We start from the raw sequence: 57,671 nt of genomic DNA on the forward strand, positions 1-57,671 counted from the left end.
GGAACCTTTACCAGCTAGATAGTCTTGAACAGCTTGTTCTTTTAACTCAGACGAATAGTGTTTCCGAGTTCGACTCTCCCTAAGACCGTCGATTCCGAACTTCTCATATTTCATTTTCCAAGACTGGATTGTTTGATCATCGACCTGATATTGTTTACTGAGTTGGGTAAGCGACTGTTCTTGGTTAAGTAGTAAGCGAACAACTTCTAATTTTTCTTCTACTGATTTTGGACTTCTTTTGGACATAGGAAAACTCCCCTTATAGTTTCGAGTGAATTTTTATTTTTTCACTGTCTACTATATGGGGAGTATATCATAATAGAATTAGGAGTGTTTTCTTATGGTCAAAAAAGCACATTCTCTAGAAACAAAACTATGCTGTATTGAAATGAAAAAATCAGGTAAGTCGACTAAGGTGATTATGGAAACCTTAGGAATCAAAAATAAAAGTCAAGTTAGAACATGGTGGAGCTGGTACAAAAACGATGAACTGCACCGTTTCCACCAACCAGTTGTTTTGGCTTGTTTGACCCACTTATCAAAGACTGAAGGTGTTAAATCCTATTCTTTGATAAGCTCGCTACGTTTCATACCTGCATTGCGAAAGGTCAACGATTTGTTGTTTAAAATCATTTGTGAATTGACGACGTACTTTTCTAGACATAAATTTCTCCTGTTTTTGATTACTATAGAACACTTTATAAATTCTGTCTAGTTTAGTGTAACCGATTCAACAAATGGTAGAAATGAGCCTTATTTCATTGTCCATTTGACAGGGAGCTGCTCAGTTCCGTCGAACTTTTCTTCACTACTAATCTTAGTATGTTTATTTTATTTTTTTGATTGTTGTTTAAAGGTTTTCGCCTCTTCTTCAGTTGCAAGCACAAAGTGACCTGGTGTTATTTCATGCATGGTGCGCTCTTGCCCATCTAATTCTGCTGTTGAATCATATACTTGGTGCACACGCTCTCGTTCTTTTTCAGGATCTGGTTCTGGGATAGCTGATAAAAGACTCTTAGTATATGGGTGGATTGGGTTATTATAGACATCCTCCGAAGTTCCAATTTCCAACATTTTCCCCCAATGCATAACACCGATGCGATCTGAGATATATTTTACCATTGATAAATCATGGGCAATAAAGAGGTAGGTCAGCCCCCGCTCATGTTGCAATTTTTGCATTAAGTTGACAACTTGAGCTTGAATAGAAACATCCAAAGCAGATATGGGCTCGTCCGCAATGATAAACTTAGGTTCGACAGCAAGCGCCCGGGCAATGCCAATACGTTGGCGCTGTCCACCTGAAAATTCGTGTGGATAACGTGTCAAGTGATCTTTGTTCAAGCCAACTAAATCTAAGAGATGCTGAACTTTTTCATCACGTTGCGTTTTGGAGGAAACCAGTTTATGAATATCTAATCCCTCAGCAACAATATCACGAATTTTCATACGTCCATTAAGACTGGCCTGTGGGTCCTGAAAAATCATTTGAGCTTGTTTCCGGAAACTATGCTGATCCTTACCTTTAAGGTGTGAGACCTTTTCTCCATTAAAGATAATGTCACCTTCATTAATATCATAAAGCTTCAAGATAGCGCGACCAACTGTCGTTTTACCTGAACCAGATTCACCAACCAATCCGAAGACCTCGCCTTCATAGATATCAAAACTAACATTATTGATAGCTTTAACTTCATTGGATTTCCCTTTATTAAATGTGAGGGAAACATTTTTTAATTCCACTAATTTTTTTCTGGTGTTTTCCATTAGTTAGGCCCTCCATTTTTTTCTTGCCATTTAGCCCAGCGTTTTAGTATTTGCGGTGGAGGCGTTACTTCAGGAGCCCTTTCATCCAATAGCCACGTTGCTGCATAGTGTGTATCTGACACCTTAAACATTGGTGGTTCTTCTTCATGGTCAATGTCCAAAGCAAATTCATTACGTGCGGCAAAGGCATCCCCTTTTGGGGGATTCAACAAATCAGGGGGCGTTCCTGGAATTGACTGAAGTGCACCCGCAGCTGTATCAGTAGTAGGCATTGAATTCAATAGCCCCCAAGTATAAGGATGTTGTGGATTATAGAAGACTTCATCAACAGTACCATACTCAACGATTTTACCTGCATACATAACTGCAACACGATCAGCCATACCAGCAACAACACCCAGATCATGAGTGATAAAAATAATAGAACTTGACGTTTTTTGTTGAATATCTTTCATCAAGTTCAAGATTTGAGCTTGGATGGTCACATCAAGTGCTGTTGTTGGTTCATCAGCAATCAGAATTTCAGGCTCGCCAGCTAACGCAACAGCGATTACTGCACGCTGCCGCATACCACCTGACCATTGGTGTGGATAATCATTAATATGCTCTTCCGCATTTGGGATACCAACACTCTTCATTAGCTCAAGCGCACGATCCAACGCTTCCTTTTTGGGAACTTTCTCATGCAGCATAATCGGTTCAGCAATTTGCATACCAATTTTCATCGTTGGATCAAGACTTGTCATCGGATCTTGGAAAATCATGGCAATTTCATTGCCACGAATTTTAACCCAATCTTCCTCTTTCAAATCATTGAGATTACGGTTTTTAAAAAGAATATCACCAGAAATTTCAGCATTTTTTGCTGACAATCCCATAAGAGTTTTAGTGGTTACAGATTTACCCGAACCAGACTCACCTACAATTGCAAGAGTTTCACCTTTTTTTAGTTCAAAGTTAACTTCACGAATTGCTTTGACTTCACCAGCATAAGTATGGAAATCAACATGAAGATTTTTAACTTCTAAGATATTTTCTTGTATCATACTCATTTCCCCCTTTAGTCGTTACTTGATTTTGGATCGAATGCATCACGTAAACCATCACCAAGCAAGATAAATGCTAAGGAAATGATAACAAGAGCAAGAGCTGGAAGTAATACTTGATATGGATAATATTGCAAGTTTTCTTGGGCATCTGAAATCAATGATCCAAGTGAAGCTGTTGGGGGTTTAACACCGAGGTTAATCGCAGATAGAACCGCTTCGTACATAATCGCACTCGGGACGGTCATCATAATTTGAACAATGATAATTCCTGAAATATTGGGTAAAATGTGTTTGAATGCTATTTTACCACCAGTTTCACCAAGGGAACGAGCTGCAAGAACAAATTCACGTTCACGATAAGAAAGCGTTAGATTGCGTACTTGGCGGGCCATTGAGGTCCAACCAACAAGACCGATTGAAATAATGATTGAAAGAATTCCATTCCCAAGCAAAAGACCAAGCATAGTAACAATAACCAAGTTTGGAATTGATGATACAACCTCAATAATACGTTGCATCACTGTATCGACTTTTCCACCAACATAACCTGAAATCAAACCATAAGTTACCCCGATAATGAGGTCAATGGCAGTAGCGGCCAAGGCTACCAAAAGTGAGATACGAACACCTACGATGATGCGTTTACCTAAACTACGACCAAGGGTGTCCGTTCCTAGGGCAAACTTTTTATCTTCTGGAACACCTTGATCTGCGTACGCATCATTAGCTTCTGTATTTCCAGAGTAAACAATCTCACCATTCCAAAATGGTAAGTTGTCGCTAATTTTAGGTGGTAAATTTCGATAGATGGTAACTTCCTTTGAATTAAAAGAATTTGCATCTTTTTGCTTCACAAACAAAGTTGAAGTTAGAGAAAAAACCATCAAAAGGACAAGAAACCACATTGCCACAACTGCTAATTTATTTTTTTTAAGTCGACGCCAAGCATCCTGAAAGAAGGATAGTGCTGGCTTTTCAATTTTTTCTTGAGTACTAGATGATCCAGCACCAACAAGTTTGAATGTTTGATGTTTGTCTGCCATTTTACTCTCCTTACTGCAAGCGAACGCGAGGATCAACAATACTAATGATGATATCTGTCGCTAAAATAGCTACCATTAACATTACAGAGTAGACAATTGTTGTTCCCATAATAACTGGGTAGTCTTTTGTCGGAATTGCTGTAACGAATAATTGACCAATACCTGGGATAGAGAATATTCTTTCCATCAAGGCTGAACCAGTTAAGACACCTGCAGCCAGTGGCCCCACCAAGGTCAATACTGGAATCATTGAATTACGATAGGCATGTTTGTTTGTTACTTGACGAACAGTCAAACCTTTAGCGCGAGCCAATTGAATATAGTCAGAGTTCAAAGTTTCGATCATCTCACTACGGAAGAAGCGAGTCACTTGAGCAAAAATTGGGATTGCTAAACCTAATGTAGGTAAAACAGATTGTGCAAATGTTCCCCAGCCAGAAAGTGGCAACAATTGCCATTTAAATCCTAAGTAATCAAGAAGCAAAAGACCAATAATGAAAGAAGGCACTGAGATCCCCATTGTTGAAACAATACTAAGAAAGCCATCAATTTTATTATTCTTATTACGAGCAGAAATAGCCCCCACAACTAGTCCACTACCAATACCTATTATTAGAGCTTGTAGACCAAGTTGAACAGATACACCAAGTCTTTGGCTAAGCATACGTGACACAGGCTGGTTGATTGATTGATAGCTTGTCCCAAAATCTCCTTGTAAAATATCAAAAAGATATTTTACATATTGTTGCCAAACTGGTTTATCAAGCCCATATTGTTTATTCATCAAAGCAATCATCTCATCTGTCAAGCGGGGGTTGTTATAGGGTGTTCCTGGCATTACCTGCATGAGGAAGAAAGAAAGCGTAATTACAACCCATAAGGTTATCAAAAGTATGGCCAGGCGTTTTAGAATGTATTTTATCATAATAGTTCCTTTTTTCTTTTGCTTTTATTGCAGGAAAAACTTTTTCCTGCAATAAAAGCAAGAATTGGAAATTCCAATTCTTGCTGCTATTTAGTCATTCTAGTTATCTAAATTATTTTTTATAAGCATGTGTAAAGTCAGTTGTCAAACCAGTTGAATTTCGAACAAGACCCTTGATAGCTGGGTTTTGTAATGACTCTGTGCTACGGAAATACAATGGATTATAGTAAGCATGGTCATAAAGTGCTTTCTCAGCAGTTTTGTAATTATCAGCTGCAGCTTTTTTATCTAAAGCATTTTTACCAATTGCTTCTTCATATGCCTTATCATACTCTTCACTTGTGAATTTACCGTAGTTATATGAGGCATCAGATGTGAACATTCCATAGAATGTTGATCCTTCCGGATAATCACCACCCCAAAGGGCTATAGCAACTTCAAAGTTTTGATTCTTCGTATCCTCTAAACGTTGTTTGAATGGTACAAATTTTTCTTCAACGGTCAACCCTGGAAGATCATCTTCCCAAGTTGTTTTTAAATAATCCAACGTATTTTTTGCAATTGGAGAGTCTGCATCAGATGTAACAGTAATTGTTAGTTTATCTTCTCCAATCTCCTTTAAGCCAGCTTCAAACAATCTTTTAGCTTCTTTAGCATTATATGAGTAACCCGGAGCAACATGTTTAGCTAAATCTGTGCCATCTTCTAATGTTGCTAATCCGGTAGGCGCTAATGCAGTTGCTGGTTTTGAGCCTGTATCAACCGCTGCTTTTACAACTCCATCACGATTTGTTGCAAGGTTCAAAGCCTTACGGATATTTTCATTTGCTAAGGCTTTAACTTCACCGGTTTGGTTATAAACCATATATGCTGATGTCGCTTCTGGTACAGTTACAAGTTCTTTACTATTTTTATTAGCATTATAGATTGCTGTTGTACCTGAGATATTAGCTGCATCTAAGTCACCTTGTTTATACATTTGTACAGCCGTATCTGGTTTTTTAACAACTTGAATGTTTACCGTTTCAGTTTTTACATTTTTAGCATTCCAGTAGTTTTTATTTTTAACAAGTTTGAATTTGTTATTAGATCCATTCCAGCCTTCAACTTTATATGGTCCAGAATAAAGTTGTGACTCAGAATTTGTTCCATAGTCTTTTCCTGTTTTTTCAACAAACTCTTTCTTCTGAGGCATGAAGTTTGTAAAAGCGAGATACTCCATGAACTGAGGTGTCGGGCTTGTCAAAGTAAAAATAATCTTGTTCCCATCAGCTTTAACACCAAGTTTATTCAAATCTTTTTCGTCACCTGCATTGATTTTGTCAGCATTTTCAAGATGTGATTCTGCTGCAAGGTAAGCGTACTCAGAAGCTGTTTTAGGATCTACAATACGTTGCCATGAATAAACGAAGTCTTCCGCAGTCAAATCACTTCCATCTGACCATTTAAGTCCATCACGAAGGGTCGCTGTGTAAGTGAGACCATCCTCAGATACTTCAACTTTTTTAGCCAAGTCTGGCTCTGTACCACCTTTACCGTCAAGACGAAGCAGGTTGCTACCTGAGTTACCTATCGCTATATTTGAATAGGTATCTGTATTCTTAGATAAGTCCAATGTGTTGATTTCAGTTGGAATAGACCAATTGATAACACTCTTATCTGAATTTGATGATGACTTTCCACCACCACAAGCGACTAATACAGCTGTTGATGTCAGAGCAACCGCCCCTAAACCAACACGCTTCCAATTTGATTTTGAAAACATTGACATACGATGTCCTCCTATGCGAAGCAATTCTTTCTATAGGGGGTATTATAACATAAATTGACTAAAAATGGAAAGCGCTATTTAAAAAAATTTTTCTGAATTTTTGGCTTTTCAGTTATGTTATAATGTTTAGGTAATTAAAAAATATAGGTTTTCGACGTTCTTGGAGACAAAAAATGAAAAAATTAATCATTCTTCTGTGTATCTTATTAGCTTCACTTCTAACCTCAGATGCAACCGCAGATGAATTCAAGGCTAAGGCTGAGCATGCTATCGCTGTTGAAGCAAATACTGGTAAAATTTTATATGAGAAAGATGCGACAACTCCAGATGCCATTGCTTCTATTACTAAAATTTTAACTGTTTATATGGTTTATCAAGAAATTGACAAGGGCAATTTGACTTGGGATACCGAAGTTGAGATTTCTGATTATCCTTATCAGTTGACTGTCAATCCAGAAGCTAGTAATGTCCCTATGGAAGCTAGGAAATATAAAGTTAGAGATTTGGTAAATGCTTCAATGATAGCCAGTGCTAATAGCGCAGCGATTGCTCTTGCAGAGCATATCGGAGGTAGTGAGCCAAAATTTGTTGATATGATGTCTCAACAATTAAAGGATTGGGGCATTAAAGACGCCAAGTTAGTTAATGCTTCTGGACTCAATAATGAAGTCTTGGGCGATCATATTTATCCTGGTTCTAAAAAAACCGACGAAAATATCATGAGTGCAAAGGATGTTGCCATTATTACACAGCATATCATCAAGGACTATCCTAACCTCATTAAAGTCAGCCAACAAGGAAGTGCTGATTTCGATGGTAGCTTGATGACAACCCATAATTATATGTTAGAAGATATGCCCTACTACCGTTCTAGTGTTGATGGCTTAAAAACTGGAACCACGAAAAAATCCGGCGCTTCTTTCGTAGCAACTTCTACTGAAAATGGGATGCGTATCATCACTGTCGTTTTAGACGCTGAGAATGCTGAGAAAGATGAGTTAGCTCGGTTTAAAGCAACAAATGAGATTTTAGATTATATTCTTGCTAATTATGAGAAAAAGACTATTTTGAAAAAAGGGCAAACAGTTGATGATAGCAAGGTTTCTGTTCGTGACGGAAAGGTAAAAACAGTCAAAACTATTGCAGCCAAAGACCTGACTATCATTCGTCCGATTAACCAAAAATCGAAGATTATTTTTCAATCTAATCAAAACGAATTGACTGCGCCTGTACAAAGTAAGACCAAGGTCGGCAACTTTATTTTCAAAGATAAGAATCTTGTCGGAGATGGCTATTTGGGTAATCTTCCAAGAGTGGCTGCTGAAACCAAAACGCCAGTTGAACGAAGTTTCTTCTTAAAGGTTTGGTGGAATCATTTTGTTACTTATGTCAATGAACATTTATAAGCAGAATAGGTGTGAAAGCAATGTGATAGTTACAACTATACATAGCATGTGATAAACCTTGATTAATTTTTCATGTGAGATACCTCCTTTGTGATTATGATAGAGTGACGGGGAAAACATTTCTATCTTATCATTTTAGGAGGATTTTTTATACCACGCTAGAAACTCTACAGAACCACTAACACCTCTAGTATAGCCTTTTGAATTAACCTTGATACGCGGTCACTTTCGAACTTGCCGTATTCATACTCTTCGAAAATCAAAAGCAGACCTTATTGACTTGATTTCATGAACTTCAGTTCTATCGGCTATCTGTGTCGCTTAGTCTGCTTTTGATTTTCATTGAGTATAAGCAATGTCCGCGTCTCAGTTCCTTGTCTAAAAGTTAAGTCATTTGACTATCGTTTTCGGAAGACAAAAAAGGCAATCGCAAGTAGCTTCAACGAAACCGCATGTAATCGCCACTACGCATCGTCTCATTCGAACGATACATTTTATCCCAAAAATCACAAAATAAGGTGTTCTTTTGGCACGCCCTTATGACGCTATCAAACCATCAAAACAGTACAGTTACACTGCTTTTACTACTGGATTGTGAGATAATAACGCTTTAAAGCCTTAATAGGCTTGACAAATAGTAGAAAAAGACAAACCTCAAAACTGAGGTTTGTCTTCAATTTGAAAAGTTCGCTAGATAGCGGCTTTTTTTATTTATGATGTTAGTCTATAAGAAAATAAATTATCCGACAGACCCTTCCATTTCGTAGGAAATAAGGCGATTCAATTCAACGGCATACTCCATTGGAAGCTCTTTGGTGAAGGGTTCAACGAAGCCCATGACAATCATTTCAGTTGCTTCTGATTCAGATAAACCACGACTCATGAGGTAGTAGAGCTGTTCTTCTGAGATTTTTGAAACTTTAGCTTCATGTTCCAAGGCTACTTGAGAATTATGAATTTCATTGAATGGAATGGTATCTGATTTTGAAATATCATCCATCAAGATGGTATCACACTCAATATGACTCACTGATTTTTTAGATTTTTTATTAAAGGTAACTTGACCACGATAATCAACCTTGCCTCCACCTTTGGCGATTGATTTTGAAACAATCGATGATGAAGTATGGGGAGCATTATGAATCATTTTAGCACCTGTATCTTGGTGTTGTCCTTTATTGGCAAAGGCAATGGAGAGCATGGTACCACGCGCACCTTCTCCGTCCAAGTAAACAGATGGGTATTTCATGGTTGTTTTAGCACCGAGGTTACCGTCAATCCATTCAACTGTAGCATTTTTAAGAGCCTTGGCACGTTTGGTCACCAAGTTATAGACATTATCAGACCAGTTTTGAATGGTCGTATATCTCATGTAGGCACCTTCAAGTGAGAAGATTTCAACAATAGCAGCATGGAGACTATTAGAGGAGTAGGTTGGGGCTGTACAGCCTTCCACATAGTGCACACTTGCTCCCTCGTCTACAATGATTAAGGTACGTTCAAATTGACCAGTATTTTCATTGTTAATACGGAAGTAAGTCTGAAGCGGAATATCGCACTTAACTCCTTTAGGGACGTAAATGAAGGTTCCTCCTGACCAAACTGCTGAGTTAAGGGCAGCTAACTTGTTATCTGTTGGCGGTACCAGCTTAGCAAAGTATTGTTTGAAGAGATCGGGGTAATCTTTGAGAGCTGAGTCAGTATCTGTGAAAATAATGCCTAGTTTCTCAAATTCTTCCTTCATGTTATGATAAACAACTTCTGATTCATACTGGGCCGAAGCTCCAGCTAAGTAGGCTCGCTCAGCTTCTGGAATACCAATACGTTCAAAGGTTTCTTTGATTTTTTCAGGCACATCCTCCCATGAACGTGCTGGCTTATCAGAGGGCTTTTGATAGTAAATAATATCATCAAAATTGATGTCTGATAAATCAGGCCCCCACTCTTGCATAGGCATTTTATTAAAAGTTTCTAGTGATTTGAGGCGGAATTCCAACATCCATTCTGGCTCTCCCTTAGCAGCGGATAATTCTCTAACTACCTCTTCACTTAGGCCTTTTCCTGTTGATAAAATTGGTTCAACATCATCATGAAAACCAAATTTGTATTCACCTAAATCAATAGGTTTTGGTTCTACTTTTTCAGACATGATTTTTCCTTTCTATTCTTGCTATAAACGGTTTCTAAGGGGATTCTAAATGAGATGTCTGTTTACTTCTACATGATTAATAAAACAGTTTAATGACGAATTTGGGTGCCGCGATTACTTTTCACTGCGTTCGATGGCCTTTTTAAGAGCATTCCAAGCTAAGGTCGCACACTTGATTCTCTGTGGGAATTTTGAGACGCCCGCCATAAAGGCGGCATCTCCTAGAGCTTCTTGTTTAGAATCTTCTTTTCCTTGAACCATCTCTGAGAAAATATCTGCTAAAGTTAGGGCTTCTTCTTTTGTTTTTCCCATAACAGCATCTGTCATCATACTGGCTGAGGCTGTTGAAATAGCACAGCCATGACCGGAAAAAGCAATATTTTCAATTTTATTGTTTGTCATGGCAAGGGTTAGGGAAATAACGTCGCCACAGGTTGGGTTGTTCAGTTGAATAGCTTCAATACCTTCTAGTTGCCCAAAATGATGTGGGCTTTTAGAATGTTCCGTAACCAAAGTCATGTAAAGATTATTTAAACTAGAGAGTGCCATTAAAAAACTCCTTGGTCTTTATGATAGCGTCAATGAGTCGATCGCAGTCTTCGTAAGTATTATAGGCATAAAAGCTAGCCCTAAGAGCAGATGAAATCCCCAGATAATGAATAAGTGGTTGTGCACAGTGATGCCCCGCACGAACAGCAACTCCTTCATAATCCAAGGCAGTTGCAACATCATGAGGATGAATGCCTTCTATATTAAACGAAATGAGACCGATATGATTACTTGGATCTTTCGAACCGTAGACAGTAACCCCTTCGATTGCTTGAAGTTTGGGTAGCGTATAGGTAACTAAAGCTTGGACGTGAGAATGAACAGATGCCATCCCCAAATCATTCAAATAATCAATAGCGGCTCCCAAACCGATAGCTCCAGCTATATTAGGCGTACCTGCTTCAAACTTCCAAGGCAATTCTTTCCAAGTTGACTCTTGTTCATGCACAAAATCAATCATTTCACCACCAAATTCTAGCGGATCCATGAGATTGAGAATATCTTCCTTACCGTAGAGAACGCCAATACCAGTCGGCCCCATCATCTTATGACCAGAAAAAGCGTAGAAATCACAATCTAATTCATGAACATCAATTGGCAAATGAGGAGCTGCTTGCGCCCCGTCTACAACCATGTAAGCACCGACTTGATGAGCCATCTCTGTTAACTCTTTGATAGGGTTAAGGCAGCCTAAGACATTAGAAACATGGGCTAGACTAACAAACTTCGTCTTTGAAGAGAGTTTGTTTTGATAATCGTCTAAATCCAAAATACCATCTTTAAGGTAAAGGTAAACGAGTTCTGCTCCAGTTGCACGACAAGCTTCTTGCCAAGGAACTAGATTGGCATGATGCTCCATGATGGAAATAAGAATCTGGTCTCCTGGCTGCAAAACAGTGCGAGCAAAACGCGTAATCCAATTAAGGCTAGTAGTTGTGCCTCTGGTAAATATAATCTCTCGTGACGAGCTAGCATGGATAAAATCAGCCACTTTCTGACGACTGACTTCATATTTGTAAGTGGCTCTTTCAGCTAGGGTATGGACGCCGCGGTGCACGTTCGCATTATCTTCATGATAATAGTCCATAATGGCATCTAGAACTGGCTGTGGTGTTTGGCTGGTTGCAGCATTATCCAAATAGACTAGAGCTTCGTCATTCACTTTTTGATTTAATATAGGAAAATCAGATCTTATACTTTCAAACATTGTTTTTCTCAATCATTTCATTCTCTTTTCAAATCGTAAAGCTCCTAACAGGAGACTATTCTCTTTCGGCTTTTGTACATTTCAGTTTATTTCATGGAGATCACGTTTGAATCTGTTGTAACATTCAACAATACGAAGACTACAACGATTAACATAAAAATAAACATTTCGTTGCTCAACATAAGGGTATCAGCGTCTCTCAAAACTCGATTTCAGGATAAGGGTGTTCCACAGCTGTCCAAATTGCTAATCCAGTTTCTTTACTGTATCTTTTTGGTTAAGTAAAGATAATTTCTTAGTCTCCATGATTGCCTTTTATCTTGACAATGAGAACGTCAGCTGTTTGATACTCAATGAAAATCAAAAACAGACTAAGCGACACAGATAGCAGATAGAACTGAAGTTCATCAAATTAAGTCAACAAGGTCTGAGTTTGATTTTCGAAGAGTATGAGCTTTGTGAATAAGGCGCTAGGGGGCTCCCTTCAGCGATTGTTTGATCGATTGTTTCGCGCGACATAACCTGTCCTTCTTCAAAAGCTATTTTTCAACAGCAAAATGCTTCCATAGTCCCTTAGTTAAAGCCGCTTGGTTGTCTAAGCACAAATTACTTTTTAGCCTTATCTTGGGGCAATTCAAAACCGATGGCTAGGCTACCATGCGTTTTATTTTTTATCGTTTGTCCAACTTACTATCAAGGACGCTAATCAATTCTTGACGAACTTCCTTACTTGGAATTTCTGTAATAACAGCTCCCAAGAAACCACGAATCACCAAGCGTTCTGCTGTTTTCTGATCAATACCGCGACTCATGAGGTAATACATATCTTCTGGGTCGACTTGACCAATCGAAGCGGCATGGCCAGCCGTAACTTCATTTTCATCAATTAAAAGAATAGGATTGGCATCCGAACGAGCCTTGTCTGATAACATTAGGACGCGACTTTCTTGTTGAGCATCTGCGCCTTTCGCTCCTTTAACAATATGACCAATACCATTAAAAGTCAGTGTGCCACGCTCTAAAATAACCCCATGTTGTAGAATATGACCAACAGAGTTACGACCGTAGTTAGTCACTCGGGTATCAATCCCTTGGATTTGACGTCCTGACGATGCAGCAACAACCTTAAGATTAGCATGACTTCCACTTCCAACAAGGTCTGAGTCAAAATCACCAATAACGTGTCCTTCATTCATGACACCCATTGCCCAGTCTACTGAACTATCATTATCATGTTTAACACGACGGCTGATGTAGGCTGTTATATTTTCGCCCAGCCTATCAATAGCTGAATAGGAGACTTGACTGCCACTACCTGCGATAATTTCAACAGAGATATTAGCGCTTGTTTTTTCAGTTTGATTGCCAATGCTTTCGAAACGTTCGATGTAGCTGAATTTGCTATTTTTACCAGCAATAATCAGAACATGTTTATTAAAAGGAACATTGCTGTCACTGTCTTGTAGATAAATGCCTTCAAGAGGTGTCTTGATTTCCATATTATCTGGAATATATAGAACAGCGGCACTATTAAAGTAGGCATAGTTGTAAGCCGCTAGTTTGTCTTCATCGTAAGCAAGAGCCGCCCCAAAGTTCTCCTCAACAACCTCTGGGATTTCTTCCAAAGCAGATGCCAAATCCGTAAAAACAACCCCTTTTTGAATGAGTTCTGCTGGTAATTGTTCTAGGAGAGTTTGCGTGCCTAGCTGAACAAGTTTAGGATTGTCTCCCAAGGCTGTGAAATCAGGAACATTGGCTGAAAAGTCATTTTCAAAAATTGTGCCATCCCCAAGATTCCAACGATGAAATCGAACACGCTCAATGGTCGGCAAGGGTAACTCTTCTAGTTTAGCAAAAGCAGCTAGGCGACGTTCTTGCAGCCAGATGGGTTCAGCTTTAGTTTGTGAAAAAGCCAAAATCATTTCTTTTGTCATTTATTGTTTATCCTTCTTATCTCCTAAAAAATCCGCAAGAATGATTTCATAGCAGTCTGTCTTTGACGTCTCACCTGTCGGAACAAAGCCTTGCTTCGTCCAGAAATTAGCAGCAACTTCATTCGTTGCCACATACCCTAGCCGAACTCTATCAAAGCTTTGTACTAATTGAAATACCGCTTCTTTTATCAAGCGACTACCAATTCCCCTACTTTGATACTCCCTATCCAGCATGAACAATCCGATAAACGCCGTGTGCAAATCTGGATAGCCTTCTACCAAATCCAACGCAGCAATCAGCTTTGCCTTATCAAAATACCCAAGAAAATACTTATTTTTAGGTTTGATATTGGGAGGAAGCTTGGTCATATCCATATGAACTGATGCCAGCGTCGGTACTGGTGGGCAATGTTTAAAATAGTAAGGATTGGTATTATACAACTGTAAAACATCTTGACTATCTGATTCTGTCAAGAGACGAATCTCATAGTTTTTTGACAAACTTTGAAAATCTATCATTCCATGCTTATCCTTCAATCTCTTCGTGATAATCGATGCCCAGTTCTTCTGCTACTTTAACGTAACCTTCTTTTTCCAAACGCTCTGCCAATTCAGGACCGCCTGAAAGAACCACACGACCTTCCATCATCACATGAACCACATCTGGTGTGATGTAGTTAAGCAGGCGTTGGTAATGGGTAATAATCATGGCGCCAAAACCTTCGCCACACATTTCATTAACCCCTTTTGACACCACTTTTAGGGCATCAATATCAAGACCTGAGTCAATTTCATCAAGAAGGGCAAACTTAGGCTCAAGCATCAGAAGTTGCAAGATTTCATTACGTTTTTTCTCACCGCCTGAGAAACCTTCGTTAAGGTAACGTTCTGCCATCTCTTCTTTCATACCAAGAAGTTCCATCTTTTGATCCAATTTAGTAATAAAATCTCGGACAGAAATTTTATCCGCATCTTCTTTACCAGCATTCATAGCTGCGCGGATAAATTCAGCATTGGTAATGCCTGGAATTTCAGAAGGGTACTGCATGGCTAAGAAAAGACCTAGCTGGGCACGCTCATCCACTTCAAGCTCCAAGATATTTTGACCATCAAAGAGAATTTCACCTTCTGTAACATCATAATTGGGATTTCCCATGATAGCAGCTGATAGGGTTGATTTCCCAGTTCCGTTAGGTCCCATAATGGCTGCAATTTCACCTGTTTTTAGGGTCAAGTTGAGACCTTTTAAGATTTCTTTATCTTCGATAGACACATGAAGATTTTTTATTTCAAGTACAGACATGACTACTCCTTTTTTAGGTGTTGATACTCTTTGAAAATCAAATTTAGACCTTGTTGACTTGATTTGATAGACTTCAGTTCTATCTGCTATCTGTGTCGCCTAGTCTGATTTTGATTTTCTTTCATTGAGTATTATGACTTCATAATTGAATTTACAGACAATTTTTTCAATCTATTTTATTGTAACAAAAAAAGCCAACAAAGGGCTTTCCTCGAGATTTATTTTTTCTTTCTATCTTGCCATTTTTGCAAACTTGCCTGTCGGTAGTCACTATTACCAATGAATTTAAGCATATTAAACAAGGGTGTCCGATGTTCTCCCAAAATCTCCAGACTTTCTATAAGGACTTCCAAGGCAAAGAGTAGACCGATCATCAGTAAAATGCCACCCAGTCTGCTTGAGATATTCAGTAAAAGTGCAATCAGAGAGAAAATGATTGCAATACCGTAGACGACGAGAACCGCGCCACGATGGGTGAAGCCCATGGCTAAAAGACGATGATGTAAGTGCATTTTATCTGCTTCGGAAATTTTGCGACCAGATAGTTTTCGGCGAACAATCGCAACAGCCGTATCAACAATGGGCACTCCTAAAATAATGACAGGCGTCACAACCGCAACTGCAGTCGAGTTTTTTAAGCCCTGCAAGGAAAGAACACCCATCATAAAACCGATAAAAAGAGCTCCCGTATCTCCCCCATAAATAATGGCGGGGTGATAATTATAAGGGAAAAATCCTAAAATCGATGCCATGAGCAGAAAAATTGTGATGGTCAAAAACAGTTCAACTTGTGGTAAAAAGAAGTAAGAAACAATCCCCATAGTCCCCAATGAAATCATAGAGACACCTGCTACTAAACCATCTAGACCGTCAATTAAGTTGATAGCATTTGTAATGGAGACAATCCATATGATGGTCAATATACAAGTTAGAGTTGGTCCAAATTCAATCATGGGACCACCAAAAGGTAGCTTGAAACTATCAAAACGAAAGTCTGTGTAAGCCCAGATAATAACTGCGCCAAGCACGATACCAATCATTTTCTTCTTAGCTGAAATTTCAAAAACATCATCCAGATAGCCTGTTGCTGTCACAATAGCAGCCCCTACAAGAACAGGTAGAATATAGTCAAAATAAGGAATATCTGATTTAACCTGCGCTGTCACCTTAGGCAAAATAAACAGAGCCACCGTCAAAAAGGCTAAAAAAACAGCTAGCCCCCCTGCACTAGGCATGGGTACCTTATTGATACGACGAGCATTGGGCTGATCAACAGCTCCCACTCGAAGTGATAAAAAGCGAACCAATGGCGTCAAGGTGAGAGATAAAAGAAAGGCTCCAATCAAAGACAAGACAAGGGATAACTCAAATGGCAACATTTAGTTCACCTTTATATCCTCTAATTCAGTTACAGCGTATCCATCAAGCAAACGGATGCCATGCTCTTGAAGGTAGGCTCTTGTTTTTGGAGCATGTCTACTGTGTTCTAACAATCGAGCATGGACAAGATTGGCATAATAGGCTGGCTTATTTTCTAAACCGACTAAAATGGTCATATAGTATTGACCGGCTAGCTTGTACAACTCTGACGCTTCAATGTCAAAATCAATGGCTTTTGAAAAAATTATCGCTTCTTTCAAAGTGGGAAAACTAAGAACATAATGCGTGTAAGTCAGCTCTTCAGTATCATTCTCAGAGTCAGTAGCTACCGTTGCCGCCCCTTCAGGCTCAGAAGTCATTTCTGACATCGCCGATTCTACCATGGCTTCCATTTGTTTTAATTTCTCGTGAGCCTCAGTATCACCCTTTTCCAACATTGATTTCTCCAAGGTTTTAAAGAATTCATCTGGTGACATTTGAGAAACATCTCCAAAATCTGCTAGGTCTTCTAAGTTGAGTTCTTTATCAATTTCTGACTTTGTCACAAAGACGTCCAACCGATCCTTCTTAGGAGTCACACGAAAACTTAACATACCGCTATTTTTAAAATTATCTGGCAGGTCAAGTTCGTCCATAACGGTATAGAAGAATTCTTCCGTTTTCTCTTGAGGAATGAGAAAATCTTTTAACTCCATTCCTCTTTCTTCCAAATCTTCCATACTAATCGTAATTTTTAACGTCGTTTCGCTAATCTGTTTCATTTCCATTACATAGGCACCTCATACGCGTTTTACCTCCTATTATACTAGAATTATAAGGCATTTTCAATTTTACACCTACGTTTACTAGAACAGGATTAAAAGCATGCCACAAAAGACGCCTAAAAGGTAACCAACCAAAACATCTTTAGGATAATGCACACCACCAAGTACCCGACATATCGCCAATCCTAAAGTCATCATCAGTAGCAAAATGCCTAGCCAAACAAATTGCGCAAGAAAAGACATGCTGATGACACTAGCAGAAAAAACATGGCGACTGGGGAATGATTCTCCCAGTCCATCACGGCTCATGATTGGGCTGGTATGCCATCTTTCATAAGGTCGAGGCTGGTTAATCACCTTCCGAAAAACTGAGATAAGCAGAAAAGATAGCCCTGGCACAAGGATCGTTTTCCACAAATCTTGACGATTTTCCATATAAAGAAAAATCAAAAGCACAGGATAGAGCAAGTACATCAGCTTTGTCACAAACCAATTGTATCCTAAAATGATAGGCGTCAATCTGGGATAGGTCTCTAGGATCTTCAGAATTTTCCCGTAAAACGCATCATAATCTTTCACTCAAACACCCAACCTTTCTACATAATCACACGCCAACTCCACCAACTTAAAGAAAGTGTTCCCATTTCACACTATCGTCATGGCGTAACCTTTCGATTTTAAGGCTAGCTTCCCATAGGTCGTTTTTGAAAAATTCTTCTTAGAGCACGTCCAAAAAAGCACCTCATCTACTACAGCTACCCTTTCAAGCTCTAGTTTGATGATAGGCATGCGCTCGCTAACGTCTCTGGCTGTCCAAGGATGGATCGTAAAAATGGCGTTGTGCTTGCTATCAGAGTCCTGATTGAACCACTTTGGAACTGCCAGCCTAAACAGACCCTCGGCTGACAAAATCTGACAAGTAAGCTCAAGTCCAAACTTATCTTTTATCAAATTCTGACAAAAAAATGGGAGATTATCGCGAGAACTTCTAAAAATAATATTTTCAGAATTGATACAGGTTTTAACGTCCATACACCCAGCTCCTTCCATAGCAGACTTTAACTCAGCCATAGAAAGGCAGTTTTTCCTACCAACATTGCTGCCTCTTAATAAACAAATATAGGTTTTCATATGACCTTTTTCTATTTTATAGCCAAATGAATTAACTTTGATACATGATCAGTTTCGACTTGCCCTACTCATACTCAATGAAATTCCAAAGCAGACTAGGCGACACAGATAGCAGATAGCAGATAGCAGATAGAACTGAAGGTTATCAAAGCAAGCCAACAAGGTCTGGTTTAAATTTTCGAAGCGTATCAAGTGCTGTTTCGCGTCTTTTTCTGTTCCTTGTCTGAAAGTCAGTTGACTATATCTTTTCTTTTATTTTACCACATGATGAGACTACGCTGTTGTTCACATCAAAAAATCACCCAGCCAGGCTAAGTGAATTCTCTATTGGTATTGGGTCAAATCTTGCTTCATAAGAAAATGATAAACATCACCATAAAGCCCTTGATATGGAATATCATGACCGTTAAAATTGACCCTTGTCACCTTAAAAAAGTCAGGAATATCATGCCAGCAAGATTGCTGCGACTGGACAAAACTGTTGTAATTATCAAACGTCACTTGTTGCGGACGATTTACCCCATCCATATAATCAATAACAATCATCACAAACTCCTAGTTCTCATATTTGTCAAAAACCTCTTGCGGTGTCTTCCCTTTGGCAATCCAGTCCACCAACTTATCCAACCGACGGATTTCCTGCATCAAAGGGTCTTCCAGTGTCTCGATCTGAACGCCACAAATCTTACCTGTAATATTAGTGCGATTAGAATGATAACAAGGCGCGTTTTTGAAAAATTCTCCGTAAGTCAGCTCACTTTCCAGAAAGTCACCAAGTTGCGCAGTCGAATAGCCAGTTAACCAAGCGGCCACTTTATCCACATCGGCTTTGGTCTGGCCTTTTCGTTCAGCTTTTGCAATAAGTGCCCCATAGACACTGGCAAAACTCATCTCATAAATACGTTTATGCATAAAATCCCCTTTTTATAAATTCAAGATGCCATTCAAGTTTTCAGCCATAGCCAATTTAACCAAGTTGACAATTTCTTCTCAACTCCTTCCAAAGAGAGTTGATTTAAGAATTGCATTTGTTGCAACATTGACTATACTGCTTTATAGAAACCAAGAAAGCTGTTGTTACCGTGACTGTGAGACATACCTGCTACCAGAAGGCAAAAGGTTGTTAACTTTGTTTAAGAGCCCTGTTTCTTCAGAAGCAGCTTTTGTCTTAGCACCTTTGAGCTAAAGCGGGTTTGGTTAATAGAGTATTCAGCACGTCAATTGGGACGGCTAACAACTAGCTGTTTAAGAGCCATCGCTTCTTGGAAAAAGGCTGTTTTTCTGCAGGATGGGTAGGCTTTCAGTAAGAAGATAACCACTAGTGATATAGGTTTCCTTCACATCTTGTTGTTTTGCCTAACCAGAGTAAGCTTTTTTACCTCAACTTGCCCTCTTACCGCTAGGGTTTTGCCGACTTTCACAAATCCAACAAGGATTAAATCGTATTCTAGTCTTCTCTTTTCTTCTTTTAGAGTTACTAGATAATTTAAGAATAACACTTTGAAAAAAACTTGTCATAAAATGGCTACGTTTTAACATTTTTTGCTTTTTTAGCTTTACGTTGCACTGTCAGATACTCTATGACATCCGTAGGGAGTTGACAAACAATATTAATAATCATTTTTCTTTTATAGAATTCACCAAATTCTGCTAAAATTTTGTTATAATAATTTCTTTAAAAAGAGAAAGGTCAGGGACACATGACAAAACAAGCTTTTGATTCAGAGAAATATTTGAATTTGCAACGTGATCACATTATCGAGCGTATTAATCAGTTTGATGGTAAGCTCTATCTGGAATTCGGTGGCAAAATGTTGGAAGATTTCCATGCTGCCCGCGTTCTACCTGGTTACGAACCCGATAACAAGATTAAACTTCTTCAGGAACTCAAGGAGCAAGTTGAGATTGTTATCGCCATCAATGCCAACAACATCGAACATTCAAAAGCACGTGGTGATTTGGGCATTTCTTACGACCAAGAAGTTTTCCGCCTAATTGATAAATTCAAAGACCTCAACATCTATGTTGGTTCTGTTGTCGTGACTCAGTATGCTGGTCAAGCAGCGGCTGATACCTTCCGTAAAGAACTGGAAAAACACGGTATCGCTTCCTACCTGCACTATCCAATCAAAGGCTATCCAACTGATATGGATCATATCATCTCACCAGAAGGAATGGGGAAAAATGATTACATTAAAACCAGTCGTAATTTAGTGGTCGTGACAGCACCCGGTCCTGGTTCTGGTAAATTAGCAACCTGCATGTCAAACCTCTACCACGATCAGCTCAACGGTGTCACATCTGGTTACGCTAAGTTTGAAACTTTCCCTGTATGGAATCTCCCACTCCACCACCCCGTCAACTTAGCCTATGAAGCAGCAACTGCTGACCTAGATGATGTTAATATGATTGATCCCTTCCACTTGGAATCCTACGGCAAAACAACTGTCAATTACAACCGTGACATTGAGATTTTCCCTGTTTTAAAGCGCATGCTAGAACGTATCTTGGGTAAGTCACCTTACGCTTCGCCTACTGATATGGGGGTTAACATGGTGGGCTTTTCCATCATTGACGAAGAGGCTGCTATCGAAGCGTCTAAACAGGAAATTATCCGCCGTTATTACCAAACTGTGGTTGAAGCCAAGGCTGAACGCGTTCCAACAACGGCTGTTCAAAAGATTGAGTTGCTCATGAACGACATTAATGTCAGTCCAGCTGATCGAAAAGTCGCCATAGTTGCTAAAGAAAAAGCGAAACAGACAAGTGATGCTGCTCTGGCTTTGGAATTGCCAACTGGTGATATCGTGACCGGTAAGACTTCTGAACTTTTTGGACCATCAGCAGCTGTTATCATCAATGCCATCAAAAAATTAGCTGGCATTGACAAAGCCACTCACCTCATCAGTGCAGACTACGTCAAACCAATCCAAGATCTCAAAATTGACCATCTCGGTAGTAAGAATCCTCGACTTCATTCCAGCGAAATTCTCATCGCCTTAGCCATCACAGCTATGGAAAATGACGATGCTAAAAAAGCTATGGAACAATTGGGTAACCTTAAAGGTAGCGAAGTGCATTCAACAGTGATTCTGCCAGAAGAAGATAAAAATGTTTTCCGTAAGCTAGGCACCAATGTGACCTTCGACCCTGTTTACTCAAACAATACTCTTTATCGTAAATAATAAAAATGCCTCTCGCAGCTTAGCAAGAGGCATTTTTATTAATCTTTAACCAATCCTTCAATAACTTGATCATTTGAAAGACTAGCTAATAACTAAGTTGGAATCAAAAGTTTTGAATGAACAAAACCTCCTCCGATGACTAACTGATCTTATTCTAAGATACTACTATTATCAAAATTAAGTAATCAGACGAAAAAACGGCTGGGCTAATCGAGCCAAATGGCATTTGCGTTGCTTCTAGGACAACATTCAAATCAGCAAACCCGACTTTAGAAGCATCAAGCGATTGTTTAGTCCTTTATGCTTATCTTATATAGTAGCGTTGGTTTTAGCTTTCCTACCATAAGCTACCAAAAGTGAGGCATAACGCTCGTCTTCTCCCCTACTACCTTCGACTACAAGACAGTTAAGCATTTCTTCATGGGCAAGACCGTACTCTCTATTTAGACTGTCTCTATCGGCAAATTCAGAAGTTATTTCAGCTACCTTAATATCGCGACTCAAGGTATGCTCTTGAATAAAATCATACACCCACTTGGGATGAGATTACTAGTTATAGTTTTTTTGACTTAACTTTGATACATGGTCACTTTCGACTTGCCCTACTCATACTCAATGAAAATCAAGTACTGTTCTGCGTCTCAACTCCTTGTTCTGAAAGTTAATTCATTTAACTATCGTTCTGTGATAGGAGTACATACTAAGACGCTATTATTTCTTTTCTGGGGGTTAACCTAAATTAGCAATGGTGCAACCTGAACCGCCAGCGTTTTGTGGGGCATAACCGAAGCTTTTGACGTGTTTGTTTTTGCGGAGGTATTTGGTAACAGCTTCACGGATAACTCCTGTTCCGATACCATGAATAATATCGACCTGCGCCATGTTATTGAGCAGTGCCTGATCAATAAAGTCATCCAAGGCTTGCATGGCTTCCTCATAGCGCTTCCCTCTTAAATCTAGGCGAGCACGAGGTCCTCCTCCAGATCTCTTGGCTTTTTTGACCACTGACACTTGTTTTTTCTTAGGTTTTTGCGCTTCCTCTTGAACTTTAACCAAGTTAAATTCATCCTCTTTGAGGGTCATCTTAATTAAACCGACTTGGGCTTCCCAAGTTTTATCCTTAATTTGATGGGTCAAGGTTCCGCGTTGACCATAGGCTGTCACTACAATGTCATCACCCACACGTGGGGCTCTGAGTTTTTTGGCTTTTTTTAAGACCTTATTTTTCGATAAATCAACCTGAGGAGCTAATTTTTTCAATTCAGACTTAGCTTCAATGATTTCGTGTGGCTTTAACTCAGCTTTAGCATGAAGATTTTTTAGAATCTCTTCACTTTCTTGTAGCGCTAAATCAACCAGGTCACGCGCCTCTTGGTGGGCTTTTTCCACTTCACGATCACGCTCGTGCGAGAAATCGTTGTAAAGTTTTTTTACCGCTCGGTTAAACTTGAGGTTTTCTTGCTCTACTTCTTTGATATGGTCCAGACGTTTTCTCGTTTCAAGAGTTTGTGCTTCTAATTTTGCGATGATACGGTTGACATCACCGTCAGTGTCTGTCATATTTTCGGCATCAGACACAATCACTTCTGACAAACCAAGTCTGCGGGCAATCTCAAAGGCGTTGGATCTCCCAGGAACCCCCTGCATGAAGCGATAAGTCGGACGCAGTGTTGCCGTATCGAACTCCATACTGGCATTTTCTACAAACTTCGTCTCAATCCCGTAGGCTTTAAGCTCTGGATAGTGAGTCGTAGCCATAGTCTTAATCTGACCGAGGCGCAGATGTTCCAAAATAGCCATGGCAAGGCTAGCCCCCTCTTGAGGGTCAGTACCTGCACCCAATTCATCAAAAAGCACTAGGGAATCTTGATCTGCCGCTTCCAAAATTTCCACGATATGGGTCATGTGACTTGAGAAAGTCGATAGGCTTTGCTCAATAGACTGCTCGTCGCCTATATCAGCGAAAATCTGGTTAAAGACCGTTACTTTTGACCCCTTATCAGCCATGATTGGCAAACCAGATTGAGCCATTAGTTGCGCTAGACCAAGCGTTTTTAACATAATGGTCTTACCTCCGGTGTTGGGACCTGTGATAACAATGGCTGTCAAATCTCTGGTAAAGCGCAAATCATTGGCGACTGGATTTTGAAGTAGAGGATGAAAGACATTGATCAAATTGATGCTCTTATCACTTGAAATTTCAGGAACATTGGCTTTTTTCTCACGCATGAAAAGGTATTTGGCACGAACAAAGTCCAAGTGACCTAAAATCCAAGCGTTATTTCTGATGGCATCAGCATGCGGGCGTAACATTTCCGAAAAGTCATGAAGAATCTTAGACATCTCATGTCGTTCATCTGCTTGCAGCTGGGTAATCTCTTCATTTAGCGCAACCACTGCACGTGGTTCAATGTAAACTGTATTTCCCGAGCTTGAAATATCGTGAACAACTCCTGAAATACGATTGCGGTAGGTATTTTTAACAGGAAGAACGCTACGCCCATTACGACTGGCAATTAGACTCTCGGATAGGTAATCCGCTTGTTTTTTCAAAACATCTTGCAACACTTGGCGCACCTGTGCTTCATTGGTTGTAATCTGACGACGGATTTTTTCCAATTCTGGGCTAGCAAAATTTTCTAAAAAACCGCCATCATTTACCGACTGCAAGGCGCCTTGTAGTTGGGGGAAGCCTACCAAATTCTCAAAAAGACGCTTGAGGGCAGAGAGCTCTACATTTTCCAAATCCTGATAGAAGTGGGTCATGTCTGCTGTAACAGCTAACACCTTTTTGATGGCAATAAGTTCTGGGATATTGAGGTCAGCTTCCAACTCTAAGCGCCGAATGCTTTCTGAGATAGCGGTCAGACTGCCTAAGGCGAAGCCATGATTTTCCACAAAAATGGTGGCCATTTCTTCAATTTCGATAAATTGTTCTTTTATCTTGTCTGCCTTAAAAAGCGGCATCAAGTGCTGTAATTCAGCTAGACCCTGTTCAGTTTGAAGATAGGGAACAAATAAATCCCTCACTTTTTCAAATTCTAACTGTTCTAAAATTCTAGTATTCATAGGCTATATTATAGCATAAATCTAGTTTCACATGACTTAGAAAACCGCCCAACAAAAGCTAAAGGTGTCGCTAAAACAGCCTTTATGCTATAATATTTGAGAGGTATTTTCATGACAAAAAAGAATCGCTACAAATTTGTTTTTGGGGATCGCCCCTTAACATTAACAACTGATAAAGATAATCTCTTCATGGAAGAGGTAGAACGTGTTGCCAAAGAAAAATACGAGGCTATTCGTGAAAAATTGCCTGAAGCAGACAATGAAACCTTGGCAATCTTACTAGCCATCAACGCCTTATCAACCCAACTAAGCCGTGAGATTGCTATTGAAGATATGGAGAATGAATTAGCTGATTTGAGAGCACGTTTTCTAGATGAAAAGACGGTCGAAAGCCTTAACGAAACTGAGGTTGACCTATGATCACACTCTTGCTCTTAATTATCTTGGCTTGGAGTTTCTACATCGGCTTTTCACGAGGCATCTTTCTACAAGCTTTTTATACTATTGGGAGCTTAGTAGCCTTGGCTCTTGCTAAAGCCTACTACCAACCACTAGCTAAAGTTCTCTACATCTGGGTTCCTTACGCCAATCCGACCGAAGGATCACACATCTATTTCTTTAAGGATGTTGATGTCTTCTCACATGATTTAATTTTCTACGCTGGAGTTGCTTTTCTTGGTGTCTACACCCTTGCTTATGCTGCTACTCGCTTCTTAGGTGTGCTGCTTCATCTCGCTCCACTTGAGCGCTTTGATTGTAAGACCAACAACATCATAGCAGGTCTCCTATCTTGCCTTGTTGTTTGTTTTACTTTAAGTATGGGATTTACTATCCTAGCAACTATTCCTTTTGATAATATCCAACGGACTTTATCAGGAAATGGATTGGTTCGTTTCTTAATCGAAGATTTTCCATTCTTTTCCTCTTATATAGAAAATCTTTGGATAACTCAAATTGTCAAATAGTCAGAGAGAAAGATTATTTGCTATATACAGATTGGAGAAATTGTCCATTTTGGACATGTTTCTCCAATCTTTTTTCTTTGCAACAAAAACATTAAAATAATAGTGTTTCTAAACGTTTCATTATTTCCATCTCCCCATAAAATTTCCCAAACCATCACCTTTTAAGGAGTTGTCTACCGTCTGTTTGCTATTGCTGTTATGGGAGATAAGATTCTTGTGACCTATACTACAACGGTTAAACGTAAAAGCTAGCAATTGAAACATTTCGTAAAGTTACGTTATAAAGATAAAATTCAGCTTGAAACGTTATACTCAATGAACATCGAAATCAGACTAAGCGAAACCGTTTCAGATAGAACTGAAGTTCAGCAAATCAAGAAGATCTAAAGTTGATTTTCAAAGAGTACTAAAACAAAAAAATCTAAGTTTTCATCACCTAGCTAATCAATTTGAAGTTAATTAGCCGCTTTGAGAGATAGGTTATCAATCTTGCTCTTATTCATGGAAGAAATGATCAAGCAGCTATCAAACAGTAGGATACTTCTTGCCACCTACCACCAAATAAACACAGTGCCTTTTCACCTCTTGAATTGAAGAATAAAGTCTTATCTTAAACGTTTATTAGCTACAATTTATAGTCAAGTGGATAAACTGTGATACATCGTCATTTTCGCCTTGCCCTACTCAAGCACTATTACACGTCTTAGCTCCTTATCTGAAAGTTAATTCATTTGACTATACCTAACAGGACAGGAAGCTGCTCGCTTGAGTTCTCTTTATTGATGTTTCAGATGACATTGGTGCTAAGCCTAGAATAAGGTGACTAATTCATTCTTCCAAAATTCTTTAAAAGCGTTTTTATGGTATAATATTCAAGAATGTACACTAACTTTTATTTACCCTTTGGAAATCAATTTTTCAATGACTAAAAAATTAAGGAGTAACTATGACCAAACAAACAATTGCTGTCTTGGGTCCCGGTTCATGGGGTACCGCATTGGCACAGGTTCTGAATGATAATAATCACGAAGTTCGTATTTGGGGAAACATCACCGATCAAATCGATGAATTAAACCAAAAACACACTAATACACGCTATTTTAAAGACATTACTTTAGATAAAAACATCATTGGCTACCACAATCTTTCCGATGCACTTGATGGGGTAGATGCCATTCTCTTCGTTGTACCAACTAAAGTAACACGCTTGGTTGCCAAACAAGTTGCTGAGGCTTTAAATCATAAAGTTACTATTATGCATGCTTCTAAAGGTCTTGAACCTGGTACACATGAGCGACTATCTACGATTCTTGAAGAAGAAATCCCAGCAGACTTACGTTCAGAAATTGTTGTTGTTTCTGGTCCAAGCCACGCCGAAGAAACCATCGTTCGTGATATAACGCTAATCACAGCTGCTTCTAAAGATTTGGAGGCAGCTAAGTATGTGCAAGAGCTCTTCAGCAATCACTACTTCCGTCTTTACACAAACACTGATGTTATCGGTGTGGAAACAGCAGGTGCCCTTAAAAATATCATCGCCGTCGGTGCAGGTGCCCTTCATGGTCTTGGATATGGTGATAATGCCAAAGCTGCAATTATCACTCGTGGTTTAGCAGAAATCACTCGACTCGGTGTTGCTATGGGAGCAAGTCCACTTACCTACAGCGGACTTTCTGGTGTTGGAGACTTGATTGTTACAGGTACTTCTGTCCACTCTCGTAACTGGCGAGCAGGGGATGCTCTAGGTCGTGGCGAAAAATTGGAAGATATTGAAAAAAATATGGGGATGGTTATCGAAGGTATCTCAACAACAAAAGTTGCCTATGAACTCGCCCAAGAATTGGATGTTTACATGCCAATCACTAGCGCTATCTACCGTACCATTTATGAAGGAGCTGACATCAAAGAAGCCATCCTTGATATGATGTCAAATGAATTTCGCTCAGAAAACGAGTGGGCTGACTAAGTTAAGTAAAGTAGAGGAAATTTATGAATACAAAAGTTAGAAAAGCCATCATTCCAGCTGCCGGTCTTGGAACCCGCTTCCTACCAGCTACTAAGGCTCTTGCTAAAGAAATGCTACCTATTGTTGATAAACCAACGATTCAATTCATCGTTGAGGAAGCCCTTAAATCTGGTATTGAAGAAATTTTAGTTGTCACTGGTAAAGCCAAACGCTCCATTGAAGATCACTTCGATTCAAATATCGAACTTGAACACAATCTGGAACAAAAAGGAAAAAATGACTTGCTCAAGTTGGTGAATGACACTACCGCTATCAACTTACATTTCATTCGTCAAAGTCACCCTCGTGGACTTGGAGATGCCGTTCTTCAAGCTAAAGCTTTTGTTGGTAACGAACCTTTCGTTGTCATGCTTGGTGATGACCTTATGGATATTACAGATGACAAAGCGCTTCCTTTGACCAAACAATTGATTAAAGATTTTGAAGAGACACATGCTTCTACTATCGCCGTTATGCCTGTCCCTCACGAAGACGTTTCATCTTATGGTGTTATTGCGCCACATAAAGAGGTTCGTAAAGGACTTTATAGCGTTGATACATTTGTTGAAAAACCCGCTCCTGAGGAAGCTCCAAGTGATTTAGCTATTATCGGACGTTACCTTCTGACACCGGAGATTTTTGCGATTTTAGAAAATCAAGCGCCTGGTGCTGGAAATGAAGTTCAACTAACAGATGCTATCGATACACTTAACAAAACACAACGTGTTTTTGCACATGAATTTTCCGGGAACCGCTACGATGTTGGTGATAAATTTGGCTTTATGAAAACATCTATCGATTATGCCCTCAAACACCCCCAAGTCAAAGATGATTTAAAACAATACATCATCGACTTGGGAAAAGAATTAGACAGTAAAAAAGACAGTTAACAGCTATCTTTAAAAAAAATAATCTCCTTATTACTTCTAGTGATTTTGTTTTCACCAAAAGTAATAAGGAGAGTTTTTTTATATCAAATATAATATAAAGATAAGTCTTTACGAAACTTCGACATTAGAGACCAGGGCTAAGAGGTAGACTGAACCTTACTATCTTCATATTGCAGAGTAGTAAGACTCATTTTAGTTTTAAGATGATAGCATACACATGACTAAAGCATTATTGAAATATGACTATCTAAAAAAATAACCCTGTTAAAATAATGATAACTTCGGCTACTAAAGTACTTCCAAAAACTGTGATAAATGTTTGTTTAAATCCATTTTTATGATTGAGACCAGTGAGACTCAAGAAGGTTAAAAAGACTCCCGATTGTGGTACGATAGTCAGAATATTAGAGGCAACAGCTGCCACACGGTGAATCATATCAGGTGAAACACCTGCATCTAAATAGTGCTGTGCAAAGTTTGGCATAACAATTCCTAGAGCTCCAGAGGATGAACCAGTAATCGCTGACATTGCTGAAGTCAGAACTGTTAAACTAATAACAGGAGGACCTGGTATGTTTAAGATAATATCTGAAAACACTCCAAAACCTGGCGCTACCGTAACAACTGAACCGAAAGCTACCGCAGAGGCTGTGGCAAAAATGGGACCGACGGCACCACTTGCTCCGATACTAAGGGTTGCTATCTTTTGGTCAATATACCGATTAAATAGAATGAGAGCGGAGATAATCCCCGTCAAGAGTGCTACATAGATGATATTTTTCTTAACAAAGTCATCACCGATTAAACTTCCCGTTATAGCAACAAAAATCAATAAAGCTAAAGGTAAAATACTGGATACAAATGGTGGCAAATCTTTATCCTCTGTATCTTCTTCTGTATGGCTCGTATAGGTGGCATAGTTCTCACCAGCTGCCAGACTCTTATTTAGGCAGCGTTTCATGTAAAAGAGACCAAAGGCAATACAGCCAATACTTCCTAAAATACTAGGCACAAGAGCAGCAGTTAAAGAGGTATTGAGGTATTGAATTGGAATGACATTTTGAATGGCTGGCGTTCCAGGTAAAATAGTCATCGTAAAAGTCGCGATTCCTAACCAAAGTGGTATTTGAATGAGATTCCATGATAAGTCCATCTTCTTAAAGAGAGAACGTGCTAACGGAAGTACAGCAAACATTACCACAAAAAGACTGATCCCTCCATAGGTTAAAATAGCACTTATGATAAAAAGGGAGACTAAGATACGATAGGGATTCTGATAGCCAACTCTCTTTAAAATAAATTCAGCAATAGAAACCGTAGCACCACTGACTTCCATCAATTTGGCTAAAATAGATCCCAATAAGAAGATAGCAAAGTAGCTCATAATATAGCCACCAAGTGCTCCCATATAGTTGTTGGCTTCTTTTCCTAGAATTGACTCAACTAATGACATACTGTTTAAAAGTACAACTAATATTGTAGCTAAAGGAGCCGCAATAGTAATATGAATTTCCTTTAACGAAAAATAAATGATAGCGACAATCCCCACCAAGACCCCAATTGGTCCTAAAAATTCCATAATATTTCTCCTCTCACATCTAGAAGGAACAAGGGACAGAGCAACATCACCCCATCCCCTATTCTCTTAATTCAGACTGAATAGACGGCTTATTGAGCAGTATAACCACCATCTAGAATACATGCTTGACCAGTAACGCCTTTAGCTTTATCGCTTGCAAGGAAAGAAACATAATCAGCGATTTCTTGGACATCAATTAAACGTTTTTGAGGTACTAATGGATACAATACTTGTTCCAATACATTTTCAAGTGGAATATTACGTGTTTTTGAAAGATCCTCAAATTGACCACGAACGAGTGGTGTATCCACGTAACCTGGACAAATAGCATTTACAGTAATACCTGAATCAGCTGCTTCAAGAGCTGCTACTTTTGTTAGGCCAAGCAAACCATGTTTTGCTGAGTTATAAGCTGTCTTTCCAGCAAAACCAATCACACCATTGATAGAAGCCATGTTGATGACACGACCAAACCCTTGTTTTTTCATCGTTGGAAAAGCACGTTTGATAGCGATAAATGGTGCTGTCAGCATCACCTTCAACATGAATTCATATTTTGCTGTTGGAAAATTTTCAATCATTGCAACGTGTTGTAAACCAGCATTGTTAACCAAAATATCTAAACGGCCATGTTTTTCAATCGTATAGTCAATAGCTTGATTAATAGCTTCTTCATTAGTCACATCACATAAAACCGAATCAGCTGCTAACCCTTGTGTTGTGTATTCATCAACAACCGCTTCTAATTTTTCTTGGTTGATGTCTGAAAAGACAACAATCTTACCTTCTTTTAAGAATGTTTCACCGATTTGTTTGCCAATACCACTTGCTGCACCCGTTACAAATACTACTTGTTTAGACATAATTATTTCCTCACTTTATTTATCTATTGTTTTTTAGTTTTGAGTAAAGATTAACTTAGCTTCCGTTGCTTCTTGAACTTCTTCAAAAGAATAATCTGGATGAATTTCTTCTACAACAATTCCATCTGTAGTAACGCTAAAGACACCCATTTCTGTGACAATCTTATCAACAACTCCTGTGGCCGTCAAAGGCAGAGAACATTCTTTCAAAATTTTCCATTTGCCTTTATTGGTATGCTCCATCGCAACAATCACCTTTTTGGCACCGACTAACAAGTCCATAGCACCACCCATTCCGGGAACCATTTTCCCAGGAATCAGATAATTGGCAATATTACCTTTCTCATCAATTTGCAAAGCTCCTAGAACTGTTGCGTCTACATGTCCACCTCGGATAATCCCAAACGATGTACTACTGTCAAAGAAGGCTCCACCAGCTGTTATTCCAACGGGCTGACCACCCGCATTCACAATGGTAGGATCAATATCATCACCCGCCTTATCTAAGCCAACAAAACCATTTTCTGACTGCAACATGATTGTTATACCTTCTGGTAAGAAGCTAGCAACCTTGGTTGGCAATCCTATCCCCAGGTTAACCAAGGAATTATTTGGAAGTTCGAGAGCTACACGTTTTGCAATACGTTCTTGAATTTCTTCTTTGCTTAATTCTTTCACCATTTGGACTACTCTCCTTCCACTAGATAATCAACAAAGATACTTGGTGTCTGAACCGCAATTGGTTCAATGTCACCTACTGGTACAATGTCACGGGCTTCAACAATTGTAATAGCTGCATTTGCTGCCATAACTTGGTTAAAGTTATTTTCAGAGCCTTTGTAGCATAGGTTACCTAGTTCGTCAGCTTTATCTGCAAAAATCAATGCCACATCTGCTTTCAGAGGTAATTCTAGTAAATAATCTTTGTCATCGACATGTAATTTTTGTTTTCCTTCTTCCACCAAGGTTCCAATACCTGTTGGTGTCAAAAAACCTCCGAGTCCAAAGGCTCCTGAACGGATTCTTTCTGCTAAAGTTCCCTGTGGTACTAAGTCAATTACTGTTTCACCAGCAGTCATTTGACGTCCTGCTTCCTTATTTAAACCAATATGAGAGGCAATAATTTTAGAAAATTGATGCTGAGCCACCATCTTGCCAACACCTTTATCAGGGAAGCCTGCATCGTTACAGATAAGCGTTAAATTTTTAACACCTTTTTCAACCAAGGCGTCAATTAAACGTTCAGGGCTTCCATTAGTCATAAAACCACCAACCATGATTGTATCGCCATCTTTTACAAGACTGACAGCTTCTGCCAAGCTCATTCGTTTTTTCATGAAACTATCTCCTTTTATTTTTCAATCAACAAGGATGTTCCTTGACCACCACCGATACAAAGTGTAGCCAATCCCTTATGCACTTGACGTTTTTCCATTTCATGTAGAAGTGTTACCAAGATACGTGCTCCACTGGCACCAATTGGGTGTCCTAAAGCGATAGCGCCACCATTGACATTGACAATATCAGGATTCAGACCAAGTTCATCAACAACACTGATAGCTTGAGAAGCAAAAGCTTCGTTAGCCTCAATCAATTCTAAGTCCTCTACGGTCCAACCTACTTTGGCAAGAGCTTTCTGAGTTGATGGAATTGGCCCAGTCCCCATAACTTCTGGTGCTACCCCTGCACTTGCATAACCCTTGATTGTTCCCAAAATCGGAAGACCTAATTCTTCAGCCTTATCGCGACTCATCAGTAGAACAGCTGCAGCACCATCATTGAGACCTGATGCGTTCCCCGCAGTAACAGTGCCTGAACCGTCGCGAACAAAGGCTGGGCGCAAAGCACTTAGTTTTTCAAATGTGGTATCTGCTTTGATGTATTCGTCTTCTGTCACTACAATAGGATCACCTTTTCGCTGAGGAACCGGAACTGGTACAATCTCTTCTAAAAAGCGATTTTTAGATTGAGCTGTCGACGCTTTCTGTTGGCTAGATAGAGCAAATCTATCTTGTTCTTCACGACTAATATCATAATTTTTGGCAATATTTTCTGCTGTAATCCCCATATGGTAACCGTGAAAGGCATCAGTCAATCCGTCATTAACCATGGTATCAATGATCTTTCCATCACCTAATCGGCCACCCCATCGATAATCTTTAAGCACATAACTTGTTTGACTCATGCTTTCTGTGCCACCTGCAATAACAATTTCCGAATCACCACAAATAATGCTTTGAGCAGCTAATTCAATGGATTTAAGACCTGAACCACATACCATATCAACGGTGAAGGCTGGTTTGTCATTTGGAATGCCAGCAGTTACCGCTACCTGCCTTGCAACATTTTGCCCAAGTCCTGCATGGAGGACATTTCCGAAAATAATTTCATCAATTTGCTCAGGTTTCAAACCTGACTTTTCTAATAAACCTTCTACAACAATTTTCCCTAATTGAACAGCTGAGACTGATTTAAAGGCACCACCGAATGAGCCAATAGGTGTTCTTACAGCTGAAGTGATAATAACTTCTTTAACCAATTTGTAATTCTCCAATCTAAATTTTAAGAAAGCGCTTTCTGTTTTTACGGTTTTATTGTATCGCTCTTGAAAACGTTTGTAAAATTCGATTTTTTTATATGATTATAAATTAAATTTATCATTTTTTATTGACAGCTATAAAAATATTGCTTAAGATAAAGACAACAAAGAGATATTAAAAAGAAAGGAAGAAATAATTAGAATGGATATTAAACATTTACGCTTTTTTATTGCCATTGTTGAGAATAATTTCAATCTCAGCCGGACTGCCAAACAACTTTATATTTCTCAACCCGCACTCAGCATCATGATCACTGATTTTGAAGAAAAACAAGGGATTAAACTTTTTAATAAAAAGTACAATAAAATTCTTGGCTTGACGATGACGGGGAAACAATTTTATGAGGATTCTTTAGAAGTTGTTCGCAAATATGATGAAATGCATCACAACCTGTTTGCTACCGATCAAAAAGTAGAAGGTAATATCACTATTGGGATCCCGCCACTCATTTTATCAGTGGTTTTTTCAAAGATCATGCCGGAAATCATCCTAGAAAATCCCAATATTCACTTTAACATCAAAGAATTTGGAGCCAATCGCCTCCGTCAAGAATTAATTTTGGAGAATGTGGACATTGCTGTCCTTCTCCATCCTGAGAGGATTGCTGCAAACACGATTGATTCTTTCAAGATTCAGGAATCTGAACTTTGCGCTTTTGTATCTAGGGATCATCATTTAGCCAATAAAAAAATCCTGACCTGGTCAGAACTTCATAATGAAAAATTAGCTATTTTTGACAAAACCTTTATGATTCATCACTTAATCAAAGAAAAATGCCAATATACGAACATAAACCCTCAAATTGTTTTGGAATCCGCTTCATGGGACTTTTTGGTCAACTCTACTCGGATTAATCCGCAACTGTTGACCATCATTCCTAAGCAAACGATGCACAATTATGTCCTCCAAGACATTGTCGCAATTCCAATGGAAAATCCTATTCCATGGAAAGTTATGGTTAGTCGCCTGAAGAAAAACAACTATTCTGCTATCGAAGAATATATATTTAACAAAATTCTCGAAAAATTTCACGTGCTTTAGTAGTATAGTCAAATGAATTAACTTTCAGACAAGGAACTGAGACGCGGACAGTACTTGAGTACGGCAAGTCGAAAGTGACGATGTATCAAAGTTAATTCAAAAGACTATATCTCAAATGCTCTAACATTTAGTAGTGTCACTCAGTTCTTAAATCAACTCTTGAAAAATCGATTTAAACAAGAGCAATCAAATACGATTAAAAGAGGCTGACTCTAGGATTTCAAAAACTATAGTTACTTTGCTAACCCCTGTACGATGCACATAAGCTGTGCTTGCCTGATTTCCTAAGTTAAATAATCACTTTCTCTGACTATTGGAACTAGCTACATCTCAGCTCCAATAGTTATGTCATCAAAGCGCTTATTTTTTGACGACATAACTTCGTTCGAACTCTAGTAAATCTCATAAAATTTTACCTTGTTTGGCTCATCTTGTTGATAGATCATTTGACCATACTGTCTTATGTCCAACTAACAACCAGAAACACGCCAGTGGTATGTTTACTCATCGAGGTAAGATTCTAATTTTAGGCACAAAAAAAGAGCACACACCTGACTTCGCTTAGGGCTGCTGGATTCCTCCCCTGACCCACTTCACGCACAAGTGTTGCTCCACTATTAGTATATCATATTTTTACTTTATTGCAAATCGCTTTTTCTTCAACCACAGCGTAAACACAAAGAAAATACATAAAAGAATGCTCTTATGACATGCACTTTTTCAAAATATTTTCGTAGAATTCAGAATCTCACATAGGTATTGCCTCATTTTCATCTCTCTTATGGCAAAATATCACTCTAAAAAATATAAATTCTATGAAAATATACTAACCAACAACGAAACTTTCTTCATGCGTTGTTTGTCGTGTCTTGGGCTTCTTTAGCCAGTCGTTTGGCTGCTTTCTTTTTTTCTCGTCCCTGACGGAAAAATGTCTGCATAATGGCGGCACAATCTTCCTGTAAAACCCCAGCTTCTACCTCAACCCGATGATTGAGACGCTGATCTGTCAAGATGTCGTAGAGACTTCCCGCGGCACCAAATTTCTGGTTGGGCGCTCCATAAATGACTTGCGGAATGCGAGCAAGCCCAATAGCACCGCTACACATGACACAAGGTTCAATCGTTACAAACAGGGTTGCCTCAAGCAATCGCCAATTCCCAACTGTCTGATTAGCTTCTTGGATGGCCATAACCTCCGCGTGCATGATGGCCTGATTGAGTTCTTCACGCGCATTATGCCCACGCCCAATAATTTGACCACCTTTGACAATAACACAGCCGATGGGAATCTCTTCCTTGGCTAAGGATTTTTCTGCTTCTCTCAAAGCCTCTTGCATAAAGTAGGCTTTTTCTTTTTCTGTAAATTCTTGCATCAGAGATATCCCAAATCCCATGATTTGTGAGGTTCAGCTAGTTCTACTGGAATAGCACCTGCATGGCGCTGCGCTTCTTGACGAAGGATTTCCAAGTGGTTGTCTGGATCAACACCTTCTGGAGCCACAGGTGGCATATGGGTTAGGACGAGTTTTTTGACACCTGCTTGCACAGCAATCTCACCTGCTTCTTTGCTTGTCAAATGAGCGGGATGCTTTTCATTGCCTTCATAAAGGTAAACATCTGCCAAGAACAAGTCCGCCCCTTCTACAAAATCTGATAATGCTTCAAAAAATCCTGTATCAGCCGTGAAAAGCAGGATTTGTCCTGTCTCACGCTCGACAATGCGAAAGGCATAACAGACAACCGGGTGAACCGTCCTGATAAAGGTAATATCAAAAGGCCCAATACTCTGGGTGCCATCAGTGTCGTAGGCAATTCCTTTTGAAACATCTGGCAGGGTTAACTTGTTAAATTCAGACTCATCTTCATTGTGAGCATAGATGGGAAGAACTGTTGGTTCCCATAAATGTTTTGGGTAGAGCTGACGATAATGACGCAGAACACCCAAGTCAGCTACATGGTCTGGGTGATAGTGAGAAATCAAGACAGCATCTAAATCCAACGGGCTGATTTCTTTTTCTAATTCATTTAAAGCACGTGAACCCGCATCCATAAGCAGTTGGAAGCCATCATGTCCCGTCAATAGATAGGACGTCGTTCCTTCATCTTTATAAGGGTAACCACCCCAGCATCCAAGCGTTGTAACTTTCATCTGAAAAACCACCTTTCTCTAACCTTATTATATCAAAAAATCACTTTATGATGAGTTTATCAAAATGGGTTAAATCCACGTCTTGTTAGCAAAAAAGAATATAAAGCGTTACAAGGAGCATGATAATAGAGCCATAACGAATCCACTTGAGATACTTTGGACGCTGATAAACCGCTACTGTATCGGGGACTTTAGGAAAAATAGCAAAGCTAAAAAACCAAATGACTTGTCCGATTGTTGCCCAATTATCAATTTTTAAAACAACTCCCATAACTGCTAAAATAACAACGATTAAACATAAACGGTTGAATTGTTGCCAGAAAGTCCAGTTTTTGATCTTAAACATCTTCTCTCCTTCTAGGCTAGTCATTAAATATTTGAATTTGCGGCCACTTTTGTCGCCAATCTTTCTTAGCCATACGTTCTTGATAAACCCTCATGCGCTTGCTTGATGCTTTAAAATGCGACGTTGGATGAATCTCAAAACGACTGATAACTTCTAAACCATAGGGAGCAAAAAGTTCCAATTTATTATCGACCAATCGCAGCGCCACTGCTGTTGCTGTTTCTGGGTATTTTCTGATAGCATCTCTAGTTGACACATAAGGATCCGTCTCAGGATTATGTCCATGCATATAAACTTGATTTTTGACCTCCCAAGAATAAGCCGGACAAGCTGCTTTCAAGATGTCTTGAATGGATAGGGTGTGTTGGTAAGATATATCTGGATCATAGAAAACCACATCTAAATCAGTTTCAGAATCAAATCCTGGTCGACCACAATGAAGGTTCCAAATATAATTCCGAATTGCCCCAGCTGCTAGCCAAGAATCCTTTAGGTCTAAACCAGCAATAACCCTTAATATGCTCATCATTTTTTGATCCGATTGAATCACTTTTAGAAATTCTTTCTCTATCATGATTCTATTATATCAAAAAGCCTTGACAGGATTGCCAAGACTTGTCATGTTAATTTTCTTTCGTTAGAATTTCCAAAGTTTCAATCAAGTTATCTTGATGAACTTCAATACTGTCACCGGTTGCTTTGATTTTAACTTCAACGATGCCGTCAGCTGCTTTCTTACCAACCGTCACACGGATTGGAAGACCAATTAAGTCACTGTCAGAGAATTTTGAACCGACACGTTCGTTACGGTCATCTGTTAGAACTTCATATCCCTTAGCCATCAAAGTGCTTTCGATGCTTTGAGTCAATTCGTTGGCAAGTTCATCTTTTGTATTGACTGTAATCAAATGAACATCAAATGGTGCCAACTCTTTAGGGAAATTGATACCCCAAGCAAAGCGATAGTCACCTTTTGGTGTTTTGTTGACAAAGAGACGGGCATGTTGCTCGATAACAGCTGACAAGATGCGACTAACACCGATGCCATAACATCCCATGACGATTGGTGTTGCACGACCATTTTCATCAAGAATGTTTGCCCCCATGCTGTCTGAATAACGCGTACCAAGTTTAAAAATATGTCCGATCTCGATACCGCGCGCAAATTGAAGCGTGCCTTTACCGTCTGGAGATACTTCCCCTTCTTTGACTTCACGAATATCAACGTATTCTGCTTGGAAGTCGCGTTCAGCATTGACACCAGTCAAGTGGAAACCATCTTGGTTAGCTCCAGTAACAACGTTGGCAGTATTTTGCACCTTGCGGTCAGCAATGATACGAATGCTTTCTGGAAGGTTGACTGGTCCAAGTGAGCCAAAACCAGCTCCAAATATTGGGCGAACCTCATCTTCGGCAGCAGTCTCAAGGAAATCAGCCCCTAGGTAGTTTTTCAATTTGATGTCATTGACTTGGTCGTTACCAACAAGAAGAGCAACGACAAGTTCGCCATCAGCCTTAAATACTAGGGTTTTAAGCGTTTCTTCTTCATTGACATCAAGGAATGCTGCCACATCATCAATCGTCTTACAATTTGGTGTTTCCACTTGAACGAGTGACTCTTGTGAAACTACTTTTGAAGTTGTCTTAAATTCATTGGTCGCCATTTCAATATTGGCAGCGTAAGTAGATTCTGTTGAGTAGGCAATGGTGTCTTCTCCAGAAACCAACCACGAAGCCAATTCTTCCTTAATTTTTTCCAAAACATCTTCTGGGATGTCTTGGATAGATGGGATGGATTTATCCAAAATCAACCAACGATCTAAGTCTGTGCGATCAGGTGTAACAGCCATAAACTCTTGAGAGTCTTTGCCGCCCATCGCACCACCATCACCGATAATACCTTTAAAATCAAGACCTGAACGTGTAAAGATAGCTTCATAGGCTTGACGGTATGCTTCATAAGCTATATCAAGGTCTTCGTAGTCCTTATGGAAGCTATAGCCGTCTTTCATGATAAACTCACGCGTACGAAGGAGACCGTTACGTGGACGTTTTTCATCACGGTATTTAGACTGGATTTGATAAAGGTTAAGTGGCAATTGTTTATAAGATTTTACCGAATCACGAACTAAATAAGTAAGGGTTTCTTCATGGGTTGGTCCCAAAATAAAGTCTGATTTATCACGGTTTTTGAGTTTGTATAAGTCCTCACCGTAAGTGTCGTAACGACCAGACTCGCGCCAAAGGTCAGCTGTTAAAAGAGCTGGTGCTAACATTTCAACGGCACCAATTTTTTCAAATTCTTGACGCATGATGGTTTTGAATTTTTCAATAACACGGTTAGCCAATGGTAAATAAGCATAAATACCAGCAGAAACTTGACGGACATAACCAGCACGCACCATAAGAGCGTGACTGATAACTTGAGCATCACTAGGCATCTCGCGAAGCGTAGGAATAAGCATATTAGATTGTTTCATAATTAAGATATAAAGCCCATAAAATGCAAGATAAGATAGGAAAACTGACATAGCGTGAAACACACGAGACAGCTTATCTTTTGAATACAGCATTCAGGGCATGTTCATTTTGAAATCAAAACGAACACTTTTCCTTTCTGTTTTACGTTAATGATTTTTATCGACTTATTAGAAGAAGGCTCTCATGATGTCATTCCAGGTTACAGCAATCATCAAGATCACCATAATACCGACACCAGCTAGCGTGATATAAGTTTCAACTTCTTGGCTGAGTGGCTTGCGGCGGATGGCTTCAATGATATTGATAAAAATTTTACCGCCATCAAGAGCTGGAATGGGGATCAGATTAAAAATACCCAAGTTGATAGACAGCATTGCCATCAATGATAAAATGCTAAGCAATCCATTCTTGGCAGCTTGATTGGACATCTGATACATGGCAACAGGACCACCTAGTTTATTCAAGCTAAAGTTGGTAATCAAGTTTTTTAGAGCACGAACGATGATGGTCGCACCTTTCCAAGATTCCTGAAGTCCACCAGCAATTTTATCCATAAATCTTGTCTTTAAGCCTGGCATGACACCTATGAGGTAGGTTCCATTTGACTTTTTCGGACTGATTTGAAGTTTGCGCTCTTTGCCTTCAGCTGTGGCTACCAAAACATCAATACGCCCATCTTTTTTCAAGTGACGTGTATTCTTTTCAACAGCTTTTGTCAAATCTTTCCAATTAGATACTTGCATTGAGCCAATTTGCAAAATACGATCTCCGTTTTGAACACCAGCTACCTGCATAGCACCACCATCTGTCACTCGAACTTGGTTGCTATCCTGATTTGGAGCCCCACCTTGGACAAACATCATAACAATAAATACCAGAGCTCCTAAAATGAAGTTGTTCATTGGACCAGCAAAATTGGTCATCATGCGTCCCCAAACAGTCGCATTTTGGTACTGGACATCAAGGGGAGCAATGCGAACCTCTGTTCCGTCTTCTTCGATGATTGTAGCGTCGTGATCAACTGAATAGGTTCTCGTTTCATCTAGGACAAGACCTGTAATAGTAAGTTTGTCTTCCAAGTCATAATCTGTAACATTCATGGGAAGACTTGTCTGCTCTAGATGTTTCTGAGATAGATTTATCCGCTTCACCAGTCCATCTTTATTCAGTGTTAGTGTAATTGGTGTACCCGTTTTTATTTCAGTCGTATCATCTCCCCAACCAGCCATTCTGACATAACCGCCTAAAGGGAGGGCTCGAATGGTATATGCCGTACCATCTTTACCTATATGGGCAAAAATTTTAGGTCCCATACCGACTGCGAATTCACGGACTAAAATACCAGATTTTTTGGCAAAATAGAAGTGACCAAACTCATGAACAACAACTAAAATCCCAAAAATAACAATAAAAGCTAATAATCCCTGCATAAGACTTACTCCTTTTCAGTCTAAAATAGTCCAAATAAGTGCATGATCGGAAAGACAAAGATCATACTATCAAAGCGATCGAGAATTCCTCCGTGTCCAGGAATAAGATTACCAGAATCCTTCACTGAAAAACGACGTTTGATGGCACTTTCCACTAAATCACCGAATTGCGCAAAAATGCTAAAGACGGCGACTAAAATAAGCATAACGAAGAAATGATGTGGCGCATAAACATCTTTATCAAAGAGCATAAAGAATAAAGAAACCACTACTGCAGATAGGATACCGCCTAAGCTGCCTTCGATTGTCTTGTTTGGAGATACTTTGGGAAGTAATTTTCGCTGTCCGAATCGACGCCCAATTAAGTAAGCACCTGTATCGGTAGCCCAAACAATAAACAAGGCTAAGAAAACTTTGTCTAAACCAGCCATTCGAGCATTAACTAGATTTTGAAAACCAATCCCGACATATAAGCTAGAAAGCATGGGAAAAGCTGCATCATCAAAAGCATACGTATCGCTTGCAATAACTGTTCCCGCTAAGATGAAGAACATGACCAAACCAAAGATAGTAAAGCTACCATCGACAGGTAAGAATGTTAGGTAATTTTGTAGAGGGACGACTAGTGAAAATGCTGCCAGCATTGCCAATACTCCCTCGAACGAAAAGACTTCCAATCGTCTCATGCGGAGAAGTTCCGAAACAGCAATCATGGCTAGAACACCAATAAATAACTGAAAGGGCAAATCTCCAATCAACAAGAAGGGAACAAAGACTGCTAAGGCAATAGCTCCCCAAATCACACGTTGTTTCATTAAAAATTCCTTTCTGGATTACAGGCCACCAAATCGACGGTGCCTGCGGTTATAATCTGAAATAGCTTCTTTAAGGGCAGATTCATCAAAATCTGGCCACAGCTTATTAGTGAAATAGAGCTCACTGTAGGCAATCTGCCAAGGGAGAAAATTACTTGTGCGCAACTCTCCACTTGTACGAATGACCAAGTCAGGGTCACGATATAGGTACGGCAGATGACTGGTCATCAAGTGTCCTGATATGAGATCTTCAGTAATATCACCAGGATTTAAGCGAGCATCTAAAACTTCCTGAGCTATTTCACGAACGGTTTCCACAATCTCTGCTCTACCGCCATAATTAAGAGCAAAATTAAGGACCAGTCCAGAATTATGTCTCGTTTTCTCTAATGCTTTTTCAAGAGCTGCAAGTGTCTCTTTAGGTAGGCGATGACGCTCTCCAATCATCTGAATACGAACATTATTCTTGTGCAATTCTGGAACATATTTATCAAAGAATTCGACCGGAAGATTCATGATAAATTTCACCTCATCTTCTGGACGCGACCAGTTTTCTGTCGAGAAAGCATAAACTGTCAAAACTTTGACACCTAACTCAGAAGCAGCAATCGTGACTTTTTGCAAAGCATTCATCCCTGCCTTATGCCCCATGACTCTTGGTTGGAGACGTTTTTTAGCCCAACGACCATTGCCATCCATAATAATCCCAATATGTTTCGGAATCTTGTCAAGAATCAATTCCGTATTTTTTCGTTTTAATCCAAACATCTGTCTTCCTTCATCAAAGCATAATCATCTTATTTTACCATATTTTAAGCCTATTTAGCCATGTTTTATATCATCCTTCTCGAGAAATGCTGATCTTCAATGAAAATCAGACTAGGCGACACAGATAGCAGATAAATCTGATTTCCATCAAGTCAAGAGTGTTTTAATTTACTGTTCACTGAATAGTAATCTAGCAAATCATGTGACTTATCCTTGTATAGTCTTTAGAATTTCCTTTAAGACATCGTCACTTTCGACTTGCCCTACTCAAGTACTGTCCACGTCTCAATTCCTTGTCTCAAAGTTAATTCATTTGACTATAAAAATAAAAAAAGCGACAAAAGATAAGTTTTTTTAAAACCACTTTTGTCACCATTAGATTAATATATTGCTAAGATCATTAGCGTCTTCAATCCAGCCAATAGACTTTCTAGTCATCACGCAATACAAATTAGCTTGGTTCAATTGCTGAATCTTCTGCCATATCAGTTTTTACTGCTGGCTCATTAACAAGTCCGATTTCACCTGGAATATCTCCAACTTTTGTCACCACGCGCTTGATAGCTGATAATTCAAATGTTAGATACACTCCATCAATATCAAGAACAATTTTTTGTTCCGCACGATTGACTTCATCAACGACTCCATAAAGACCACCGATGGTAACAACTTCGTCACCTTTAGTGAGGGCATTCATTTGATCTTGACGCTGTTTAGCTGCTTTTTTCTGTTGACGAGTTGTCAAATACATCATCCCCGCCATGATAACGACCATAATTAGTAATGTTGGCATCCTTATTCTCCTCCAAGTATAGATTACTTACCATTATAGTAAAAAAAGAGCCAACAAACAAGGTTAGCTCGCTATTCTTTTAAAATCAGCCTAAAGTCTTAGCCAATAAAGTCAAGAATTTCTTCTTCAGAAAGTGATGAATCGCAAATCACACGTACTTGACCATTTTCAGCCACAAGAAGACCTGGAACAGTCTTAATACCATATTTATCACGGAGGGCTTGGATGTTGTCACCTTGTGAAAAATCTTCCGAGTGGAGATAATTGACGCTTAGACGATTATCCTTAGCAACCTTAGTTAATTTTGGCTCAAAACGTTGACAGTATGGACACGTTGGTCGACCAATAAAAAGAATGAACTTTTCTTGATTCTTGATAGCATCCTCAGCAGCCACTGCTGAAATAGGGTTAAAAGCTGATGCAAATTCTGACATGTTAAATCCTCACTTTACTTAGTTTTCCTACATTTTACACCTAAAAAAGAAGAGATTCAATTATCTGAAACGAGTCTCTTCTTTTTCTTGTCACTATTTATTTTGGCTAATCATCATAACCATGCGGATGGTTTGAGTGCCATGCCCAAGCTGTTTCGATGATTTTGTCGATATTATCAAATTGTGGTTGCCAGCCAAGAACCTCACGCGCTTTGCTTGATTCTGCAATTAGGCTGTCCGGATCACCTGGACGACGAGCTGCCATTTCAAGTGGAATCTCCTTGCCTGTCACACGGCGAGCCGCTTCAACGATTTCAAGATTTGAAAATCCTGTTGATGAACCAAGGTTAAAGGCAGTTGATTCCTTGCCTTCACGGAGATACTTCACTGCTAAAAGGTGGGCATCAGCCAAGTCAAATGGGTGGACGTAGTCACGGACATTAGTCCCATCTTTAGTGTCATAATCCGATCCAAAGATTGAAATTTTCTCCCGTTGACCAAGAGCGACTTGAAGCACAATAGGCAAGAGATGAGTTTCTGGACGATGGTCTTCACCGATAGAACCGTCTGGCTTATCACCAGCAACATTGAAGTAACGAAGAGGCACAAACTTGATACCATAAGCTTGATCCGCCCACTTCATAATCGACTCCATCATGAGTTTGCTTTCACCGTATGGGTTAATAGGTCTCTGCGGTGTGGTTTCTTTAATTGGCAATTCTTCTGGAATACCGTAGGTAGCCGCTGTTGAAGAAAAGACGATATTTTTCACGCCACATTCATTCATGACTTCTAAGAGTTTGACCATGCCAACTGTGTTGTTATCAAAGTATTTCAAAGGATCTGCCATGGATTCTGCAACTAGTGAGAAAGCTGCAAAGTGGATAACGGCATCAATGTCAGGATTTTCCTTAAAGACTTGACGCATAAAATCTTGATCAGCCAAGTTACCTTCATAAAACTTAGCTTTTGGATGAACAGCTGCACGATGCCCTGTCACCAAATTATCCACAACAATAACGTTTTCATCTGTTGTTTCTACCAAACGATCGACCATGTGAGAGCCAATATAACCAGCTCCACCTAAAACTAATATTCCCATAATTCCCCTATCTTTCTAAACTTCGACAATACCAATACTTTCCACAAAACGCATAAAGTCTGCTTGATTTTTATAGACGCCTGCATCTTCTAAAACTCGTGCAAAGGTGTGTCCCACTGCTTGATAGACAATTTCTTGCACGTTTTCTGGACTGACTTCTGGGTGTTCATCTTTCAACTGGTCAGCCCAGTTTTTATGATAGTCTGCTATTTCATTGTACTGGTTGAGGAGGTATTTTTCAACTTCTAAAAGTTCGTCTTTGAGTCTCGGTGGCAAGATAGCCAGACCCATAACTTCAATCAAACCGATATTTTCTTTTTTGATATGTTGAACATCGGCATGAGGATGATAGATGCCATCTGGATGTTCTGGTGACGTGTGATTGTCACGCAAAACCAAATCCAATTGGAAACGACCATTTTTACGACGAGCAATAGGCGTGATTGTGTGATGTGGTGTGTCACCTGTGTAGGCGATAATCTCTGCCTTACTATCACTATAATCGCGCCAAGCTAAACGAATCTGCTCTGCCAAGGCTACCAAATCTGCTTTGCTATCTGCAGTTAAGCGCAACACCGACATGGGCCAATTAACAATACCAGCTTCAATCCTTTCAAATCCTTTAAATGTGAAGGATTTGACTGTTTCTGCCACTTCCATCGGAAAAACGTGACGACCTGCTTGATAGTGATTATGAGTCAAGATAGAACCACCAACAATTGGCAGGTCTGCATTTGATCCGACAAAATACCCCGGTAGCAAATCAACAATATCCAAAAGTTGTTCAAAGGTTTTTTGACTAATGACCATGGGCACATGTTGCGTATTTAAAACGATGCTATGCTCATTAAAGTAGGCATAAGGTGAATACTGGAAGCCCCATTCTTCGTCGCCTAAGGGTAAGCGAATAATACGGTGATTGGCGCGTGCGGGATGATCCAAGCGTCCCTGATAACCTTCATTTTCCATACAGAGTTGACATTTGGGATAACTAGAACTTTTCATGAGCTTTGCCGCAGCGATAGCTTTAGGATCCTTCTCAGGCTTTGATAAATTGATGGTGATTTCTAAATCGCCGTATTTAGATGGGGTTTTAAAGGCGATATTTTTGGAAATAGCTGCCAACTTGATGTAGTCATTTCTTTGAGAAAGGGCGTAAAAGTCAGCGATAGCTTTTTCTGGTGATTGTTCATAAGTTTCCCAAAAGTTTTTGTTGACCTTGCTTGGAATAGGTGTGATAAAATTCATCAATTCAGCACCCAGAGAGTCTCTTTCTTCAAGCAGAGCACCTACTTTGCCGTTTGCCACAGCCAAGTCAAGCAAGTCTTCCTTCAAATCAATCAAGGTCTTTGACTGACTGTCAGGATTTCCACTAACCTCACCAACGAGGGCTAAAACGCGATTAAAAAGGTAAAGGGCATCTTGTTCAGTATAGTCGCCAAGTTCAATGACCTTGGCAACAAATGCATCAATAACTGTCATGATTTACTTTCTTTCTAGAACGTGTGAACCACCGGCAATCTCAGCGATGTAAAATTCAGGGGCATAACCAACAACCTCGGTGTAGATTTTACCAACATTTTCTTTAAAATCATCTACCTTATCTTTGGCAACAATGGCAATTCCACAACCGCCAAAACCTGCTCCTGTCATTCGAGCTCCTAAGACACCTTCTTGCTCCCAAGCTGTGTGTGCCAGAGTATCTAATTCGAGACCTGTCACTTGGTAGTCGTGTTCGAGTGACACGTGTGAAGCGTTGATGAGACGTCCAAAACTTTGCAAATCACCTGAAACTAGGGCCTCTTTAGCGTTAAGCGTGCGTTGATTTTCAAGAACGGCGTGGCGGGCACGTTTAAGACGGTTTTCATCTTTGATGAGATAGGCGTACTGGTCGAAGGTGTCAGCATCCAATTCGCCAAGAGTCTGAATATCCAATTCTTTATTTAACTCTTCAACCGCTTTTTCGCATTCAGAACGTCGTTCGTTATATTTAGAATCCGCTAATTCACGGCGTTTGTTGGTGTTCATGATGACAATGACATTGTCTCCAAGATCAAGTGGTACAAGGTCATATTCTAGCGTATTGGTGTCTAGGTAGATAGCTTTTTTATCTGCACCCATACCAATGGCAAACTGATCCATGATACCTGAATTGACACCGATAAAGTCATTTTCCGTTTGTTTACCAATTTTTACTAAATCAAGACGATCTAAGTTCAAGCCAAAGAGTTCTTCTACGACTATCCCTGTCAAAAGCTCCAAAGATGCTGATGAAGAAAGCCCTGAACCATTAGGAATATTGCCATAGACGTAAAGCTCAAAGCCAGTATCAATGGTGTGACCAGCTTCTTGTAAGAATTTGATGACACCTTTAGGGTAGTTAGTCCAATAATCTGCTTTATCAAAGACCAAATCATTCAAATCGACTTCAATAATACCTAAATCATCAAAGTTAGCTGAATAAAAGCGTAATGTCTTGTCGTCACGCTTACGAGCAGCCCCGTAGGTTCCTAAGGTAATAGCCGCTGGAAACACATGACCGCCATTGTAATCGGTGTGTTCGCCAATCAAATTAATACGACCTGGTGAAAAGAAGGTTGCATCAGCTTTCATACCAAAAATGTCAGTAAAAGCCTGCTTTAAATCTTGTGATTTCATGTGAGAGTCTCCTTTTATGATTTCTTGATTTTATTGTAATCTTAGCCAGATGGCTTTACAATATTTTTACTAAATTTTTACTAATTCCATCTTGAATTTTGATAAAATAGAGACATCATAAACCAATTGGAGAAGAAAATGGCAACCCTAAAAGACATTGCTCAACTAGCTAAAGTATCACAAGCAACAGTTTCGCGCGTTTTAAATCAAGATCCGACACTTTCTGTTGGAGAAGAAACGAGGCATCGTATCTTAACAATAGCAGACGACTTAGGCTATCAAAAGCATTTAAAAACACTGAATGCACCAAAAGTGCGTCATAAAATCGCCATTATCCAGTGGTATACGGAGCAGGAAGAACTTAATGACTTGTACTACCATGCCATTCGCTTAGGCATTGAAAAACGCGCACAGGAGTTACAGTATGATATTATCCGTTTTTTTAATCAAGAACCAGAAAAATTACCCGAAGAAACCATTGGTATCATCGCTATTGGCAAATTCAGTCAGAAACAAATCAAACAATTTAGCACTTGCCACCGTAACCTCGTTTTTGTCGATAGTGACACCTTAACAAAAGGTTATCATTGTGTGACGACTGATTTTGATAATGCTGTTATTTCCGTTATCGACCATTTTATAAGCAAGGGATTGACGAAAATCGGCATGATTGCAGGGGAAGAAAGAACTAGCGATGGCTTGGAAGTGTTGATTGACCCACGTTTTCGCACTTTCCGTAATTACACTCATGAGCAGGGGATATATGATGCTACAAGTATCTTTGTGGGAGAATTTTCAGCTGAATCCGGCTATCAGCTAATGACACAAGCCATTCAAGAACTTGAGCAAGATTTACCGAAAGCTTTCTTCATTGCTAATGATACCTTAGCTGTCGGAGCTTTACGAGCGCTGCAAGAAGCTACTATCAAGGTGCCCCAAGAGGTACAACTGATTGCCTTTAACGATACCCCTATCACGAAACAGGTCTATCCAACTTTATCTAGCATCACCGTCTTTACAAGTGAAATGGGGCAGACTGCTGTTGATGTGCTTAATCGACAAGCCATCAATCCTAGACCAGTTGCTACGGTTACTAAACTAGGAACCCAATTAACACTGAGAGAAAGTAGTCTCTGAGGCAGTATATTATACAAAATGAGATATAACAAAAAGAACAAGCCAGCACTCTTTTGCTCAGAACGCTGACTTATTCTTTTTTATAGTATCACCATCGACCTAGTGAGGATGGCAAAAATAATTTTTTGCCATCCTGTCATGATCGTAAGTGCTCCATCACAGGGTACCTAGTCTTCCTCTCAATCCCCCAGTATACTGTTAATCGAAAACATTCCAGAGTTAATCCGAACCTTGGAATGTTTTTCAATATACCTCGTTATGGGACGCTTACTTATGATCTATTTCACCCTTACACAAAAGCCATCCCAAGGTTTCAAGGTTTGAGTGTTAACCACCTGCTGAATATCAGTGTTTGAGATAATGGTCTCCTGAACAGGACAGGTTAGTTTGATAGCTTGCTCTTGGTCAGAGAGATTGACCACTACCAAGTAGGTTTCAGCTTCAGTATAGCGTTTATAGGCAAAGACTTTTTCTTCAGTATCAATCAACTCGAAGTCAGCATCCACTAGCCATTCTGCTTCCTTGCGTAGGGATACTAGTTGCTGATAGGTATAGAAAATGGAGTTTTTATCTTCTAAAGCAGCTGCTACGTTGATTTCTTTGTGATTAGGATTAACGGGTAACCAAGTCTTCTCAGAACTTGAAAAGCCTGCCTGTTTTTCGGCTGACCACTGCATTGGTGTCCGAGCATTGTCGCGACCGATTACGCGGATACTGTCCATGATGTCAGCCAGATTTCCACCATCTTCCAATGCCTCTTTAGCGTAGTTCAAAGACTCAATATCTTCTAATTGTTCTAGATTTTCAAAAGGATAGTTGGTCATGCCAATTTCTTCACCCTGATAGATATAAGGCGTTCCGCGCATTAAATGTAGTAAAATCGCCAAAGCCTTAGCTGACTTCTCACGATAAATCCCGGTATCACCCCAGATAGACAAGACGCGAGGCAAATCATGATTGTTCCAAAAGAGGGAATTCCACCCCTGACCTAATTCTAGTTGGGTTTGCCACTTGTTAAAGATACGCTTGAGCGCCGGCACATCTAAGCCTTCTGCATAATCCCATTTTGGTCGATCTGGCTTGTGCTGTAAGCCAATATGCTCAAACTGAAAGACCATAGATAATTCCTGATTATCCGGATTAGAATACTGTTTGGCAATTTCAGGCGTTGCTCCCCAAGTCTCCCCGACTGTCAATAAATCATATTTGCCAAAGCTGGCTTGATTCATTTCTTTTAGGTAATCATGCAATTTTGGTCCATTTTCCCGAATTTTCTGATCAGGGATTTTTCCAAGAAGATCAATGACATCCATTCGAAAACCACCAATGCCCTTATCAATCCAGAAATTCATCATATCATAGATTTTATGGCGCAGTTCTTCATTTTCCCAGTTGAGATCAGGTTGTTTTTTACTAAAAAGGTGTAAGTAATACTGACCTGATTTATCATCGTATTCCCAAGCAGAACCGGAGAAAGTAGAGACTAAATCATTAGGCTGATCACGCCAGATATAATAGTCCCTCTCAGGGCTATCTGCGTTGTCACGCGCTTCAATAAACCAAGCATGTTCATCAGACGTATGATTGACCACCAAATCCATGATAATCTTAATACCGCGCGCGTTAGCTTGATTAAGAAGCTCTTCCATATCGCTCATGTCGCCAAAGATGTCTGCAATAGCTTCATAATCAGAAATGTCATAACCATTGTCATCCATGGGACTCTGATAAACTGGAGACAGCCAAATAGCCGTAATACCAAGTTTTTCAAGATAATCTAGTTTTGAAATAATCCCTTGAAGATCTCCAATCCCATCTCCATTAGAATCCATAAAAGATTTAGGGTAAATTTGATAAATTGTAGCCGAATGCCACCAATGTTTTTCCATAAAATACCTTTCTTATGCTCAAAGAAAATCAAAATTAGACCAAGCGATAAGCCGCAGACAGTGCTTGAGTACGGCAAGGCGCCATCAACAGTCTATCATTTTAATTTTCAAAGAATATTACTTAAAAAATCAGATTATTAAACCACTAAGATAGCAAAATCCCCAGTGAGCACCACTGAAGATTCTGTTTTCTTAGGAGTTACTTTAGTCATTAACCGAATTAACGAATAGCTTTCCCTGTTTCAATATCAAAGAAATGCCCTTTGGCAACGTTAAAGGTTAGGCTAACTTGTTCACCCGGATTGTGGAAATCACGCGCATCAACTCGAGAAGCAAATTCCGTTTGACCCAACTTCACATAGAGCATCGTTTCAGCACCTAATAACTCTGATACCAAGACTTCAGCATTCACCTGAGCGTTTGGATAGGTATCTTTGACAAGAAGGTTTCCTGAAATATCTTCTGGACGAATACCAAAAACAACTTTTTTACCTTTATAGCCCTTGGCTTCTAACAGTTTTTCTTGCCCCTCTGGAATCGCGATATTAATGCCATCATCACTTACAATAAAACCATCTTTAACCGACACTTCAAAGAAGTTCATAGCTGGGCTTCCGATAAAGCCTGCGACAAACTTGTTAGCAGGAGTATTGTAAAGCTCTTGAGGTGTACCAACCTGCTCGATTCTACCAATAGTACCATTACCTTGAGGATTCTTCGTTGCACTCATAATGACGATACGGTCAGCCAAAGTCATCGCTTCTGTTTGGTCGTGGGTAACGTAGATGGTTGTTGATCCGATACGTTGATGGATTTTAGCAATTTCGGCACGCATTGATACACGAAGTTTGGCATCCAAGTTTGACAAAGGCTCATCCATAAGGAAAACCTTAGCATCACGAACAATGGCACGTCCCATTGCCACACGTTGGCGTTGTCCACCAGAGAGATCAGCAGGTTTACGGTCTAGGAATTCTGTCAAACCAAGAATTTGCGCTGCTTCTTTAACACGTGTATCGATGTCGGCTTTTTTGTACTTGCGCAATTTAAGTCCAAAAGCCATGTTATCATAGACGCTCATGTGTGGGTAAAGGGCATAATTTTGGAAAACCATCGCAATATCACGGTCTTTGGGAGACTTGTCATTAACCACTTCGCCATCAATGAGAAGTTCACCCTCTGAAATATCCTCAAGTCCGGCAATCATGCGAAGAGTTGTTGATTTACCGCATCCTGATGGACCAACAAAAACGATAAATTCTTTGTCTTTAATGTCCAAATTGAAGTCTTCAACCGCATAGTGGTCTGTATTTGGGTATTTTTTGTGTATACGATTTAAATTTAATTCAACCATGTTTTCTCCTTTGAAATCATTCTAAACTTTTATTTAGACTATTTACTGATGTTTTAAGTATAACAAAGATAGCGTTTTCAAGATATGGTCATATCCTCCAAAACGATTTGTGCAGGATGACCAAAAAGAAAAAATAGACCAATATATAGTTCCAGATCCTAGACAATCGCTCTAAACGATAGAAGAATTGAAAATGTAAGATTTGATTAGAAATAAAAACTTAGAAAGGTTGATTTATAGTCAATGAAAATCAAACGAGGTGACACCGACATAGATAGAACTCAAGGTCAGCAAGTCAAACAAAGAAGGGCTGAATTTGATTTTCAAAGAGGATTGGTAATCTTTTCTGAGCATTTTCTTTCCAAAAAAACAAAAAAGGTTGAAGAAAATTGTCCAAATAGACGTTTCCTTCAACCTGAAACTAGGTTAAACTCTAGTTCTTTAGAATCAATAAATAAGCTAAGGCTAAATCATCCAAATTCTTAAGATTTAGTCCGGTCGTCTGATAGAATTTGTCCAAGCGATATTGAAGAGAATTCCGATGAATAAAAAGTCGTTGGGCTGTTTGCACTAGATTGCCATGTTCCTGCCACATAGCAATGACCAAATCACGACCGTCTTTTAGCCTATCCATAAGCGCAATCAGTTTCTGACTAAGCAAGGCTATATCCCTTTTTTTAGCCAGAGACCAGAGCAGAGCCTGTGCGAATGTTGTTATCAACTGCTGGGCATTCTCTTCACGGGATTCTTGAAAGATGGCATATTCCATGCTCAGAATGATCTGTAAATCCTGCTCCGAAAATCCTGTCCAAGCATTCCCAATAGATACCTTTAAAGAAAGGCCAAAATCACCCTCAATCGTTGGAAGCAAATCCTTGATGATGTCTGAAGAATCATGTAAGTCACTGGCATCCAGAACCAAAAGAGATTGATGAGCCGATAATTCTGTCACAAGCAGACTATTTGGAAAAATATCTTTTAAGAGACGTTTCAATTCAGAAGACAGAGGCGAAGGATGGTGCAAATAAATGAGTTGCAAATCCCTTTCAGCAATCGGTAATGTAGACTCCCCTTGAAGAAAAGATTGCCAACTGTTATCAGTGGTTGCTCCTTCTTCACCCAAGGACAAAAGCTGAATTAGAGCCAGTTCTCTCTTGGTCAGGTTAGCTTTAGGCAAATGAAGAAACCCCTGATTTAGCGGTAAGACAAGAACATCCTGATGAGCAGTGGCAACATCGGACAACATCGCTCCAGGAAACAAATCACTAAGCACTATAAAACTCCCTTTCCTATTGAGGTTTAGTATGATTATAGCATAGAAGATGGTCAATCAAAAAAGAAAATAAGGTAACTTAGTATTTTACCTTATTTTTAACTTTTATCACCTCAATACGATTCAACCTCACATCATCAATCCCGACCTCAAGAGAAAAACTAAGAGTATTTTTCCCTTCTTTCAGCGCAACTGTTTGTCCAATTGGCTGATAATAATCAGAAGGCAGTAACGTCATCTGTTCTTCGTTGCCATTAACCATGAAAAGTATAGAGACAGGATTATCGTCTGTGTATATATCCACAGTTTTCACATAAGCTAAAACGGTGTACTCTCCAGCTTCTTTGACTGAAATATCAAAAAAGGCTTTTTCTTTAGTTTCCGAAAAACCGGTCACACTTGTTTTTTCAGGTAAAGACCCGTCTTTTTCTAATTTTAATCCTTCGCTTAATTGGGCGTCTTTAGCAAGGTAAACCTTTCTTTTCGTATCACCTGCAGGAAGACTTATCTTATCTGTATCTTCGAGTGGTATCATTTTCTGGATAATACCGTTTTTAACTTCTAAGGATTGCATGCGAATTGACCTAGACCAACCTGAATGAGACCACCTAGCAGCGTGATAGACTAGCCAAGCGTCTCCTTTATCATCTTTAACAAAGGCATTGTGACCTGGACCAAATGTTGTATCTGTTTTGGTGAAAATGGGTTCTTTCGATTTTGCCCAATTGCTGGGGTTCATAGGATTAGCAAAAACAGATAAAGTCATTAAACCAAGACTATAATCATCATCCCAACTTCCACTGGCAGAATAAGTCAGATTGACCTTATCACCAATTACTAAGATTTCGGGGGCTTCGTTGATGAGGGGGTTCTGCTTGGTTTCCCAATCAAATTCTGGTTTTGAAATGAGTTGACGTTTGCCTGCAATCGCTGTTGGACTGGACATTTTTGTAATATAAAGGTTTTGTGCCACATTTTCATAGCCTTCCCAGCCAGACCAGATAAAATAAAGACCACTATTTAGGCTCAAAACTGTACCATCGATAGCAAATTTATCATCCATGCCAGCTATGGGCTTCAAATCCCAACTTCCTTGATAGGGATCTTTAGAAGGGTTGGTAATAGCATACATACGATGAGTTTCACCCAATTTATTAAGAGCTACATAAATAACCCATTGCCCATCAATATAATGTAGTTCTGGAGCCCAGGCACTTTCAAACTCACTGGGCATGTCCCAAATCACTTTTTCTTGACCAAAAGCTACGGTACTCAGTTGATTAGATTTCCAAAGCGTCACATTATTCCCCGTTGTTTTGGTGTAGTAGTAGGTGTCACCTTTTTTAAATACCCAAGGATCAGCACCATTGCTATCAATTACAGGAAATATTTCTGAACTTTTTTGAGTTCTTTCTTTCTCTTTGGAGCATCCTGCAGCTACGGCTATGAGAAAAATAAGCAAGCAGATAACTTTTTTCATAAGCTCATCCTACCTTATTCTACATTTGGCACATGGAAGCGGTCATTAATTTCTTTTATTTTAGACAAATCACATTTAGCTTTGCGATCGTAGGTTAGTAGCCCATTGATTTCTTGTTCAACGTCGGTAATTTGAGTATAGCAGTACCCCCAGAGACCTTTGGAAGCGTAGAGAGCCGCCATAATCCGCTCGTAATCCTCCAAGAATTCAGCTTCACTATTTACTTTGGTGTATCCCCAACCTTCTTGATTAGAGACCTCGTAGGCAATGCCGCCAAATTCTGTTAGTAATATCGGCTGATTTTGATATGAGAAACCGTCTGCAAAAATCGGCCAAGCAGTTGAGGGACGACTAAGCAAGTTTTCGCGACTAGATAGGGTTTCTTTATAGTAGGCATACTTAGCTTTTTCGTCTTTTTGACCGTGCATGTAATTATGAATGGCAACAATGTCTGTTTCTGTCGCAGCCCAGCCGTCGTTTGAAATAACAAGGCGTGATTTGTCAATAGAGTGAAGATAGTGGTAAATAGCTTGAGAGAAATGTTGCTCTTGACGATCGTGAGAAATGTTTGGCACTCCCCAACTCTCATTGATGGGTACCCAAGTGATGAGTGACGGGTGATTGTAATCTCTCTCAACAATCTCTGACCATTCTCTCATCAAACGATTGACCGACGTCTTTGTGTAAAGTGGTGGCGCAGCACATTCTCCCCAAACGACAAAGCCTAGCACATCTGCCCAATACAAAAATCGTGGATCTTCCGTTTTTTGGTGTTTACGGCAACCATTGAACCCCATTTCTTTGGATAGCTCAATGTCTTTCACAAAATCATGATCATCTGGAGCTGTCAATAAACCACTTGGCCAATAACCTTGATCTAAGACTAATTTTTGATAGAAAGGTTTATTATTGAGGTAAATCATGCCATTTTGCGTATGAATTTTTCTAAAACCAAAATAGGATGAAACCTTGTCTAATACCTTATCATCTTCATCAAATAAGGATAGTTGAACATCAAAAAGATTTGGATTTTCCGGTGTCCAACTCCTGCCATCGTCATGGAAGTTGGTCGCAAAAATATGATTTTGAAGAACATTGACAGCGACGTCAACCTTATGAGACAAAACTTTCTGACGACCCTCGCTTACCAAGGTATTTCCATATTGAACACGATATTGAAAGGTTTTTCCTAGAAGATTTTTCCCGATTAAATGTGTTTCAATCTCAACTCTTCCTGCATCGTAATCAATATGATAGTAAGCCCGGTGGATATAGTTCTCCGATACTTCTTCCAACCAAACGGTCTGCCAAATACCAGTAGAGTTGGTATACCAAATCCCACGTGATTCTTTTTCCCAAAATTGTTTCCCACGAGGCATTTCTTCATCATCGTGTTGATCCTTAGCGCGAACAACCAAAAGTTGACTTATCGCTTCCACTAAGGCGTCTGTCACATCGACTTCAAATGGTGTGTTACCACCTAAATGACTGGCGACAAGTTGACCATTTAGGAAAATCTGCGCCTCATAATCAACTGCACCAAAATGTAAAATCAACCGCTTATCATCTTTTTTGACATAGTCAAAACGGCGACGGTACCACACAATATCATGAACTTTGCGATCATTAATACCACTTGCTTGCGATTGATATACAAAAGGAACCTCGATTTTACGAGTAAAGGAATCATTTTCCGATACAAACCATTTTTCGCGAATCCCTAAATCATCATCATCAAATTCAAAATCCCATTGTCCGTTTAGATTTGTCCAATTGTCTCTTTGAAATTGTGGACGTGGGTATTCTTTTCTTTTCATTTCCAAAAACTCCTTACCATTACTTCATTCCGCTTTGTAATGACATTGATTGCATAAAGTACTTTTGAGCTACTAGGTATAGTAAAAATGTAGGAACTAGCGCTAAAATAGCTCCAGCAGTTGATAAGCCTGGGAAAGTTTGGTACTGTCCCTGCAACAGTTGCAAACCCGGTGTGATTGGCATGCGGCTAACATCTGTCATTACGATTGATGGCCACAAAAAGTCATTCCATGATGCTGTAAAGCTAAACAAAGCAACAACTAACAAAATAGGCTTAATTAAGGGGAAAATAATATGCCAGAAAATCTGAAATTCATTTGCCCCATCAATATAGGCTGATTCGTCCAATTCCACTGGAATAGCTCTCATAAATTGCCTTACTAAAAACACATTGTAAACACTTGCCAGACCTGGTACAATGATGGCTAAAAAAGTATTCGCCCAGCCTAAACTACTGATAATTTTGAAATTCGGAATAAGGTTAATGACCGTCGGAAACATCATACTTCCCAGCAGCACTGAAAAAACAAAATCCCTTCCCGGCCATTGAATCCGAATAAAGCCATAGGCTGCAAAAGCTGTGATAAAAACAGTTAGAACCATAAAGGCTGTGGAAATAATCAATGAGTTCATAAACCATTGAAACACAGGTGAGGCTTCGCTGTTATTCATTAGCGTAGCGTAATTCTCAAAGGTCCATACCTTTGGAAGAAAGCTAAATCCAGAAGAGGCAATTTCATCTTGTGATTTGAAAGAGGTAAACACTGCCCAGATAAGAGGTAATATCCAAAATAGGCAAACAATAGATAGAATGATGAAGGATACGTTTTTAGCTAATTTTGATTGTTTCATTATTCTTTCTCCTATTGATTCATTTTACGTACAGCTATGAATTGGAATACAGATACGAGCATAATTCCCAAGCCTAGCAAAATTGACATTGCAGACGCCATACCAGCTTGTGGAATACCTGAACTAAAGGCTGCTTGTTGAATGTACATGAGTAACACACTAGTTGAGCCATTAGGCCCACCATTAGTCAACATCAGCGGTTGACCGTAAACATTCAATTGAGCGATTGATGTCATAACGGTAGTAAACAATAATTGATCTCGGATACTTGGTAACTGGATACTGAAAAAAATGCGCTTGCGACTGGCACCATCAAT

General features: G+C 39.5%; 53 protein-coding genes, 1 other RNA gene and 2 pseudogenes (1 of these 56 running past the window's edge). 9 read left to right on the forward strand and 47 right to left on the reverse strand.

Annotated elements, in window-relative coordinates; genetic code table 11:
• On the reverse strand, positions 1-246 hold a 246-nt coding region (locus A3IA_RS0106935), incomplete at its 3' end, for a helix-turn-helix domain-containing protein (protein ID WP_018380599.1).
• A 94-nt stretch (positions 247-340) separates the two neighbouring features.
• On the opposite strand from A3IA_RS0106935, the pseudogene A3IA_RS13465 reads away from it, so the two are divergent.
• A pseudogene (locus A3IA_RS13465) lies at positions 341-514 on the forward strand (helix-turn-helix domain-containing protein); the annotation flags it as partial.
• Here A3IA_RS13465 and A3IA_RS13090 read toward each other — a convergent pair.
• The 6 genes and pseudogenes from A3IA_RS13090 to A3IA_RS0106965 form a co-directional block, all read right to left on the reverse strand.
• Positions 499-664 (reverse strand): annotated as a pseudogene (locus A3IA_RS13090) (transposase); the annotation flags it as partial. The pseudogenes A3IA_RS13465 and A3IA_RS13090 overlap by 16 nt on opposite strands.
• 167 nt (positions 665-831) lie before the next feature.
• Positions 832-1,767, reverse strand: a complete 936-nt coding sequence (locus A3IA_RS0106945) for an ABC transporter ATP-binding protein (RefSeq protein WP_018380601.1) — start codon at positions 1,765-1,767, stop codon at positions 832-834.
• Complete coding sequence (locus tag A3IA_RS0106950) at positions 1,767-2,813, reverse strand: ABC transporter ATP-binding protein (protein ID WP_018380602.1); 1,047 nt, start codon at positions 2,811-2,813, stop codon at positions 1,767-1,769. The genes A3IA_RS0106945 and A3IA_RS0106950 overlap by 1 nt, the downstream gene beginning before the upstream one ends.
• A 14-nt stretch (positions 2,814-2,827) precedes the next feature.
• A complete protein-coding gene (locus A3IA_RS0106955) occupies positions 2,828-3,859 on the reverse strand; it encodes an ABC transporter permease (protein WP_018380603.1) in 1,032 nt (343 codons plus the stop codon).
• A gap of 10 nt (positions 3,860-3,869) precedes the next feature.
• Positions 3,870-4,784, reverse strand: a complete 915-nt coding sequence (locus A3IA_RS0106960; RefSeq protein WP_018380604.1) for an ABC transporter permease — start codon at positions 4,782-4,784, stop codon at positions 3,870-3,872.
• Positions 4,785-4,896: 112 nt separating this feature from the next.
• The gene (locus A3IA_RS0106965) at positions 4,897-6,555 is read right to left on the reverse strand and encodes a peptide ABC transporter substrate-binding protein (protein ID WP_018380605.1); all 1,659 of its coding nucleotides are present in this window, start codon (positions 6,553-6,555) and stop codon (positions 4,897-4,899) included.
• 173 nt (positions 6,556-6,728) lie between these two features.
• Here A3IA_RS0106965 and pbp3 point away from each other — a divergent pair, with 173 nt between their 5' ends.
• A complete protein-coding gene (gene pbp3, locus A3IA_RS0106970; protein WP_018380606.1) occupies positions 6,729-7,961 on the forward strand; it encodes a D-alanyl-D-alanine carboxypeptidase PBP3 in 1,233 nt (410 codons plus the stop codon).
• A 739-nt stretch (positions 7,962-8,700) separates the two neighbouring features.
• On the opposite strand, the gene sufB is transcribed toward pbp3, so the two are convergent.
• From sufB to A3IA_RS0107030, 12 genes are all read right to left on the reverse strand, one after another.
• A complete protein-coding gene (sufB, locus tag A3IA_RS0106975) occupies positions 8,701-10,110 on the reverse strand; it encodes a Fe-S cluster assembly protein SufB (protein WP_018380607.1) in 1,410 nt (469 codons plus the stop codon).
• A 114-nt stretch (positions 10,111-10,224) separates the two neighbouring features.
• Positions 10,225-10,659 (reverse strand): Fe-S cluster assembly sulfur transfer protein SufU, encoded by a 435-nt coding sequence (gene sufU / locus A3IA_RS0106980; protein WP_018380608.1) that lies wholly within the window; start codon positions 10,657-10,659, stop codon positions 10,225-10,227.
• The gene (locus A3IA_RS0106985; RefSeq protein ID WP_018380609.1) at positions 10,646-11,866 is read right to left on the reverse strand and encodes a cysteine desulfurase; all 1,221 of its coding nucleotides are present in this window, start codon (positions 11,864-11,866) and stop codon (positions 10,646-10,648) included. The genes sufU and A3IA_RS0106985 overlap by 14 nt, the downstream gene beginning before the upstream one ends.
• Positions 11,867-12,537: 671 nt before the next feature.
• Positions 12,538-13,800, reverse strand: a complete 1,263-nt coding sequence (gene sufD / locus A3IA_RS0106990) for a Fe-S cluster assembly protein SufD (RefSeq protein WP_018380610.1) — start codon at positions 13,798-13,800, stop codon at positions 12,538-12,540.
• The gene (locus tag A3IA_RS0106995; protein ID WP_018380611.1) at positions 13,801-14,319 is read right to left on the reverse strand and encodes a GNAT family N-acetyltransferase; all 519 of its coding nucleotides are present in this window, start codon (positions 14,317-14,319) and stop codon (positions 13,801-13,803) included. It abuts the gene before it with no gap.
• A 7-nt stretch (positions 14,320-14,326) separates the two neighbouring features.
• Entirely contained in the window at positions 14,327-15,103 is a 777-nt protein-coding gene (gene sufC / locus A3IA_RS0107000; protein ID WP_018380612.1) for a Fe-S cluster assembly ATPase SufC, read from the reverse strand.
• Positions 15,104-15,321: 218 nt separating this feature from the next.
• A complete protein-coding gene (locus tag A3IA_RS0107005) occupies positions 15,322-16,482 on the reverse strand; it encodes a glycosyltransferase family 4 protein (RefSeq protein WP_018380613.1) in 1,161 nt (386 codons plus the stop codon).
• Positions 16,483-17,250: an adaptor protein MecA gene (mecA, locus tag A3IA_RS0107010; RefSeq protein ID WP_018380614.1), complete on the reverse strand. Its 768-nt coding sequence runs from the start codon at positions 17,248-17,250 to the stop codon at positions 16,483-16,485.
• A 78-nt stretch (positions 17,251-17,328) separates the two neighbouring features.
• Complete coding sequence (locus A3IA_RS0107015; protein ID WP_242258629.1) at positions 17,329-17,733, reverse strand: phosphatase PAP2 family protein; 405 nt, start codon at positions 17,731-17,733, stop codon at positions 17,329-17,331.
• 159 nt (positions 17,734-17,892) lie between these two features.
• Entirely contained in the window at positions 17,893-18,378 is a 486-nt protein-coding gene (locus A3IA_RS11970) for a DUF1697 domain-containing protein (protein WP_051072808.1), read from the reverse strand.
• A gap of 324 nt (positions 18,379-18,702) precedes the next feature.
• On the reverse strand, positions 18,703-18,924 hold the full coding sequence (locus tag A3IA_RS0107025; RefSeq protein WP_018380617.1) for a DUF4649 family protein: 222 nt from the start codon (positions 18,922-18,924) through the stop codon (positions 18,703-18,705).
• A gap of 9 nt (positions 18,925-18,933) precedes the next feature.
• On the reverse strand, positions 18,934-19,290 hold the full coding sequence (locus A3IA_RS0107030; RefSeq protein ID WP_018380618.1) for a DUF2200 domain-containing protein: 357 nt from the start codon (positions 19,288-19,290) through the stop codon (positions 18,934-18,936).
• A gap of 788 nt (positions 19,291-20,078) precedes the next feature.
• Here A3IA_RS0107030 and A3IA_RS0107035 point away from each other — a divergent pair.
• Positions 20,079-21,563 carry a DUF1846 domain-containing protein gene (locus A3IA_RS0107035; protein WP_018380619.1) on the forward strand — a complete coding sequence of 495 codons (1,485 nt, stop codon included), beginning with the start codon at positions 20,079-20,081 and terminating at the stop codon, positions 21,561-21,563.
• 309 nt (positions 21,564-21,872) lie between these two features.
• On the opposite strand, the gene A3IA_RS13470 is transcribed toward A3IA_RS0107035, so the two are convergent.
• Both A3IA_RS13470 and A3IA_RS0107045 read right to left on the reverse strand, forming a co-directional pair.
• A complete protein-coding gene (locus A3IA_RS13470; protein ID WP_244862334.1) occupies positions 21,873-22,094 on the reverse strand; it encodes a YbaK/EbsC family protein in 222 nt (73 codons plus the stop codon).
• 198 nt (positions 22,095-22,292) lie between these two features.
• Complete coding sequence (locus tag A3IA_RS0107045; protein WP_018380621.1) at positions 22,293-24,632, reverse strand: endonuclease MutS2; 2,340 nt, start codon at positions 24,630-24,632, stop codon at positions 22,293-22,295.
• Between the two features lie 111 nt (positions 24,633-24,743).
• Here A3IA_RS0107045 and A3IA_RS0107050 point away from each other — a divergent pair, with 111 nt between their 5' ends.
• From A3IA_RS0107050 to galU, 4 genes are all read left to right on the forward strand, one after another.
• On the forward strand, positions 24,744-25,052 hold the full coding sequence (locus A3IA_RS0107050) for a cell division protein ZapA (RefSeq protein ID WP_018380622.1): 309 nt from the start codon (positions 24,744-24,746) through the stop codon (positions 25,050-25,052).
• Positions 25,049-25,597 (forward strand): CvpA family protein, encoded by a 549-nt coding sequence (locus A3IA_RS0107055; RefSeq protein ID WP_018380623.1) that lies wholly within the window; start codon positions 25,049-25,051, stop codon positions 25,595-25,597. The genes A3IA_RS0107050 and A3IA_RS0107055 overlap by 4 nt, the downstream gene beginning before the upstream one ends.
• Positions 25,598-26,543: 946 nt before the next feature.
• Positions 26,544-27,563, forward strand: a complete 1,020-nt coding sequence (locus A3IA_RS0107060; RefSeq protein WP_018380624.1) for an NAD(P)H-dependent glycerol-3-phosphate dehydrogenase — start codon at positions 26,544-26,546, stop codon at positions 27,561-27,563.
• A gap of 23 nt (positions 27,564-27,586) precedes the next feature.
• Positions 27,587-28,492: a UTP--glucose-1-phosphate uridylyltransferase GalU gene (galU, locus tag A3IA_RS0107065; protein ID WP_018380625.1), complete on the forward strand. Its 906-nt coding sequence runs from the start codon at positions 27,587-27,589 to the stop codon at positions 28,490-28,492.
• 247 nt (positions 28,493-28,739) lie between these two features.
• On the opposite strand, the gene A3IA_RS0107070 is transcribed toward galU, so the two are convergent.
• The 5 genes from A3IA_RS0107070 to A3IA_RS0107090 all read right to left on the reverse strand — a co-directional run bounded on the left by A3IA_RS0107070 (position 28,740) and on the right by A3IA_RS0107090 (position 33,473).
• Positions 28,740-30,071, reverse strand: coding sequence for a GntP family permease (locus A3IA_RS0107070; RefSeq protein ID WP_018380626.1), 1,332 nt, complete (start codon positions 30,069-30,071; stop codon positions 28,740-28,742).
• 89 nt (positions 30,072-30,160) lie between these two features.
• Positions 30,161-30,934 (reverse strand): 3-hydroxybutyrate dehydrogenase, encoded by a 774-nt coding sequence (locus tag A3IA_RS0107075; RefSeq protein ID WP_018380627.1) that lies wholly within the window; start codon positions 30,932-30,934, stop codon positions 30,161-30,163.
• A 33-nt stretch (positions 30,935-30,967) separates the two neighbouring features.
• The gene (locus A3IA_RS0107080; protein ID WP_018380628.1) at positions 30,968-31,615 is read right to left on the reverse strand and encodes a 3-oxoacid CoA-transferase subunit B; all 648 of its coding nucleotides are present in this window, start codon (positions 31,613-31,615) and stop codon (positions 30,968-30,970) included.
• A gap of 5 nt (positions 31,616-31,620) precedes the next feature.
• Positions 31,621-32,271 carry a CoA transferase subunit A gene (locus A3IA_RS0107085; protein WP_018380629.1) on the reverse strand — a complete coding sequence of 217 codons (651 nt, stop codon included), beginning with the start codon at positions 32,269-32,271 and terminating at the stop codon, positions 31,621-31,623.
• Positions 32,272-32,285: 14 nt separating this feature from the next.
• Complete coding sequence (locus A3IA_RS0107090; RefSeq protein ID WP_018380630.1) at positions 32,286-33,473, reverse strand: acetyl-CoA C-acetyltransferase; 1,188 nt, start codon at positions 33,471-33,473, stop codon at positions 32,286-32,288.
• 202 nt (positions 33,474-33,675) lie between these two features.
• On the opposite strand from A3IA_RS0107090, the gene A3IA_RS0107095 reads away from it, so the two are divergent.
• Positions 33,676-34,575 carry a LysR family transcriptional regulator gene (locus tag A3IA_RS0107095; protein ID WP_018380631.1) on the forward strand — a complete coding sequence of 300 codons (900 nt, stop codon included), beginning with the start codon at positions 33,676-33,678 and terminating at the stop codon, positions 34,573-34,575.
• A 527-nt stretch (positions 34,576-35,102) separates the two neighbouring features.
• Here A3IA_RS0107095 and ffs read toward each other — a convergent pair.
• The 14 genes from ffs to A3IA_RS0107160 form a co-directional block, all read right to left on the reverse strand.
• Positions 35,103-35,198: signal recognition particle sRNA small type (gene ffs / locus A3IA_RS12680), an RNA gene on the reverse strand.
• A 225-nt stretch (positions 35,199-35,423) separates the two neighbouring features.
• Positions 35,424-35,948 carry a tRNA adenosine(34) deaminase TadA gene (tadA, locus tag A3IA_RS0107100; protein ID WP_018380632.1) on the reverse strand — a complete coding sequence of 175 codons (525 nt, stop codon included), beginning with the start codon at positions 35,946-35,948 and terminating at the stop codon, positions 35,424-35,426.
• Positions 35,948-36,724 carry an MBL fold metallo-hydrolase gene (locus A3IA_RS0107105; RefSeq protein ID WP_018380633.1) on the reverse strand — a complete coding sequence of 259 codons (777 nt, stop codon included), beginning with the start codon at positions 36,722-36,724 and terminating at the stop codon, positions 35,948-35,950. The genes tadA and A3IA_RS0107105 overlap by 1 nt, the downstream gene beginning before the upstream one ends.
• 85 nt (positions 36,725-36,809) lie before the next feature.
• Positions 36,810-37,070, reverse strand: coding sequence for a hypothetical protein (locus A3IA_RS0107110; protein WP_018380634.1), 261 nt, complete (start codon positions 37,068-37,070; stop codon positions 36,810-36,812).
• A 16-nt stretch (positions 37,071-37,086) separates the two neighbouring features.
• A complete protein-coding gene (locus tag A3IA_RS0107115; protein WP_039827937.1) occupies positions 37,087-37,644 on the reverse strand; it encodes a nucleotidyltransferase family protein in 558 nt (185 codons plus the stop codon).
• A gap of 49 nt (positions 37,645-37,693) precedes the next feature.
• Positions 37,694-39,550 carry a proline--tRNA ligase gene (locus tag A3IA_RS0107120; protein WP_026217610.1) on the reverse strand — a complete coding sequence of 619 codons (1,857 nt, stop codon included), beginning with the start codon at positions 39,548-39,550 and terminating at the stop codon, positions 37,694-37,696.
• A 168-nt stretch (positions 39,551-39,718) separates the two neighbouring features.
• Positions 39,719-40,981, reverse strand: coding sequence for an RIP metalloprotease RseP (rseP, locus tag A3IA_RS0107125; RefSeq protein WP_018380637.1), 1,263 nt, complete (start codon positions 40,979-40,981; stop codon positions 39,719-39,721).
• Positions 40,982-41,001: 20 nt separating this feature from the next.
• Positions 41,002-41,796, reverse strand: a complete 795-nt coding sequence (locus A3IA_RS0107130; RefSeq protein WP_018380638.1) for a phosphatidate cytidylyltransferase — start codon at positions 41,794-41,796, stop codon at positions 41,002-41,004.
• 18 nt (positions 41,797-41,814) lie between these two features.
• The gene (locus A3IA_RS0107135; protein WP_018380639.1) at positions 41,815-42,564 is read right to left on the reverse strand and encodes an undecaprenyl pyrophosphate synthase; all 750 of its coding nucleotides are present in this window, start codon (positions 42,562-42,564) and stop codon (positions 41,815-41,817) included.
• 451 nt (positions 42,565-43,015) lie between these two features.
• Positions 43,016-43,357, reverse strand: coding sequence for a preprotein translocase subunit YajC (gene yajC, locus A3IA_RS0107140; protein ID WP_018380640.1), 342 nt, complete (start codon positions 43,355-43,357; stop codon positions 43,016-43,018).
• Between the two features lie 98 nt (positions 43,358-43,455).
• A complete protein-coding gene (locus tag A3IA_RS0107145; RefSeq protein WP_018380641.1) occupies positions 43,456-43,791 on the reverse strand; it encodes a DUF6568 family protein in 336 nt (111 codons plus the stop codon).
• Positions 43,792-43,897: 106 nt separating this feature from the next.
• The gene (gene galE, locus A3IA_RS0107150) at positions 43,898-44,893 is read right to left on the reverse strand and encodes a UDP-glucose 4-epimerase GalE (protein WP_018380642.1); all 996 of its coding nucleotides are present in this window, start codon (positions 44,891-44,893) and stop codon (positions 43,898-43,900) included.
• A 15-nt stretch (positions 44,894-44,908) separates the two neighbouring features.
• Complete coding sequence (gene galT / locus A3IA_RS0107155) at positions 44,909-46,378, reverse strand: UDP-glucose--hexose-1-phosphate uridylyltransferase (protein ID WP_211209173.1); 1,470 nt, start codon at positions 46,376-46,378, stop codon at positions 44,909-44,911.
• Positions 46,379-47,551, reverse strand: a complete 1,173-nt coding sequence (locus A3IA_RS0107160) for a galactokinase (protein ID WP_018380644.1) — start codon at positions 47,549-47,551, stop codon at positions 46,379-46,381.
• A gap of 138 nt (positions 47,552-47,689) precedes the next feature.
• On the opposite strand from A3IA_RS0107160, the gene A3IA_RS0107165 reads away from it, so the two are divergent.
• Entirely contained in the window at positions 47,690-48,688 is a 999-nt protein-coding gene (locus A3IA_RS0107165; protein ID WP_018380645.1) for a LacI family DNA-binding transcriptional regulator, read from the forward strand.
• A 278-nt stretch (positions 48,689-48,966) separates the two neighbouring features.
• On the opposite strand, the gene dexB is transcribed toward A3IA_RS0107165, so the two are convergent.
• The 7 genes from dexB to A3IA_RS0107205 all read right to left on the reverse strand — a co-directional run.
• On the reverse strand, positions 48,967-50,577 hold the full coding sequence (gene dexB, locus A3IA_RS0107170) for a glucan 1,6-alpha-glucosidase DexB (RefSeq protein WP_018380646.1): 1,611 nt from the start codon (positions 50,575-50,577) through the stop codon (positions 48,967-48,969).
• Between the two features lie 220 nt (positions 50,578-50,797).
• Entirely contained in the window at positions 50,798-51,931 is a 1,134-nt protein-coding gene (locus A3IA_RS0107175) for an ABC transporter ATP-binding protein (protein ID WP_018380647.1), read from the reverse strand.
• Positions 51,932-52,364: 433 nt separating this feature from the next.
• Positions 52,365-53,204, reverse strand: a complete 840-nt coding sequence (locus A3IA_RS0107185; RefSeq protein WP_018380649.1) for a helix-turn-helix domain-containing protein — start codon at positions 53,202-53,204, stop codon at positions 52,365-52,367.
• 79 nt (positions 53,205-53,283) lie between these two features.
• Positions 53,284-54,684, reverse strand: a complete 1,401-nt coding sequence (locus A3IA_RS0107190; RefSeq protein ID WP_018380650.1) for a family 43 glycosylhydrolase — start codon at positions 54,682-54,684, stop codon at positions 53,284-53,286.
• A gap of 14 nt (positions 54,685-54,698) precedes the next feature.
• The gene (locus A3IA_RS0107195) at positions 54,699-56,501 is read right to left on the reverse strand and encodes a glycoside hydrolase family 2 (protein ID WP_018380651.1); all 1,803 of its coding nucleotides are present in this window, start codon (positions 56,499-56,501) and stop codon (positions 54,699-54,701) included.
• Between the two features lie 19 nt (positions 56,502-56,520).
• Complete coding sequence (locus A3IA_RS0107200; RefSeq protein ID WP_018380652.1) at positions 56,521-57,354, reverse strand: carbohydrate ABC transporter permease; 834 nt, start codon at positions 57,352-57,354, stop codon at positions 56,521-56,523.
• A gap of 11 nt (positions 57,355-57,365) precedes the next feature.
• A protein-coding gene (locus A3IA_RS0107205; RefSeq protein ID WP_018380653.1) for a carbohydrate ABC transporter permease crosses the window boundary here: on the reverse strand, positions 57,366-57,671 show its 3' portion. The gene runs 582 nt beyond the window's last position; 306 of the gene's 888 nt are visible here — the last part of the coding sequence; its start codon lies off the right edge, out of view — the gene reads right to left on this strand; the stop codon is at positions 57,366-57,368.

It is taken from the genome of Streptococcus thoraltensis DSM 12221 (assembly GCF_000380145.1).
GTDB classification, from domain to species: domain Bacteria; phylum Bacillota; class Bacilli; order Lactobacillales; family Streptococcaceae; genus Streptococcus; species Streptococcus thoraltensis.

What these genes read in the sequence shown, in the direction of transcription:
- A3IA_RS0107195 (WP_018380651.1), bottom strand. Translation starts at nt 56,501, where the DNA reads ATGAAAAGAAAAGAATACCCACGTCCACAATTTCAAAGAGACAATTGG.
- A3IA_RS0107115 (WP_039827937.1), bottom strand. Translation starts at nt 37,644, where the DNA reads ATGATAGAGAAAGAATTTCTAAAAGTGATTCAATCGGATCAAAAAATG.
- sufU (WP_018380608.1), bottom strand. Translation starts at nt 10,659, where the DNA reads ATGGCACTCTCTAGTTTAAATAATCTTTACATGACTTTGGTTACGGAA.
- A3IA_RS0106950 (WP_018380602.1), bottom strand. Translation starts at nt 2,813, where the DNA reads ATGATACAAGAAAATATCTTAGAAGTTAAAAATCTTCATGTTGATTTC.
- mecA (WP_018380614.1), bottom strand. Translation starts at nt 17,250, where the DNA reads ATGGAAATGAAACAGATTAGCGAAACGACGTTAAAAATTACGATTAGT.
- A3IA_RS0107025 (WP_018380617.1), bottom strand. Translation starts at nt 18,924, where the DNA reads ATGATTGTTATTGATTATATGGATGGGGTAAATCGTCCGCAACAAGTG.
- dexB (WP_018380646.1), bottom strand. Translation starts at nt 50,577, where the DNA reads ATGGAAAAACATTGGTGGCATTCGGCTACAATTTATCAAATTTACCCT.
- A3IA_RS0106995 (WP_018380611.1), bottom strand. Translation starts at nt 14,319, where the DNA reads ATGATAGATTTTCAAAGTTTGTCAAAAAACTATGAGATTCGTCTCTTG.
- A3IA_RS0107050 (WP_018380622.1), top strand. Translation starts at nt 24,744, where the DNA reads ATGACAAAAAAGAATCGCTACAAATTTGTTTTTGGGGATCGCCCCTTA.
- galU (WP_018380625.1), top strand. Translation starts at nt 27,587, where the DNA reads ATGAATACAAAAGTTAGAAAAGCCATCATTCCAGCTGCCGGTCTTGGA.
- A3IA_RS0107045 (WP_018380621.1), bottom strand. Translation starts at nt 24,632, where the DNA reads ATGAATACTAGAATTTTAGAACAGTTAGAATTTGAAAAAGTGAGGGAT.
- yajC (WP_018380640.1), bottom strand. Translation starts at nt 43,357, where the DNA reads ATGCCAACATTACTAATTATGGTCGTTATCATGGCGGGGATGATGTAT.
- tadA (WP_018380632.1), bottom strand. Translation starts at nt 35,948, where the DNA reads ATGCAAGAATTTACAGAAAAAGAAAAAGCCTACTTTATGCAAGAGGCT.
- A3IA_RS0107005 (WP_018380613.1), bottom strand. Translation starts at nt 16,482, where the DNA reads ATGTTGCCATTTGAGTTATCCCTTGTCTTGTCTTTGATTGGAGCCTTT.
- A3IA_RS0106965 (WP_018380605.1), bottom strand. Translation starts at nt 6,555, where the DNA reads ATGTCAATGTTTTCAAAATCAAATTGGAAGCGTGTTGGTTTAGGGGCG.
- A3IA_RS0107030 (WP_018380618.1), bottom strand. Translation starts at nt 19,290, where the DNA reads ATGCATAAACGTATTTATGAGATGAGTTTTGCCAGTGTCTATGGGGCA.
- A3IA_RS0107035 (WP_018380619.1), top strand. Translation starts at nt 20,079, where the DNA reads ATGACAAAACAAGCTTTTGATTCAGAGAAATATTTGAATTTGCAACGT.
- A3IA_RS0107160 (WP_018380644.1), bottom strand. Translation starts at nt 47,551, where the DNA reads ATGAAATCACAAGATTTAAAGCAGGCTTTTACTGACATTTTTGGTATG.
- pbp3 (WP_018380606.1), top strand. Translation starts at nt 6,729, where the DNA reads ATGAAAAAATTAATCATTCTTCTGTGTATCTTATTAGCTTCACTTCTA.
- A3IA_RS11970 (WP_051072808.1), bottom strand. Translation starts at nt 18,378, where the DNA reads ATGAAAACCTATATTTGTTTATTAAGAGGCAGCAATGTTGGTAGGAAA.
- A3IA_RS0106945 (WP_018380601.1), bottom strand. Translation starts at nt 1,767, where the DNA reads ATGGAAAACACCAGAAAAAAATTAGTGGAATTAAAAAATGTTTCCCTC.
- A3IA_RS0107070 (WP_018380626.1), bottom strand. Translation starts at nt 30,071, where the DNA reads ATGGAATTTTTAGGACCAATTGGGGTCTTGGTGGGGATTGTCGCTATC.
- A3IA_RS0107135 (WP_018380639.1), bottom strand. Translation starts at nt 42,564, where the DNA reads ATGTTTGGATTAAAACGAAAAAATACGGAATTGATTCTTGACAAGATT.
- A3IA_RS0107200 (WP_018380652.1), bottom strand. Translation starts at nt 57,354, where the DNA reads ATGAAACAATCAAAATTAGCTAAAAACGTATCCTTCATCATTCTATCT.
- A3IA_RS0107120 (WP_026217610.1), bottom strand. Translation starts at nt 39,550, where the DNA reads ATGAAACAATCTAATATGCTTATTCCTACGCTTCGCGAGATGCCTAGT.
- sufD (WP_018380610.1), bottom strand. Translation starts at nt 13,800, where the DNA reads ATGACAAAAGAAATGATTTTGGCTTTTTCACAAACTAAAGCTGAACCC.
- galE (WP_018380642.1), bottom strand. Translation starts at nt 44,893, where the DNA reads ATGGGAATATTAGTTTTAGGTGGAGCTGGTTATATTGGCTCTCACATG.
- A3IA_RS0106955 (WP_018380603.1), bottom strand. Translation starts at nt 3,859, where the DNA reads ATGGCAGACAAACATCAAACATTCAAACTTGTTGGTGCTGGATCATCT.
- A3IA_RS0107145 (WP_018380641.1), bottom strand. Translation starts at nt 43,791, where the DNA reads ATGTCAGAATTTGCATCAGCTTTTAACCCTATTTCAGCAGTGGCTGCT.
- A3IA_RS0107075 (WP_018380627.1), bottom strand. Translation starts at nt 30,934, where the DNA reads ATGTCTAAACAAGTAGTATTTGTAACGGGTGCAGCAAGTGGTATTGGC.
- A3IA_RS0107060 (WP_018380624.1), top strand. Translation starts at nt 26,544, where the DNA reads ATGACCAAACAAACAATTGCTGTCTTGGGTCCCGGTTCATGGGGTACC.
- A3IA_RS0107130 (WP_018380638.1), bottom strand. Translation starts at nt 41,796, where the DNA reads ATGAAACAACGTGTGATTTGGGGAGCTATTGCCTTAGCAGTCTTTGTT.
- A3IA_RS0107055 (WP_018380623.1), top strand. Translation starts at nt 25,049, where the DNA reads ATGATCACACTCTTGCTCTTAATTATCTTGGCTTGGAGTTTCTACATC.
- A3IA_RS0107085 (WP_018380629.1), bottom strand. Translation starts at nt 32,271, where the DNA reads ATGAAAAAACGAATGAGCTTGGCAGAAGCTGTCAGTCTTGTAAAAGAT.
- rseP (WP_018380637.1), bottom strand. Translation starts at nt 40,981, where the DNA reads ATGCAGGGATTATTAGCTTTTATTGTTATTTTTGGGATTTTAGTTGTT.
- A3IA_RS0107175 (WP_018380647.1), bottom strand. Translation starts at nt 51,931, where the DNA reads ATGGTTGAATTAAATTTAAATCGTATACACAAAAAATACCCAAATACA.
- A3IA_RS0107105 (WP_018380633.1), bottom strand. Translation starts at nt 36,724, where the DNA reads ATGAAAGTTACAACGCTTGGATGCTGGGGTGGTTACCCTTATAAAGAT.
- A3IA_RS0107080 (WP_018380628.1), bottom strand. Translation starts at nt 31,615, where the DNA reads ATGGTGAAAGAATTAAGCAAAGAAGAAATTCAAGAACGTATTGCAAAA.
- sufC (WP_018380612.1), bottom strand. Translation starts at nt 15,103, where the DNA reads ATGTCTGTACTTGAAATAAAAAATCTTCATGTGTCTATCGAAGATAAA.
- sufB (WP_018380607.1), bottom strand. Translation starts at nt 10,110, where the DNA reads ATGTCTGAAAAAGTAGAACCAAAACCTATTGATTTAGGTGAATACAAA.
- A3IA_RS0106985 (WP_018380609.1), bottom strand. Translation starts at nt 11,866, where the DNA reads ATGTTTGAAAGTATAAGATCTGATTTTCCTATATTAAATCAAAAAGTG.
- A3IA_RS0106960 (WP_018380604.1), bottom strand. Translation starts at nt 4,784, where the DNA reads ATGATAAAATACATTCTAAAACGCCTGGCCATACTTTTGATAACCTTA.
- A3IA_RS0107110 (WP_018380634.1), bottom strand. Translation starts at nt 37,070, where the DNA reads ATGTTTAAGATCAAAAACTGGACTTTCTGGCAACAATTCAACCGTTTA.
- A3IA_RS0107165 (WP_018380645.1), top strand. Translation starts at nt 47,690, where the DNA reads ATGGCAACCCTAAAAGACATTGCTCAACTAGCTAAAGTATCACAAGCA.
- A3IA_RS0107095 (WP_018380631.1), top strand. Translation starts at nt 33,676, where the DNA reads ATGGATATTAAACATTTACGCTTTTTTATTGCCATTGTTGAGAATAAT.
- A3IA_RS0107190 (WP_018380650.1), bottom strand. Translation starts at nt 54,684, where the DNA reads ATGAAAAAAGTTATCTGCTTGCTTATTTTTCTCATAGCCGTAGCTGCA.